This window comes from Streptomyces sp. NPDC104096, assembly GCF_055584385.1.
In genome coordinates this window covers 1-55,825 of sequence record NZ_JBVJMD010000042.1, presented here as the reverse complement: position 1 = coordinate 55,825, position 55,825 = coordinate 1, and the positions used below count along the sequence as shown (strand labels likewise).

Below are 55,825 nucleotides of genomic sequence, written 5' to 3'. Positions count from 1 at the left end.
AGGCGCTTCCGGCCACACCCGTGGCGCGGCACCTGGCCAGGTTCACCGACTCGTTCGCCGCGCTGGACCCCGAGGCGCTGGAGCGGCACTACGTCGAGACGTTCGACCTGCGCCGCAGGAGCAGCCTCCACCTCACCTACTACCTGCACGGCGACACCCGCCGCCGCGGCATGGCCCTGCTCACCCTCAACCAGCGCTACCGGGCCGCCGGCTGGGACATCGACGGCGGCGAACTGCCCGACCATCTCCCGGTCGTGCTGGAGTTCGCCGCCCTGGCGGGCCCGGGCGGCGGAGAGGCGCCGCTGCGCCAGCACCGGCGCGGGCTCGAGCTGATCCACCGGGCGCTGACCGACGCGGACTCGCCGTACCGGCACGTCCTGGCCGCGCTGCTCAGCCTGCTGCCGCCGCCCACCGAGGCGGACCGCGCGGCGGTGGCCCGGCTCGCCGCCGAGGGACCGCCGGACGAGGAGGTCGGCCTCGACCCCTACGGGACCTATGGCGACGGGGAGTTCGCCCCGCCGGGCACGTTCGTGCCGCCGACGACCGCTCCGCCGACCCGTGTGCCGCCCGCGACCCCGACCGTCACCCGCAGGGAAGGCAGCCGATGAACGCCGCAGCACTCGCCCGACCGGCCGCCACGCCGGTGAACGGCACCGACCTGTTGGTGTGGGTCGCCTTCCCCCACATCTGCCTCGCCGTGTTCGTGCTCGGGCATGTCTGGCGCTACCGGCAGGACCAGTTCGGCTGGACCACCCACACCAGCCAACTGCTGGAGCACCGTTGGCTGCGCTGGGGCAGCCCGCTGTTCCACCTCGGCGCCTTCATGGTGATCGCCGGGCATGTCGTGGGCCTGGCCGTGCCCGCCTCGTGGACCGAGGCGGCCGGCATCTCCGAGCACGCCTACCACACCTCCGCCGTCCGGGCCGGTTCGGTGGCGGGCGTCGCCATGGTCACCGGGCTGGGCATGCTGTGCGCCCGCCGACTGCTGACCCGCCGGATCCGGCTCACCACCGACCGCAGCGACAAGCTCCTCTTCCCGCTGCTGTCCGCCACCGTCCTGCTGGGCATCACCGCCACCGCCGCCCACAACGTGTTCGGGCCCGGCTACGACTACCGGGAGACCGTGTCCGTCTGGTTCCGCGGCCTGTTCACCCTCCAGCCGCAGCCGGAGGCCATCGCGGGCGCACCGTTGCTGTTCCGCCTGCACGCCCTGACCGCCTGTCTGCTCTTCGCCGCCTGGCCCTTCACCCGGCTGGTGCACGTATGGAGCGCCCCGATCGGCTACCTCGCCCGGCCCTACCTGGTCTACCGAAGGCGGGCCGCACCGGCAGTGGTCCCGCAGCCCGGCGGCCGCCCCCGGTCGGCCTCCGGCTCCCGGTGAGCCGCATGCGCCACGGCCCCGCCGACATCGGCGAAGGAGTCCCGCGAGCGCTCCGGAGCACGGATCCGGGGCGGAGGGCCGGCCGGGCCCGACGTGAGGACCGTCAGCCCGGCGGCCGGGACCCACGGCCCATGCCGCCCGGGTGTCCATGAGCGGACAGTGGCCGCAGGGCCGCAGCCGCAGATCCGCGAGCAAGAGGCCGGCGGACCGCCGGACCCCGGCCGCAGAACCACCGTGAGCAACAGGGAAGGAACGGACGTCATGGTCCAGTCTTCGACGACGGAGAGCAGCAGGACGGCCCCGGGCACGCCGACACCCGGCCGGGCCTGGCGGATGCTGGCCCTGGCCACCCTCGGGTTCGCCGTCAACTTCTGGGCCTGGGCGCTGCTCAGCCCGCTCGGCCCCCGCTTCAAGGACAGCCTGGAACTGACCTCCTTCCAGCAGTCGCTGCTGGTGGCCGTGCCGGTCGTCGTCGGCTCCCTGGGCCGCATACCGGTCGGTGCGCTGACCGACCGGTTCGGCGGACGCGTGATGTTCCCGATCGTCTCGGCGGCCACCATCGTGCCCGTGCTCTACCTGGGATCGGCCGGACACTCCTCGCTCACCGGACTGCTCGTCGGCGGGCTCTTCCTCGGCATCGGCGGCACCGCCTTCGCCGTCGGGGTGCCCTTCGTGAGCGCCTGGTTCCCGCCCGAGCGGCGGGGTCTGGCGATCGGCGTCTTCGGCATGGGCATGGGCGGCACCGCGATCAGCGCCCTCACCACGGTGAAGCTGGTCGACGCCCACGGCATGGCGAACCCCTTCCTGATCACCGCGGGCGTCCTGGCCGCGTACGCCGTCCTGGCCGCGGTGGTCCTGCGCGACGCCCCTGGACGCACCGTGCCGACCGAACCGCTGGGCCGGCGCCTGACCGCCACGCTGCGCCTCGGCGTCACCTGGCAGGCATCCGCCCTGTACGCGGTGGCCTTCGGCGGCTACGTCGCCTTCTCCGTCTACCTGCCCACCTACCTCAAGACCGGCTACGGACTGCCCCAGGCCGACGCGGCCGACCGGATGGCCGGGTTCGTGCTGCTCGCGGTCGCCATGCGGCCGGTGGGCGGCTGGCTGTCGGACCGCGTCGGCCCGGTGCGCGTGCTGGCCGGTGCCCTGGGTGTCGTGCTGGCCGGGGCGCTCGCGCAGTCCTTCACACCGGCCCTGACACCCGTGGGCACGATCGCGTTCCTGGCCATGGCCGCCGCGCTGGGCGCGGGCAGCGGTGCGGTGTTCGCGCTGGTGGCCCTGCTGGCCCCGGCGAACAAGGTCGGCTCGGTCACCGGCGTCGTCGGCGCCGCGGGCGGGCTGGGCGGCTTCGTACCGCCACTGCTGATGGGCTCGCTGTACGGCACCTACGGCTCGTACGCGATCGGCCTGGTCCTGCTGGGCGTGGTCGCGGCGGCGGCGCTGGCCTTCACCGAGACCGGTGTGCGCCACGCCCTCACCCGCCGCACGCCCACCACCCGCTGAACGGGCGCGGAGCAGCACCGGAGTCCTTCGACGAACACGACGAGCTCGTCACCCTCATCAGCCACGTACGCGACGCCCGGCGCGACGGCGACATCGCCGGCACAGCCGAAATCGTCCACTCGCTCCTCGCGGGAAACGTCCTGCGCGGCGGAACCGCACTGGAGGCGCTGCCGGAACGCGTCCGGTCGCAACAGCGGGGCCGGCCGACCGCGGTCACCTCCTGACGGCCTCAGGCGTCGGGCGGCACGGTCTCGAACTCCCGCTCCAGATGACCGGTGTCCAGGCGTCGCCGCAGGGCGTTCCGGCGGTGAACGGCCGTCAGCGCCGCCCGCAGCGGGGAAGGCGGGACCGCGAGAACGGGGCAGACGGCGTGGGCGAGGCAGTAGCGTCCGACCGACGGCCACAGCGCGCGGCGCAGCCGGCCCCGCCCACCGGCGCCGACGACGAGGATGTCGCCGTCCTGGTCGGCGATCCGCACCAGCGCCGGCCCGGGAGCGCTCCGTACGACGAGCGCCTGCCCGGGCAGCCCGGTGCCGGCGCTGCCGAACACGCCACGCAGCGCTCCCACGAGCCGTTCGCTCGCAAGCCGCTCCCACTCCGGGACCAGGGCGGCCGTCGCCGGGATCCGGTGGGCGGTGAGATCACCCTCCGGCGGCTCCCAGGCGAGCACCGGCCAGAGCTCCGCACCTCGGAGCCGGGCCTCGTCGGCAGCCCGGCCCAGGACAGCGAGGCACCCCGGCGAGCCGCTCACTCCCACGACGACACGAGCGGACGAAGGCCCGGGGGACTCGGACATCGCTCTCACCTTCTGCACGAGCCGACCGGGGCTCCTGGTCGGCGATCACTTGCGGAACCGTCTCCATCTCACCTCCCCCCGAGGGCTCTCGACAGTTCGTGCACCGGTTCTTGGCGCCCCTTTGACGGTGTTCCGGCGCCCTCCCGCCGGCACTGTCAGCGTCCCGTCAAAGACACCCGGGTCCTCGTCAGCGTCCCGTCAGGGCCGGTCCGCCGGCCGAGGGCCGCGGGCATAACGTCGGCAGCGAACCCCGGTCCGCCTTCCCACGACCGGGGAACCACAGGTCCGGTCCCACTCTCCCCGCCCTTCGGGAGGCACCCCATGACAGCACTCGTCCACGGCGAAGACCCCGAGCCCGCCGAACGGTTCCCGGCCGGACCCCTGTACGTACCGGTCCGGCCGGGACCCTCCGGGTGCGCGGCCCGGCTCTTCCGCACCCCGCTCGGCGACCGTACGGCCGTCGGCTTCACCTCCGAGCGCCGGCTGACCGCCACCCTCGGCCCCGGCCAGGCGTGGATCCGGCTCGCCGAGTCCGCGCTGCGCGCGCTGACCGCGCCGCTCGGCGTCACCGCCGTCACGGTCGACCCGCAGTTCACCGCCGCGGCGCCCGCACGGCTCGTACCGGTTCCCCCCGTCCCACCGGCCGGGCCGGTCACGCACGAGACGTCCGCGCTGCGGACCGCCTGAGAGGGGCAGCCACCATGAGCACGGTTCACGAACCCACCACCACGCCCGGCGCCGTCACCGCCGCGGTCGGCCTGTCGGTGTGGCCCGCCTCCACCCGCGAACACCCGCACGGCGACCTCGCCGTGGGCGGTGTACCGCTCGCCGAGCTCGCCGACCGCTTCGGCACACCCGTCTACGTCCTGGACGAGGCCGAGGTCCGCGACCGCTGCCGCACCTACCGCGACGCCTTCCCCGACGCCGAAGTCCTCTACGCGGCCAAGGCGTTCCTGTGCCGCGCGATGGCCCACTGGATGGACGAGGAAGGCCTCGGCCTCGACGTCTGCTCCGCCGGCGAGCTCGAACTCGCCGTCATCGCGGGGTTCCCGCCCGAGCGGATCGTGCTGCACGGCAACGCCAAGTCCCCGCGCGACCTGGAGGCCGCCCTGCGCCTCGGTGTCGGCCGCATCGTCATCGACAGCCCCTTTGAGATCGCCCGGCTGGCCGCCGCCGTCGGCCCGCACGGCCACCAGAAGGTGATGGTCCGGGTGGTGCCCGGCATCAGCGCGGGCGGCCACGAGAAGATCCGCACCGGCACCGACGACCAGAAGTTCGGCCTGTCCATCGCCGACGGGTACGCGGCGCACGCCATCGCGCGCATACTCGACCAGCCCCAGCTCGAACTCACCGGCCTGCACTGCCACCTGGGCTCGCAGATCACCGGGGTCAAGCCGTACCTGGGCGCCGTGCGCCGCATGGTCGGCCTGATGAGCCGACTGCACGAGCAGCACGGCCTGGTCCTGCCCGAACTCGACCTCGGCGGCGGCCACGGCATCGCCTACCGCCCCGGTGAGCAGGCTCTGGACCTCACCATGCTGGCCCGTAAGGTACGCGCCGAACTCACCGAAGCCTGCGCGACGGCCGGACTGCCCGTCCCCCGCCTGATCATCGAACCCGGACGGGCCATCGCCGGACCGGCGGGCATCGCCGTCTACCGCGTCCTGTCCGTCAAACGCACCGGCGAGCACGTGTTCGTCGCCGTCGACGGCGGCATGAGCGACAACCCGCGCCCCGCCCTGTACGGCGTCCGCTACGCCCCGCGCCTGATCGGCCGGCCCGGCACCGCCGCCCCGGCCCTGGTGACCGTGGTGGGCCGGCACTGCGAAGCGGGCGACGTCCTCGCCGCCGACGCGGCCCTGCCCGCCGACGTACGCCCCGGTGACCTGATCGCCGTCCCCGTGGCCGGCGCCTACCACCTGTCCATGGCCTCCGGCTACAACCTGGTCGGCCGCCCGCCCGTCGTCGCCGTGCGCGACGGACAGGCCCGCCTGCTGGTCCGCCGCGAGTCCCTGGAGGACGTCCGCCGCCGTGACGTGGGCCTGTGACCGGCCTGCTGAACTCCCGGGCGGGCCGGTCCTTCATCCCCCGCCGACCGAACCGCCCCGGGCCCACCCGCGCTGTCCGCGGCCGTCAGGGCCGAGGCCCGTCGACGCGCGCGTCCAAGGCCTCGTCCAGGGTCTTCGCCGCCATGATGAGGGAGAGGTGGGTGAACGCCTGTGGAAAGTTGCCGAGTTGCTCGCCGCTGGGTCCGATCTCCTCGGCGAACAGGCCGACATGGTTGGCGTACGTCAGCATCTTCTCGAAGGTGTAGCGGGCCTGCGGGAGGCGTCCGGCGCGGGCGAGGGCGTCGACGTACAGGAACGTGCACAGGCTGAACGTCCCCTCGGCGCCGCGCAGTCCGTCCGGGGAGGCCGCGGGGTCGTAACGGTAGACGAGGCTGTCGGAGACCAGGACGCGGTCCATGGCGTCGAGGGTGCTCAGCCAGCCCGGGCTGCGGGGGGCCAGGAAGCCGACCCGGGGGGCCAGCAGCAGGGAGGCGTCGAGGACGTCGCCGTCGTAGTGCTGGACGAAGGCGCGCTGTCGTTCGCTCCAGCCGCGCTCCATGACCTGTTCCAGGATCGCGTCCCGGGTCCGCGTCCAGCGCGCGAGGTCGGCCGGCCTGCTGAACTCGGCCGCGAGCTTCAGCCCGCGGTCGAACGCGGCCCAGCACATCACCCGGCTGTAGGTGAAGTCCTTGCGCCCGCCCCGGGTCTCCCAGATGCCCTCGTCGGGCCGGTCCCAGGAGTCCGCCAGCCAGTCCAGGGTCCTGGCCAGGTTCTTCCACCCGTGATAGCCCGCCTGCTCGCCGACCGCACGGCCCTCGGCCAGGGCGTAGAGGGCCTCGCCGTATATGTCGAGCTGGAGCTGTTCGGTCGCGGCGTTGCCGATCCGCACCGGGCAGGACCCGCGGTAGCCCTCGAAGTGCTCCAGGGCCTCCTCGGGCAGGTGCGGGTTGCCGTCCACCCGGTACACGATCTGGAGGGGTTCGTCGCCAGGACCGTCGCCGCGTTCCAGGCGCTCGCCGAGCCAGTGGGTGAAGCGCGCCGCCTCGTCGACGAAGCCGAGGTCGAGCAGGGCCCGCACCGACAGCGAGCCGTCCCGCACCCAGGTGTACCGGTAGTCCCAGTTGCGCTCGCCGCCGATCTGCTCCGGCAGTCCCGTGGTGGCCGCGGCGACCGGCGCGCCCGTGGGGGCGTACGTGAGGAGTTTCAGCGTGATCGCCGAGCGGTGCACCATGTCCGTCCAGCGGCCGCGGTACCGCGAGGTGCGCACCCACCGCTGCCAGAAGTCGACGTTGTCCCAGAGCTCGGCGGTGATCCGCTCGGTGCTGGGGGGCGGTGGCGGCTGTCCGCCCGGCGCGCAGACGGTGAACACCGCGACCGCCGTCTGCCCGGCGTGCAGGGTGATGCCGCCCCGGACGTCCTGCCCGTCCCGTTCGAGGGGGACACCGGTCTGGAGGTGGGCCGTGGTCCCCGGGGCACGGAACGTCGCCGTGTGGGGCGTCAGTTCGAGTTCGTGCGCCGCCCGCCCGTAGTCGAACCGAGGCCGGCACTCGAGACCGAAGTGCACGGTGCCGCGCACCGCGCGCACGACCCGCACCAGGGTGTGCCGGTCGGTCGCCGTCGGGCCCGGCAGCACCGGCATGTAGTCGATCGTCTCGCCCACGCCGTCGGGCGACATGAACCGGGTCACCACCACCGCGCTGTCCGGGTAGTAGAGCTGCTTCCAGGATCCCTCGGGGTGATCGGGCGCCAGCCGGAAGTGACCGCCGCGCTCGTGGTCGAGCAGGGCGGCGAAGACGCTCGGGGAGTCGAAGCGCGGCGCCGCGAACCAGTCGATCACCCCCTGGGACGACACCAGGGCCGTGGTCTGGAGATCACCGACGAGACCGTGCTCGGCGATGGGCGGATAGCGGTCCATGCCGGTCTCCTCGTCACGCCGTCCCGGCCGTCACCCGTCCGCTGCGGACGGCGTCCAGGAGCGCCCGGTGGTCCCTCTCGTTCTGGTCGGCGTAGCGCTCGGCGAAGAGCACCAGCGCATGGTCGAAGACGTCGCCCCCGCCCAGATAGGAGGCGATCGCGATCCGGTCGCCCGACCTGGCGTGCGCGCGGGCCAGCGTGGCCCCGCACAGCTCGCCGAAGGCCCGCATCCCGGCCGGCACCATCGACTCCGGCTGCGCGGCGCCCTTCCAGTCCCGCAACTGCCGTACGTAGAAGTCGCGCCGGCGGCCGTCGATGCCGTCGGCGCGTCCCCAGCCCAGGAAGATGTCGCTGGTGGCCTGCATCAGCCGCTGGCCGGAGACCACCCGCTCGCCCTGCGTGGGGTGGTCGCCGGCCCCGGCGAACGGCTCCAGCACCGATGGGGCCGCCTCCTTGGCCTGGAGGACGAGCGGATCGTCGTCGTCCCGGCCGAGCAGCAGCACGATCCAGCACCGGGTGCCCACGCTGCCGACGCCGACCACCTTGCGGGCCACGTCGCCGAACCGGTACTGCTCCAGCAGGAACCGCCGGTCCGGCTGGAGACTGTGGCCGTAGTGCTCGATCAACCGGCGCAGCTGCTCCTCCAGCGCACCGCGTTCGACATCGGGGAGCAGGTCCTGGAGCGGGGTGATCAGCGGCGGGTCCGCGGCGATCCGGGGCCTGCCGCCGACGACGCGGGTGAGCTTGGCGAAGGCCTGGCGGCTGTCCCGGGTACGCGCCTTCGCCACCGACTCCTCCCAGCGGGCCCGGGTCCGCGCGCTCCCCTCCGACACGAAGCGGTCCCGCACCCACTCCTCGTCGAACCGGGCGTACCAGACGGGCAGATCGCCCATCCCGGCATAGCGCCGCATCCACTCCCGGTAGGAGCGGACCGTCGACCGCACGACGCCGGCCCGCTCCTGGTCGCTGAAGCCGTTCGCCCGGCCCGCGACGACGAAACTCGCCGACAGCCGCTTGACGTCCCACTCCCAGGGGCCGGGCAGCGTCTCGTCGAAGTCGTTGATGTCGAACACCAGCCGGCGCTCGGGCGATGCCAGCAGCCCGAAGTTCAGCAGGTGCGCGTCGCCGCACAGCTGCGTCCTGAACCCCGACCGGGGCGTGTCGGCCAGGTCCCCGGCCATGACGGCGGCCGCCCCCCGGAAGAAGCGGAACGGCGACTCGGCCATCCGGCCGTAGCGGAGCGGGACGAGTTCGGGCACCCGGGTCGCCGACTGCGCCTCGAGGACGGCCACCGGATCCGGCCGCTTCACGGTGGGCGCGAACTCGACGTGGCTGGAACGGGGCACGGACGACCGGGCGGCCTTGCCCAGCGCGGCGCGCTCCTGCGGAGTGCGGTGCCGGGTGCTCGCATCGGTCGGGTGAGGGGTGGTCATGGCACTCGCTCCGAGTGTGGTCGGCGGGGGATCGACCGCGCCGATGCCCCGGAGGATGCCTCGCGTCGACGTCCTCGGAGCGTGTCAGGACCCGCCGGGAGAAGCGGACGTCTCAGCCGGACACCACGGTAGCCCCGGGCCCCGCGCCCGGCGAGTCGGGCCGGGCGGGACGGCCGTCGGAGGCCGGGCGAGGAGTTGTGGGTGGGGGAGGGGACGGCGACGATGAGTGCATGTGCGGTTCCACGGCCGGGTGCCGCGTGCGGCGACCAGGGTCGGCCCGGCATGATGCGCCGGACCGGTCCTAGGGGGCGGCGATGGTTCTTGACCTGCTGATCCTCGGTCTGGTGATCGCTCTGAACCCGCTGCCGGTCACCGGGTTCGTGCTGGTGCTGTCGGCCCCGGGCGGGATCTGGAACGGGTTGGCGTTCGTGCTCGCCTGGCTGACCTGCTTCGTCGGGATCATCGCCGTGGTGCTGGCCATGACGGGCGGTCAGCCGCCGCCCCCGAGGTCCCCGCCGTCCGAGGCCGCGCTGGCCGCCAAACTCGCCATCGGCCTGGGGCTCGTGTGGTACGCGGAGCACGCCCGCCGCAGGCTGGGCACCCGGCAGAAGCCGTCCGGAGGCATGTCGCGGGTCGACCGGATCAATCCGTGGAGTGCCGCCGGCCTTGCCCTGCTCCTCCAGCCGTGGGGATGTGTGGCCGCCGGTGCCGCCACGGTGGTGGCGGCCGACCTCTCCCACGCGGCCGCGTACGCGGCGCTGTTCGGCTACTGCCTGCTGGCCAGCTCCAGCCTGCTGACCATGGAGGTCTACGCGACCTTCGCCCCCGAAGCGGCCGCCGAGCGGCTCGGGAAGCTGCGCGCATGGCTGGAGGGCCACAAGGAGCAGACGATCGTCGCGGTCTCGCTGCTGGCGGGGCTGTGGCTGGTGGGCCGCAGCATCTACGGACTGACCTCCTGAACCGGGGCCGAGGCCGGCAGGTGCCGTACGCCGTGCACACGGGCTCGCCGCGCCGAGTTGCCGCGTCCGGGCCGCGCCGCGTTAATGGTGGGGCGCCCGGCCCGGGCCGTGATCCGGCGCATCTCGCTGTGTCACACGGAGGTCCGGATGGACATGATCCACGTCCGGGCGGTGAGCCCTCAGGACCTCACGGAACACGCCATGGCCCTGCTGCGGGCCGAGCCGTGCGTGGTGAACCTGGTGCTCCAGCCGGGCAGCGTACGCAACCCCGACGGCGACGCCATCGAGTGCGACGTCCTGACCGGTGCCGCGAACGACGTGTTGCGCGGCCTGCGCGACCTCGGACTCGGGCGGCGCGGCTCGATCGTCCTCGACCCGGTCGACACCGTGTTCTCCGACCACGCGGCGAAGGCGGGTGCCGAGGTGTTCGGCGCCCGGCTGAGCGCGCCGGTGTGGGAACAGGTGGAGGCTCACATCCGGGCCGAGGGGAGATACCCCCCGAGCTTCTACCTCTTCCTGCTGATCGCGGGGATCATCGGCGCGGTGGGCATCTTCACCAACTCCCAGATCCTGATCGTCGGGGCCATGGTGGTCAGCCCCGAGTACGGGGCCATCACCAGCGTCGCCCTCGCGATCGACCAACGTTCGCGGCGGGGGGTCCGGCGCGGGCTGGGGGCCCTGTTCGAGGGCTTCCTGCTCGTGATCGCCGCGACCTTTCTCTTCGCGCTCGTCGTCCGCGGCTTCGAGCTGCAACCACGGGCGTTCGCCCTGGGGCTGAGGCCCGTCGCGAACCTCATCCACACGCCGAACTTCTTCTCGGTCGTGGTCGCGGTGCTGGCCGGGGTCGCCGGAATCGTCTCGCTGGCCGAGGCCCGCACGCGAGCACTGCTCGGCGTCTTCATCTCGGTGACCACCATCCCGGCGGCGGCCGACATCGGCGTCTCGTGCGCGTTCGCCGCATGGACCGAGGCCCGCGGATCGCTGCTCCAACTGCTGCTCAACATCGTGGTGCTGATCGTGGTCGGGACCGGAACCCTCAAGTGCCAGCGCGCGATCTGGCGGCGGGTCGGCGCACGCGGCCGAACCCGGTCGGCCTGAACCGAAATGCGGCCGCATCCGACCGGTGATGCAATGGACTCCGATTCAGGGACAACGCCGTGACCAGCCAGAGGTGACATCGTGGGCGATGAGTTTGTCGAGATGGGACCGATCGATTACGCGGTCGTGGAGTTTCCCGGAAACCACATGACCGGTGAGGGTTTTCCGCTGCTGGTCGACCTGGTGGAGCGCGGCATCATCCGAATTCTCGATCTGATGTTCATCGGAAGAGAACAGGACGGAACCGTGGTCGGTATGGAGATCACCGACTTCACCGGCGACGGGGCGCTGGACCTGGCCGTCTTCCAGGGAGCGTCCTCCGGACTGCTGGGCCACGACGACGTGCAGGAGGCGGGCGCCGCGCTGGAACCGGGCAACTCCGCCGGGATCATCGTCTACGAGAACCTGTGGGCCGCGCCCTTCGTCACCGCCCTGCGCCGCGGCGGCGCGCAGCTCGTCGCCTCCGGACGCATCCCGGTGCCGGCCGTCCTGGAGGCGCTCGACCTGACGGACGAGGCCGTCGCGGCCGAGACCCGGCAGACCCCGACGGCCTAGCCGTATCGACCCGCAGCGCGGTGACGGAAGACCAGGTACTCCTGGGCCTCGCCCTGATCGTCGTACTGGCGACGGGCTCCCAGGTGGTGGCGCACGTACTGCGCGTCCCCGCGCTGATCGTCCTGCTGCCGGTCGGCTTCACGGCCGGCACGCTGACGGACAGCGTCAACCCCCAGGCGCTGCTCGGCGACGCCTTCTCCCCGCTGGTCTCGCTCGCCGTCGCGGTGATCCTCTACGACGCCGGGCTCGGCCTCGACCTGAGCAGGCTCCGCAACCACACGCGACGCGTCGTGGTCCGGCTGATCTGGATCGGAACGCTGGTCACCTGCGTCTCGACGGCCCTGGTGGCCGCACCGCTGCTCGGTATGTCACGGAGCGCGGCGGTGATGCTCGGGGCGATCATCATCGTGAGCGGGCCGACCGTCGTCGGCCCGCTGCTCGGCTTCGTCCGGCCGACCGAGCGGCTCCAGCGGATCCTCGTCTGGGAGGGAACCCTGATCGACGCCGTGGGCGGCGTCCTGGGCGCCCTGGTCTTCCACGCCATCGTGGCGGGCGAACACCGGGGCGTCGCGGGCCGGCTCGGGCAGTTCCTGCTCAGCACGGCGGTCGGTGTCGCGGGAGGCCTGGTCGGAGCGGCCCTGCTGGTGGCGGCGCTGCGCAGGCTCGGGCTCGGCGAGGTGCTGGGCACGACGGTGCAACTCGCCGTCGTGGTCGGCGTGGCGGCCGCCTGCGACCTGGTGCGCGACGACACCGGACTCATCGCCGCCGTCCTGATGGGCCTGGCCGTGGCGAACCTGCCCGGCCTGGACGAAGCCGTCCGCAAGCCGTTCTTCGAGACCCTCGTGAACCTGGTCATCGGCCTGCTGTTCATCTCCATCTCGGCCACCGTCACCCCGCAGTCCCTGAGACATGTGCTGCTGCCGACCCTCGGGCTCGTGGCCGTCCTGGTCCTGGTGACCCGGCCCGCGGTGGCGGCCCTGTCCACGCTGGGGACCGACGTGCCCGCCGGGGAACGCCGCTTCCTCGGGTGGATGGCACCGCGCGGGATCGTCGCCGCCGCCACCGCCTCGACGTTCGCGGCCACCCTGGCCGACAAGGGGATCGGCGGTGCGGCGAGGATCCTGCCGGCCACCTTCGTGGTGATCGTGGCCACGGTCACCCTGTACGGGCTGAGCGCGGTGCCCGTGGCGCGACGGCTGGGCGTGGTGCGCCCGGCCCGTTCGCGCCCGCTGCTCGTGGGCGGCGATCCCTGGGTGGTCGACCTGGGCCGGGCCCTGCGTTCTGTGGGTCTCGACGTGGTCATGTGGGCGGCGCGCGAGGCGGAGCGCGACAGCATCAGGGCCGCCGGGATCGAGCTCGCCGAGGGGGAGTTCATCGCCGCGGCCACCGGCGCCGGTGCGGAGGCCGAGGGTCTCACCAGCGTCCTGCTCCTGACCGGCGAGGACGACTTCAACGCACTGGCGGCCATGAACCTGGAGGGCAGTGTCGAGGGCACCGTCCACCGGCTCGGGGCGTCCGTGGAGGACCGGGGGGTCATCGCCCCTTCCCTCCAGGGGCGGGTGCTCTTCGCTCCCGAACTCACCGCGCCCGAACTGGCGCGCCGCCATGCCGGGGGCGTCCGTGTCGTGACCCGCCGGGTCGAGGGCCCCCTGGAGGCCGGGGCCCGGCTGCTGTTCCTGGTCCGCGACGACGGCAGGCTGCTCCCGGTCACCCGTGCCGGCGGCCCGAGTCCGCGGCCGGGGGACATCGCCGTACTCCTCACGGCTTGAGGGCCGGGCCGCGCTCGAGCCGACGGGGGGCCGGCCGACTCGGATCGGCCGACCGGGGACCGGCTCGGTACTGGAGTCGGTCGGTCGGGCCGGATCGTGCTCGGATCGGCCGACCGGGGACCGGTTCCGTACGGGAGTCGGCTGAGGCCCGGTCGTACTCGGATCGGCAGGCCGGGCCGAAGTGCGGTGGTACGCGCGCGGTGCTCCAATGGAGTCCGGCGAGCGCGCGGGCAGCCGCGCGCCGGCCGGCAGTCAGGCAGATCGGAGGCCGGACGGACAGTCACGCGCCTCCTGCGAGAAGGGAACCGCCGTGCCAGGTCTCCTCCGCGGGGTAGCCCGCACAGCCGTGGTGGCCGGCACGGCCACCGCCGTGTCGAACCGTGTCTCACGCCGTCAGCAGGGCCGCTGGGCCGAGCAGGAGTACCAGCAGGCTCAGGCGCAGGCCGCTCCGCCGCCCGTGGCGCCTGCTGCCCCGGCCGCGACCACCACCCCGCTCACGGACGACATGAGCAGCAAGATCGATCAGCTGAAGCAGCTCGGTGACCTCAAGGCCCAGGGTGTTCTCACCGAGGCGGAGTTCGCGGAGCAGAAGCGCAGGCTCCTCGGCTGACCTGTCGCCGCGGGCGCGGACCACGAGGACGCGGTCAGGCTCCCGACGACGCCCGCACGCGGTCGCGCGGGCGGGCGTCGTCGGGAGCCGGTCGCCGCGGTGGGCCGCCTCAGCGGGCCGTTCCGAAGTCCTGCGTCCAGTAGCTGCCGGGCTCCGCGAGGCCGACGCCGATCTCCTTGAACGTGCAGTTCAGGATGTTGGCCTTGTGGCCGGGGCTGGCCATCCAGCCGGCCATGACCTGCTCGGGGCTCGCGTAACCGAAGGCGACGTTCTCGCCGTAGGTGCTCCAGATGTAACCCGCCCGGGTGATCCGGTCGCCGGGGGCGGACCCGTCGGACCCGGTGTGCGACATGTTCTGGTGCGCCGCCATGTCGGCGCTGTGCGCCTGGGCGGCCTTCGACAGGGTCGCGTTCACGGTCAGGGCCGAGCAGCCGACCTTGTTGCGCTCGGCGTTGGCGAGCTGGACGACGCGCTCGGTGGCCGCGGTCGCCGTGGCGGTGGCGGTGGCCGAAGGCGTCGCGGCGGGCTTGGGGGTGTTGGCCGGCTGCGGGGTGACGGCGGGCTTCGGCGTGCTCGTGGCCGTCGGTGTGTGCGCGGGCGCGGGGGTGGCCGAGGCGGGCGGCGCGGTCCACGGAACGTGCGGAGCGTGCGTGCCGTGTCCGGCCGTCGCGGCCGCCTTGGGCTTGTGGGTCTTGGTCTTCGCCCGGTGGGAGGGGGCGTCGGCCGAGGAGGTGGCCTTCGTCGCTGCCGTCGTGGTGGGCGTGCCGCTCTCGCCGTCCCAGGCGCGGTTCCAGACGAACTGGTCCCGCCAGTCCGCGCTCAGGGTGTGCGCCGCGGTGGGGGTGGAGCCGGCGGCCCCGCCGCCCGGCCAGTCGACACAGGCCATGGCGGCGGACGGCACGCCCACCGTCGCCACGGCGACGGCGGTGATGACTATCCGCCGGAACTGCTTGCTCTTGCGATGCCTTGCCATGCGTGACCTCACTCGGTAGTCGCGGAGCGCCCTCGTGCGGCTGGCTCTGCGCGGACTCCGCTTCTGCGAGCGCGGAGACGTCCTGCCGGTCGACATTCTTAGGACGTCCTCATATAGGGCGCAAAGGGCCCCTGCACCACCTCGCTACTACGTCGCTTCGTAGGCTTTGGGGGTCCTTGTCACGGGGGTGGGGGCGTGCTGACCGTGCGTCCGTGGCGCCCCTCGCACGCCTGTCGGCACGTCAGAAACCCTCAAGGGCAGGACGGTGGGGGCGCACGCCGGGCGGGTGGATCTTCATGGCTTCGGACGGAATGTCCGCTTGGGTCAAGACGGACAAATCTCATATGTCGCCAGAGCGGCATCTACTACCCGGCATGGTTGATGCGGGGAGCCCGGGTGACGCATGTCACGGAACCAGGTCTTCCGGTTATGGCCGGTCTCCGTCCGGCGCTCGACGCGGCCCTGTCAAGCCCGCGCGTGCTTTCAGGTGACCTCACCGCCTGTCTCCGCGGTCGAGGGGTTCGGCAGCCCCGACCATCGCAGTCGGCGGGGACGTACTCGCCCGCACCTCGCCCGCCGGGAGGCAGTTGTGCACATCCTGCTCGTGGCCGACGCGTTCAACAGCCTCACGCAGCGTGTCCATGCCGAACTGCGGGATCGCGGTCACACCGTGTCGGTGGAGCTCGCGCTGCCCGGCCGGTCCCTGCCGGAGGCCGTCCGGCGGCACGCGCCGCAGCTCGTCCTGGCGCCGATGCTGAAGACGGCCGTCCCCCGGGAGGTGTGGTCGGAGTACACCTGTCTGATCGTGCATCCGGGTCCGGTCGGCGACCGGGGTCCGTCCTCGCTCGACTGGGCGATCCACGAGGGTGTCGACCGATGGGGTGTGACCGTCCTCCAGGCCGAGGAGGAGATGGACGCCGGTGACGTGTGGGCGTCCGTCGCCTGCCCGCTGCCGGCGGTGGGCAAGAGCGACCTGTACCGCAACGAGATCGCCGACGCCGCCCTCGCGGCCGTCCTGCTCGCGGTCGACCGCTTCGTGAGCGGAACCCATGTGCCGCTCGATCAGCGGTCGCTCGACGGAGACGGCCCGGTGGCAACCGCCCTTACGTCCGCGGGCGAGACCGCCCCCGCCTCCGCCTCGGCGACGGAAGCCGCCCCCGCCTCCACGGCCGAAGCCCTCCCCGTGTCCGCGGCCGAAGCCGCCCCCGCCTCCGCGGCGGAAACCATGCCCCCGTCCGCACTCGCCGGCCCGCCCGGGCTCCCGGCCGCCCTGGTCGTCCCGCCGCGCACCCGTCCCTACCTGGACCAGAGCGTCCGGCGCATCGACTGGTGTGCGGACGACACGTCGACCGTCCTCCGCAAGCTGCGGGCCGCGGACTCGCGGCCCGGGGTGCTGGACCCGCTGCTCGGCGGCGAGTGGTACCTCCACGGCGGTCACCCCGAGACAGCGCTGCGCGGCCGTCCGGGCGAACTGCTGGCCACCAGGGCCGGGGCGCTGTGCCGGGCGACGAGGGACGGCGCCGTGTGGATCCCCGAACTGCGGCCCCGCCGTCGGCCGGGCGGGCCGCGCACCTTCAAACTGCCCGCCACGCAGGCCCTCGGCGACCGGCTGCCCGCGCTGCCGGAGGTGCCCGCGCCCCCGTTGTCGTACCCGCGGGCGCGCCACGGCACCTGGACGGACATCCGTTACCGGGAGGACGGCGAGACGGGGTTCCTCTCGTTCTCCTTCCCGGGCGGCGCGATGAGCACCGGGCAGTGCCGCCGTCTGCTCGCCGCCTACCGGGAGGCCTGCGAGCGGCCGACCACGGTGCTCGTGCTCGGCGGCCGACGGGACTTCTTCTCCAACGGCATCCACCTCAACGTCATCGAGGCCGCCGCCGACCCGGCCGCCGAGTCCTGGGCGAACATCAACGCCATCGACGACCTGGTGGAGGCGGTGCTCACCACGACGGACCGGCTGGTGGTCGCCGCCGTGGCGGGCAACGCCGCGGCGGGCGGCGTGATGCTCGCGCTGGCGGCCGACGAGGTGTGGTGCCGTTCGGGCGCCGTCCTGAATCCGCACTACCGGCTGATGGGCCTGTACGGGTCGGAGTACTGGACGTACACGCTGCCGCGTCGGGTGGGCCCCGCCGCGGCCGGGCGGATCATGAGCGAGGCGCTGCCGATGAGCGCCGTGGGCGCCCGGCGCGTGGGCCTCGTGGATCAGGTGCTCGAGTGCGCTCCGGAGGACTTCCCGGCGCGGGTCGGAGCCCTGGCGGCCCGGCTGGCGTCACTGCGGGGCACCGGTGCGCGCATCGTCGCGAAGAAGGCGGAGGCGGAACGCCGGGAGGGCGTGGCGCCACTGGCCGGTTTCCGGGAGCGGGAGCTGACCCGGATGCGACGGACGTTCGAGGATCCCGACGCCCCCTACCACGCGCTGCGGCGCGCGTTCGTCCGCAAGGACGGCCCACTGCGTTCATGACATCGCCGTCACCGGAACGGCCCACGCAGACGACCCACCGGGTCCGGATCGCTGATAGCAAGAAGAGTGATGGTCGAAATACAGGCCTTTGTTCCTCAACACCACGAGGAGGCGGTCCCATGACTGCAGCAACGCCGAGCCCGGTCGACGCTGCGGACGGCGGAAGCACGCCCGCGGACGAGGCGCCCACGATCCACATCCTCTGGATCAACGCAGGGCTGAGCTGTGACGGCGACTCGGTCGCGCTGACGGCCGCCATGCAGCCGAGCATCGAGGAGATCGTGCTCGGAGTGCTGCCCGGCCTGCCGAAGATCCAGGTGCACTGGCCGCTGATCGACTTCGAGTGCGGTCCGGTCGGCGGCTCGGACACGTTCATCGAGTGGTTCTTCAAGGGGGAGCGGGGTGAGATCGACCCGTTCGTGCTCGTCGTCGAGGGGTCCATCCCCAACGAGGCGATCAAGCCCGAGGGCTACTGGTGCGGCTTCGGCGACAACCCGGAGACCGGTCAGCCGATCACGACCAGCGAGTGGATCGACCGGCTCGCCCCGAAGGCGCTCGCGGTCGTCGCCATCGGCACCTGCGCCACGTACGGCGGCATCCACGCCATGGCCGGCAACCCGACCGGTGCCATGGGCGTGCCCGACTACCTCGGCTGGGACTGGAAGTCGCAGGCCGGCATCCCCATCGTGTGCGTGCCCGGCTGTCCGATCCAGCCCGACAACTTCTCCGAGACCCTCACGTACCTCCTCTACCAGGCCGCCGGTGCCGCCCCGATGATCCCCCTGGACGACAAGCTGCGTCCGGCCTGGCTGTTCGGCGCCACCGTGCACGAGGGCTGCGACCGTGCCGGCTACTACGAACAGGGACAGTTCGCCGAGACGTACGACTCGCCTAAGTGCCTGGTCAAGCTCGGCTGCTGGGGTCCGGTCGTCAAGTGCAACGTGCCCAAGCGCGGCTGGATGAACGGCATCGGCGGCTGTCCGAACGTCGGCGGCATCTGCATCGCCTGCACCATGCCCGGCTTCCCCGACATGTTCATGCCCTTCATGGACGAACCGCCCGGGGCCAGGGTCTCCAGCACGGCGAGCGGCGCGTACGGCGCGGTGATCCGCAAGCTGCGGTCCGTCACGGCCAGGACCGTGGACAAGGAGCCCAAGTGGCGCCAGACCGGGGAGCGCATCACCACCGGCTACCGGCCGCCGTGGTGAACCCCCGCCTCATGTGAGCCCGAGCCCCATGCGGGCCACCGGTCCATGTGAGTCCCCGCCCCACGTGGGCCACCGGTCCACGTGGGTCACCGATCCATGTGAGCCCCCCGACCCGACCCACCTCCCCCCACACCCGCGCGCGACGAAGGGCACGGCACACCGAGATGGCACCGACGACGAAAGCGGCCGGAGACGGCACCGGCCTGGTGGAGATGGCCTGGGACCCGATCACCCGGATCGTGGGCAGCCTGGGCATCCACACCAAGATCGACTTCAAGCAGAAGCGGGTCGCCGAGTGCTACAGCACCTCGTCGGTCTTCCGCGGCTACAGCGTCTTCATGCGCGGCAAGGACCCGCGCGACGCGCACTTCATCACCAGCCGGATCTGCGGCATCTGCGGGGACAACCACGCCACCTGTTCGGTGTACGCCCAGAACATGGCGTACGGCGTGAAGCCCCCGCACCTCGGCGAGTGGATCCTCAACCTCGGTGAGACCGCGGAGTACATGTTCGACCACAACATCTTCCAGGAGAACCTGGTCGGGGTCGACTACTGCGAGAAGATGGTCAAAGAGACCAACCCCGGTGTCCTGGAACTGGCCGAGCGCACCGAGGCCCCGCACGCCGGCGAGCACGGCTACCGCACGATCGCCGACATCATGCGCTCGCTGAACCCCCTCGAGGGCGAGTTCTACCGCGAGGCCCTCCAGGTCAGCCGCTACACCCGGGAGATGTTCTGCCTGATGGAGGGGCGCCATGTGCACCCCTCCACGCTCTACCCGGGCGGCGTCGGCACGATCGCCTCCGTGCAGCTCTTCACGGACTACCTCAGCCGCCTGATGCGGTACGTCGAGTTCATGAAGCGCGTGGTGCCGCTCCACGACGACCTGTTCGACTTCTTCTACGAGGCCCTGCCCGGATACGAGGAGGTCGGCCGCCGGCGCGTGCTGCTCGGCTGCTGGGGGGCGCTGAACGACCCCGAGTACTGCGACTTCACGTACGCCAACATGACGGACTGGGGCCGGCGGATGTTCGTCACGCCCGGTGTCGTCGTCGACAACAAGCTGGTCACCAACGACCTCACCGAGATCAACCTCGGCATCCGCATCCTGCTGGGCAGCTCCTACTACGAGGACTGGCAGGGCCAGGAGCAGTTCGTCACGCACGACCCGCTCGGCAACCCGGTGGACCCGCGCCACCCGTGGAACCAGCACACCATCCCCGCCCCGCAGAAGCGGAACTTCGACGACAAGTACAGCTGGGTCATGTCGCCGCGCTGGTTCGACGGCAAGGACCACCTCGCCCTGGACACCGGCGGCGGCCCCCTCGCCCGTCTGTGGTCCACCGCCCTGTCGGGGCTCGTCGACATCGGCGGGGTCAAGGCCACCGGGCAGAGCGTGGTCATCACCCTGCCGCGCACCATGACCAAGCCGGAGACCACCTTCGAGTGGAAGATCCCCCAGTGGTCCAACGCGCTGGAACGCAACCGCGCGCGCACCTACTTCCAGGCGTACTCCGCCGCCGTCGCCCTGCACTGCGCGGAGCAGGGGCTCGCTGAGGTCCGGGCCGGACGGACCCAGACCTGGGAGAAGTTCGAGGTCCCGGACGAGAGCATCGGCTGCGGCTTCACCGAGGCGGTCCGCGGTGTGCTCTCCCACCACATGGTGATCCGCGACGGCAAGATCGCCAACTACCACCCGTACCCGCCCACCCCGTGGAACGCCAGCGTCCGCGACTCCTACGGCACCCCTGGGCCGTACGAGGACGCGGTCCAGAACACCCCGATCTTCGAGGAGAACCCCCCGGAGAACTTCAAGGGCATCGACATCATGCGAACCGTCCGCAGCTTCGACCCCTGTCTGCCGTGCGGCGTCCACATGTACGTGGGCGGCGGCAAGACCGTGCAGAAGATGCACGTGCCCACCGGACTGAGCGGACTGGGCGGTTGAGCGCGGTGACGCCGACGCACCCGACGAACGCGGTGACGTCGACGAACGCGGCGAACAGGGTGAGCGCCGAGCGGACCGGCCGCCGTGTCGAGGAGGTGCTGGACCGGCTGGCGGCCACCGGGGACCGCGCCGCCGCCGAGGCGGCCGAGGAACTCGTCCGATCCCTCATGGACTTCTACGGGGCCGGACTGGCCCGGATCGTCCGGCTGCTGTCGGCGGGCGGGAGCCGGCCCCCCAGGGGCGAACCCCTGGCGGCCCTGCTCGGCGACGAACTGGTGGCGAGCCTGCTCGTCCTGCACGATCTGCATCCCGAGGACCGGGACACCCGTATCGCCCGCGCCCTGGACAGCGTCCGGGAACACGCCCTGGAGGTCGCGGACTTCGACGAGGCGACCGGCACGCTGGAGCTGCGGTCCACCGAGGCGGACCCGGGCTGCGGCTGCGCCGCCGGCGCCGGGTCCGCCCGGCAGGCCGTCGAGGACGCGCTCGCCTGCTTCGCGCCGGAAGTGCGGGCGGTCGACATCCGGACCGCCCCCGCGGGACCGCCCCTGCTCCAGATCGGCAAGAGCCCGAAGAGCGCCCCCACGGCGGCGAAGACACCATGAGCGCACCCCACGATCCCGTCCGGACGCCCGTCCGGCCCCCGGTCCCTACCTCAGGCCGAGCCCCGGAACCGGCCGCCCCGCGCGGCTCCGGCGGTCTGCGCAGATTCCTGACCGAGCGGCCGCCCCGCCCCGAGCGGTGCGAACTGTGCGCGGTGGCGGTGCCCGAGGAGGACCACCGCCACCTGGTCGACATCGAGAAGCGGGCCCTGGTCTGCGCCTGCACCGGCTGCGCCCTGCTGATGGAGCGGCCGGGCGCGGCCGCCGGCCGCTTCCGCGCGGTCCCGGACCGCTACCTCACCGACCCCGACCACCACCTCGACGAGGCCGCGTGGGAGGCGCTCCAGATCCCGGTCGGCGTCGCCTTCTTCTTCCGCAACGCGGCGCTCGACCGGCTGGTCGCCCTCTACCCGAGTCCGGCCGGGGCCACCGAGAGCGAACTCGAACCGGCGGTCTGGACGTCCGTCCTCGGTGACAGCCGCATCGCCGGACTGCTCGAACCCGACGTGGAGGCCCTGCTGCTGCGGCGCGTCCACGGCCGGTGCGAGAGCTACCTCGTACCCATCGACGTCTGCTACGAACTGGTGGGCCGTATGCGGCTGTTGTGGCAGGGCTTCGACGGCGGGGCCGAGGCCCGCGCCGCCCTGGACACCTTCTTCGCCCAGATCGCGCTCCGTGCCAGGCCGGTGGGCCAGGCCGAGGCGCACGCGACCGAGGCGCCCGCGGCCGATCCGTGCACGGCCGATCCGTGCGCGGCCGAGGCGGGCCGACCGTGACGGAGTTCTCGTTCGCCTGCACCGGCGTACGCGCCGACCGGTACGCCGCCGGGCCGACCCTCGTCTTCCGGCTGCGGGTCACCGCGTCCGGCGGCGACCGCGTGCACGCCCTCGCGCTGCGCTGCCAGATCCGTATCGAACCCGCCCGGCGCGGTTACGAGCCCGCCGAGGCCGACGGCCTGAAGGACCTCTTCGGCGAGCGCTCGCGCTGGGGAAGCACCCTCCAGCCGGTGCAGTTCGCCCAGGTCCCGGTGATGGTGCCCGGCTTCACCGGCGAGACCGAGACGGATCTCGTCGTGCCCTGCACCTACGACCTGGACGTCGCGGCGAGCCGCTATCTGGACGCGCTCGACAGTGGCGAGGTCCCGCTGCTGATGCTCTTCTCCGGCACGGCGTTCACCGGGGCCGGAGGATTCCGGGTCGAGCCCGTGCCATGGGACCGGGAGGCGTCCTTCCGGATGCCGGTCACGGTCTGGCGGGAGATGGTCGAACAGCACTTCCCCGGCTGCGGCTGGATCCGGCTGCCCCGCGACACCATGGACGCGCTGCTCGCCTACCGCTCCCGCCACGCCCTGCCCTCCTGGGAGGCGACCCTGCGGGCACTGCTCGACGACAGCGCGACCGCCCACCCACCTGGCACGGACCCGACCCGCACGGACGGATTCCGTCCGGACGGCTTCCGTACGGACACCCTTCCCGCCGATCCGTTCGCGGCGCTGACCCGAAGCACCGGAAGGACCGCCCCGTGACCGTGACCGCCTTCACCCCGGCCACCGAGGAACGGTTCGCCCTGGCCCGGCAGGTCGCCGACGCCGTCCTCTTCGAGGGCTATGTGCTCTACCCGTACCGCGCCTCGGCGGCCAAGAACCGGCTGCGCTGGCAGTTCGGGGTGCTGGTGCCGCCCGCCTGGGGCGCCGAGTGCGAGGAGCACGAGTTCCAGCACACCGAATGCCTGATGGAGCCGAGGACGGGCGCGACCCTCTCGGTCGAGCTGCGCTTCCTGCACGCCCGGCGGCGGACCGTGCAGCGGTCGACCCCGGACGGCGGCTTCGAGACGGTTCCCGAACTGCGCCTGGAGGACCGGGTCCTGGTCCCCTGGGACGAGGGAGCCGAGGAGCACGTCGAGGTCGTCGCCGCGGTGGACGACCTCCTGGGCGACGGCGTCACGGCCCCGTTCACCCGGCCCGCCCGCGAGGAGACCGAGCCGGTCCTCGACGCGACGGGCCGCACCGTCGGCCGGCTGGTGCGCCGGTACGAGCGGGTCGACGGCGTCGTACGGCTGTCCGCCTGCGAACTCGACGGCCCCTACCGGACGCTGCGGCTGACCGCCGTGGTCGAGAACACCAGCACCTGGACGCCCCCGGACGGGCGCACCGCCGACCGGGACACCGCGCTGCCGCACTGCCTGGTCGCCGCCCATCTGCTGATGGGCCTGAGCGCCGGGTCGTTCCTGTCCATGACGGATCCGCCGGAGTGGGCGAGGGGCGCGGTCGCGTCCTGCCGCAACCTGCACACCTGGCCCGTGCTCGCCGGCGAACCGGGCCGCGCGGACCTGGTGCTGTCCTCGCCGATCATCCTGGACGACCATCCCGCGATCGCCCCGGAGAGCCCGGGAGCGCTGTACGACGCCACCGAGATCGACGAGATCCTGGCGCTGCGCACCGCCGCCCTCACCGACGAGGAGAAGCGCGAGGCCCGCGGGACGGACGAGCGGGCCGCCGCGGTCATCGACCTGGCGGACTCGATGCCCCCCGAGGTCCTGGAACGCCTGCACGGCGCGGTACGCGGCCTGCGCGAGGTGACCGGTCCCGGACCGGCGAACCCGGTCGGCGCCGCGGGTCCGGGATTCCCGGACGAGTTCGGCGTGCAGCGCCAGGACACACCGTGGTGGGATCCGGCGAGCGACGCCGGCTTCGACCCGGCACGCGACCGCGTCGTGGTGGAGGGCCGCTCGCTCGGCGCGGGCAGCCGCGTGCTGCTGCGCCCCGGCCTGCGCCGCACCGACGCCCAGGACCTCTTCCTCCAGGGCCGCAGCGCCAAGGTCGAGGCGGTGCTGCACGACGTGGACGGCGCGGTGCACCTGGCCGTCACGGTGGAGGGCGACCCGGGCGCCGACATCCGCCGTGAACAGGGCCGGTACCTGTACTTCCAGCCCGACGAGGTCACACCGCTGGAGGACCCCGCATGAGCCGTACGAGCGCCTCCACGGACCTGACCGGCGCACCGGACGGCAGGGTCCTGGTCGCCGGCATCGGCAACATCTTCCTCGGCGACGACGGCTTCGGGGTCGAGACCGTGCGCGCGCTCACCGGCAGCCCACTGCCCGACCGCGTCGAGGTCGTGGACATCGGCGTACGGGGCGTGCATCTCGCGTACCAGGTCCTCGACGGCTACGACACCCTGATCCTGGTGGACGCCACCCGGCGCGGCGAGGCACCCGGAACCCTGTACCTGATCGAACACGACGGCGCGGCCGGAGAGGCGGCGCCGCCCGGTGCCGCGCTCGACGGGCACCGCATGACCCCCGACACCGTGCTCGCGCTGCTCGGGACCCTGTGCGCCGGAACCGGCGGGAGGCCGCCCCGGCGCACGCTGGTGCTCGGCTGCGAACCGGCCTCGGTGGAGGAGGGCATCGGCCTCAGCGCACCGGTGGCCGCCGCCGTACCCCAGGCCGTCCGGCTGATCGAAGAGTTGCTGCGGGCCGACGAGCCGGGAGAGTCCGCGCCGCGGGCCACGGTCGGCGAAGCCGCGAAGTGAGGAGACAACCATGCTGAAGACCCTCGTCTGTGGCGCGGCAGCGGCCGTCGTCGCCGCCGTCCTCGTGCAGTCCCTGCCGGACATCAAGCGCTACCTGCGCATGCGCAGAATGTGAGCCGTGGCCCTCCCGGCCGGTCCCCTCCTGGTCGGCCGCCGGGAGGGCACGGCGCGCGTTGCGGCGAACGGCGTACCCGCCCGGCCGACGACGGCGCGCCGGTCCGCCGCCCCCGGACGGCTCCTCTGTAATGAGGACGGCGGACGCTCCGTACGACGGGCCGGTCGACCCTCTGCCGGTCGGCGGCGATCGGCGCGGAACGGGCCGGGCCAGGACGGAGACCCGATGCACGAGATGTCCATCGCGCTGGCGGTGATCGGCCAGGTGGAGGAGGCGGCCGAGCGGGCCGGTGACGTCACGGCCGTGCGCTCGGTACGGCTCCTGGTGGGCGAACTGGCCGGTGTCGTGCCCGACGCCCTGGCCTTCTGCTTCGAACTGGCCTGTGCCGGGACCGTACTCGAAGGCGCCGAACTGGTCACCGAGACGGTGCCGGGACGGGCCCGCTGCGCGCCCTGCGCGCACGAATGGGCCGTCGGCATGCCGCCCCTGCTGAGCTGCCCGCAGTGCGGCGGAGCCGGTACCGACCTGCGGGCGGGCCGTGAACTGCAGATCGCCGGCGTGCACTGGGAGGACGGCACGACGCCCGCACCAGCCCGCGAACCGATCCCCGAGGAGCGCTGAACCATGTGCCGCGTGGTCGACCTGAAGCAGGCCGTACTGGCCAAGAACGACGCGAGCGCGCAGACCCTGCGCGCCGAACTGACCGCGCGCGGGACCGCGGTCGTCAACATCCTCTCCAGCCCCGGCAGCGGCAAGACCGCCCTGCTGGAACGTGAGCTGCTGCTCGCGCGCGAGCGGTCGGTGCCCGTCGCGGCGCTCACCGCCGACCTCGCCACCGAGAACGACGCCGTACGGCTCGCCCGCTCGGGCGTACCGGTCAAGCAGGTCCTCACCGACGGGCTGTGCCACCTGGAGTCCGCGATGCTCGCCGGGCACCTGCGCGGCTGGCTGCTCGACGACACCCGGCTGCTCTTCGTGGAGAACGTCGGCAATCTCGTCTGCCCCGCCTCCTACGACCTCGGCGAGACGCTGCGCGTCGTCCTCGCCTCCGTGACCGAGGGCGAGGACAAGCCGCTGAAGTACCCCACCGCCTTCGGCCTCGCCCAGCTGGTGGTCGTCACCAAGACCGACCTCGCCGAGGCCGTCGACTTCGACGAGGCGGCGTTCCGCGCGCATGTCGAGCGGGTCAATCCCGGCGTCGAGGTCGTGCTGACCTCCGCGCGGCAGGGCCGGGGGGTCGGCGCCATGCTCGACCGGGCGCTGGCGGCGGCGGACGGCGCGCCCCCGCACGTCCCGGTCATGGCCCGCGCCGCCGACGCGCACACCCACGCCCATGCGCACCCGCATGCGCACCCGCTTCCGGAAGGCCACACGCACGAGCACCCGCCCGGCCACAGCCACGGCCCGTCCGGCACCCACGCCCACGCCCGTTCCGACGCCCACGCCGACGCCGTTCCCCGCACCCACCCGTGAGCGCACCACCGTCCGCGCCCGCGCTCGCCGGTGACCGGCCGCAGCGCCGCCGCGTCACCGTCCGCGGAGTGGTCCAGGGCGTCGGCTTCCGGCCCTACCTCTACACCCTCGCCACCGCGCTCGACCTGACCGGCCATGTCACCAACACCCCGGAGGGCGTGGTCGCCGAGGTCGAGGGGACGCCCTCGGCGGTCGCCCGCTTCTGCGAGCGGATCGCCGCCCAGGCGCCACCACTGGCCCGGGTGGAGTCCGTCCACCACCAGGAGGTGCCCGCCACCGGCGGCGGCGCGTTCACCATCCTGGCCTCCCACACCGAAGGACCCGCCCGCACCCTGGTCTCGCCCGACACGGCCACCTGCGCCGACTGCCTGCGCGAACTGGCGGATCCGGCCGACCGCCGCCACCGCCACCCGTTCGTCAACTGCACCCACTGCGGACCGCGGTTCACGATCGTCACCGGTGTGCCGTACGACCGGGCCCACACCACCATGGCGGACTTCGCGATGTGCGCCGACTGCGCCCGGGAGTACGCCGATCCGGCCGACCGCCGCTTCCACGCCCAGCCGGTCGCCTGTCCCGCCTGCGGACCCCGGCTGCGCCTGCTCGTCCCGGCCGAGACACCCGGCGGCCCGCCGCGGCCCGCCACCGGAGCGGACCCGGTGGCCGACGCCCGTGCGCTCCTGGCGGCCGGAGCCGTCCTCGCGGTGAAGGGCCTGGGCGGCTACCACCTCGCCTGCGACGCCACGAACCCCGACGCGGTCGCGACGCTGCGCCGCCGCAAGGACCGCGGCGACAAACCGTTCGCCGTCATGGCGCGGACGGTGGACGACATCGCGCACCTCGTCCGGGTGGGCCCCGAGGAGCGGACCCTGATCGAGGGCCCCGCCCGGCCCGTCGTACTGCTGCGCCGACGCCCAGGGCCCGACCCGCAGTCACGGGCGGGCGAGGTGCGGCCGGCCGCCGCCGTCGCGCCCGGCAGCCCCGACCTCGGCGTGCTGCTTCCCTACACGCCCCTGCACCAACTGCTGCTCGGCCTGCCCGGCGATCCCGACGGACCCCGGCTGCTCGTCATGACCAGCGGCAACGTGGCCGGTGAGCCGATCGTCACCGACGACGCCGAGGCGCTGCACCGGCTGGCGCCGCTGGCCGACGCCTGGCTCACCCACGACCGGCCGATCCAGGTGCCGTGCGACGACTCCGTCGTACGGATCTGCGACGGCGCACCGCTGGTGATCCGGCGCGCCCGCGGCTACGCGCCGCTGCCCGTGCCGCTCCCGGTGCCCGTACGGCCCGCCCTCGCCGTGGGCGGCGACCTGAAGAACGCGTTCTGTCTCGGCGAGGGCCGCAGGGCCTGGCTGTCCGCGCACATCGGAGACATGGACGACCTGAGCACCCAGCGGGCCTTCGAACGGGCCACCACACACATGGAGTCGATCACCGGGGTGCGGCCGGAACTGCTGGCGGCCGACCGGCATCCCGGCTACCGCTCGGCCGGCTGGGCCGATCGCAACGCGCGCGGGCGGACCGTCGTACGCGTCCAGCACCACCACGCCCATATCGCCGCCGCGATGGCCGAACACGGGCTGGACGGCGGCCGCCGGGTGATCGGCGTCGCCTTCGACGGCACCGGACACGGCGACGACGGCGCGGTGTGGGGCGGCGAGATCCTGCTCGCCGACTACGACGGCTTCACCCGGTTCGGCCATCTCGCCCATGTCCCGCTGCCCGGCGGCGACACCGCCGTACGCCGCCCGTACCGCATGGCGCTCGCCCACCTGCGTGCCGCCGGCCTCGCCTGGTCGGACGACCTGGCCTGCGTCGCCGCCTGTCCGGCGGACGAACGACGGGTGCTGGAGCGGCAGTTGGAACGCGGACTGAACTGCGTCCCCACCTCCAGCATGGGCCGGCTCTTCGACGCCGTGTCCTCGCTCCTGGGGGTGTGCCACCGGGCCGGTTACGAGGCGCAGGCGGCCGTCGAGCTGGAGGCCGCCGCCGTACGGGCACCCGAAGAGGACACCACCGCCTACGCGTTCGCGCTGCGCCCCGGGATGCCCGACTCCGGCCCGTACGACGGCGGCCCGCGCGCCGGGTACGACGGCGGTACGGACGGCGACGGGGCGCTGCACGCCGATCCCGCGCCCGTGCTCGCGCGCGTCGTCGAGGAGTTGCGGGCCGGCGTGGACACCGCTGCCGTCGCGGCCCGCTTCCACCGGGCGGTGGCCGCCCTCGTGCACGCGGTCTGTGTCCGGGCCCGGGCCCGGCACGGGCTCGACACGGTCGCCCTGACCGGCGGGGTGTTCGCCAACACGCTTCTTTCGACGGCCTGTTCCGCCGCGCTGCGCGCGGACGGCTTCACGGTCCTGCGCCACCGCCTGGTCCCGCCCGGCGACGGCGGACTGGCGCTCGGCCAGCTCGTGGTGGCCGCCCGCGCCAGGGCCCGGCCCCACGACACCCACGGGTGACCGTCCGGCCACCCGCACCGTCGGCCGGACAACCGCCCCTCGGCGCCGGCCGACCGACCGACAGCACCGGACGACTGCCCCGGCAGCACCGGGCGACGCGAACGACCCACAGCGAGGAGAGGCCCATGTGCCTGGCGGTACCCGGCCGAGTGCTGGACATCGAGGAACGCGACGGCACCCGGATGGCCAACGTCGACTTCGGCGGCGTGGTCAAGGAGGTGTGCCTGGAATACCTGCCCGACCTCCAGGTCGGCGAGTACGCCATCGTCCACGTCGGGTTCGCCCTGCAACGGCTGGACGAGGAGTCGGCGAAGCGGACGCTGGAGCTCTTCGGCACCCTCGGCATGCTCCAGGAGGAGTTCGGCGACCCCTGGGAGGCGGCGGCGGGCGCGGCCGCCCCGACCGAGGCCGGCGGCCACGTCATCGAGGAGACGCGGAAGTGAAGTACATCGACGAGTTCCAGGACCCCGAGCTGGCCCGCAGGCTCCTCGACGACATCCACGCCACGGTGACCAGGCCGTGGGCCCTGATGGAGGTGTGCGGCGGACAGACCCACACCATCATTCGCCACGGCATCGATCAACTCCTGCCGGAACAAGTCGAATTGATCCACGGACCGGGCTGTCCCGTCTGCGTCACCCCGCTGGAGGTCATCGACAAGGCGCTGGAGATCGCCTCCCGCCCCGAGGTCGTCTTCTGCTCCTTCGGCGACATGCTGCGGGTCCCCGGAACCGGACGCGACCTGTTCCAGGTGCGCGGCGAGGGCGGCGACGTACGCGTGGTCTACTCGCCGCTCGACGCGCTGCGGATCGCCCGGCAGAACCCGGACCGCCAGGTCGTGTTCTTCGGCATCGGCTTCGAGACGACCGCACCGCCCAACGCCATGACGGTCCATCAGGCCAGGAAGCTCGGCATCCGCAACTTCAGCCTGCTGGTGTCGCACGTACGGGTGCCCCCCGCCATCGAGGCGATCATGCGCTCCCCGAGCTGCCGGGTCCAGGGCTTCCTCGCCGCCGGTCACGTGTGCAGCGTGATGGGCGTGGGGGAGTACCCGGAGCTGGCCGAACGCCACCGGGTGCCGATCGTCGTCACCGGCTTCGAGCCGCTCGACATCCTGGAAGGCGTACGCCGTACCGTCCGCCAACTGGAGCGCGGCGAACACACCGTGGACAACGCCTACGCCCGCGCCGTCCGCCCCGAGGGCAACGCGGCCGCCCGGGCCATGCTGGAGGACGTCTTCGAGGTCACCGACCGCGCCTGGCGCGGCATCGGCGTCATCCCCGACAGCGGCTGGCGGCTGTCCGCGAAGTACCGGGCCTACGACGCCGAGCACCGGTTCGCCGTCACCGGCATCCGCACCCTCGAACCCGAGGAGTGCCGCAGCGGCGAGGTCCTCCAAGGACTGCTCAAGCCGCACGAGTGCGAGGCCTTCGGCACCCTGTGCACCCCCCGCACCCCGCTCGGAGCCACCATGGTCTCCAGCGAGGGCGCCTGCGCCGCGTACTACCTCTACCGGCGACTGGACATCCCCACCGCTGCCCGGGAGGCGAGCCCCGTTGTCTGAGATCACCCTCGACCCCGAGACCTGGTCCTGCCCCGCCCCGGTGCGCGAGCGGCCCCGGATCGTCATGGGCCACGGCGGCGGCGGGGCGCTCTCCGCCGAGCTGGTGCGGGACGTCTTCGCGCCCGCCTACGGCGGTGAGGCCCTCGCGGGCATGGGCGACGCCGCGGCGCTCACCCTGGGCGGCGTACGGCTGGCGTTCTCCACCGACACCTTCGTGGTGCGGCCGCTGTTCTTCCCCGGCGGCAGCATCGGCGACCTGGCCGTCAACGGCACCGTCAACGACCTCGCGATGAGCGGCGCCCGGGCCGCCTACCTCTCCTGCGGGTTCGTCCTGGAGGAGGGCGTCGAACTGGAGGTGGTCGACCAGGTCGCCAAGGCCCTGGGCGCCGCGGCGCGGGCCGCCGGCGTCGAGGTGGCGACCGGCGACACCAAGGTGGTGGAGGCGGGCCACGGCGACGGGATCTTCGTCAACACCGCGGGCATCGGGCTGATCCCGGCGGGCGTGGACCTGCGGCCGCAGCGGGTCGTGCCCGGCGATGTCGTCATCGTCAGCGGCGGGATCGGCGTCCACGGGGTGGCGATCATGAGCGTCCGGGAGGGCCTGGAGTTCGGCGTGGAGCTGGAGAGCGACTGCGCGGCGCTCGGCTCGCTGGTCGAGACGATGCTCGCGGTCACCCCGGACCTGCACGTGCTGCGCGATCCCACCCGCGGCGGACTGGCGGCCGCGCTCAACGAGATCGCGGCGGCCTCCGGCACGGGCGTGGTCCTCCGGGAACGCGACCTGCCCGTCCCGCCGGCCGTCGCCAACGCCTGCGCCATCCTGGGCCTGGACCCCATGTACGTCGCCAACGAGGGCAAGCTGGTCGCCTTCGTCCCGCGCGAGAGCGCCGACGCGGTCCTGGCGGCGATGCGGGCCCACCCGCTGGGCGCGGACGCGGCGGTCATCGGGGAGGCCGTCGAGGAACACCCCGGAATGGTGGTGGCCCGCACCCCGCTGGGCGGCACCCGCGTGGTCGACCTGCCGATCGGGGAACAGCTGCCGCGGATCTGCTGACGCGGGCCCGCCGTCACCGGGTGGCGCCCGGCCGCCGAGGGGCCACCCGGTTCCGCGCTCCCGCGCGCGGACGGCGGGTACGTGACCTCGTGTCGCAGCGGTGTCGCGAGGGCCGGGTCACCCGCGCGCCGGCACCGCGGGAGCCGGGCGGGCGCGCACCCAGCCGAACACCACCACCGAGCACAGGGCCGCGAGGGCGCACCAGGTCGAGACGAACTCCAGGCGCCACAACGCCCAGCAGACCGCCGCGCCGACGCCGACCAGGACGCCCAGCACCAGCAGCCGCCGGTCGCCGGACAGCAGCAGCGAGCCCACGGTGGCCAGGAGGTAGCCCGCGACGAGCACGGGCGCGTGGGCCAGGCCGAGCGCGTAACCGACCGTGTGACCGCGGATCTCGGCCGTCACCGTCCCGGTGGCCAGGGCGTACGCGAGCGCCGTGGCGGTGAGGACCCCCGCGGCGAGGGGCAGGAGCAGGCGCCGACGGGCGGTCGGCGAGGCGGCGCACAGCACCGCGACCGGCATCCACAGCGCCAGGAGGGGCATCGCGATGACGGCCCAGACGACCGTTGCGGGTCCGCCGCCCCCGCCCGAGTGCCAGACCACCGCCTCCACGAGCTGATGCGCTCCGAGCAGCAACGGCAGCGCTGCCAGCGGCAGTTCCCGGACGTCACGCACCCGCGTCACACAGGCCGCCCCGACCGCCGCGACCGCGGTGCCCGCCACGAGGTCGGCCGTCGCGCTCCAGCACATCAGGCCACTCCGGCTTCGTCGTCGGGTCCGTGCACTTCGCCGCAGGCCACGCTGTGTCTCTCCCCGGTGGAGGCGGGGGCGCCGCTGACCGGCGGCCCCGAGGATGATTGGCTGGCCCAGGCCACCACACCACAACCCGGCGCCGCCGGACCGCAGGAGGACCTCGCCACCATGAGCAGCCCCTACACGTACGAGTACAAGGTCGTCACCTTCCGGGAGTCGCTGATCGGCGACGCGCTGGACAGCGACAAGCTGGAGAAGGTTCTGAACAAGCACGCCGAGGACGGTTGGGCCCTGAAGGCCATCACCTCGGCCGACGTCAAGGGTCGCATAGGCCCCGGCGCCGTCGAGGGACTGCTGCTGACCTTCGAGCGTCCGCGCGGCTGACGGCCTCTGGAATCAGGGCTGTCGGACCAGGCCCGGCGGTCGGCGTGACGTCCACGCCGACCGCCGACCGTTCCGCGCCTGACGCGTATTGACGGGACGTCAGTCTCGTTCGGGGGCGAACGGACCGTCGGCGCCGAAGGCCAGCTCGGCGAAGCGCTCGCCGATGCGCCGGTGGGCGGCCGGGCCCGGATGCAGCAGGTCGGGCAGCGGCAGCTCGGTGAAGTCCGCCTCGCCGTACAGGTCGAGACCGTCGAGATGGTGCAGATGAGGGTCGTCGGCCGCCCGCGCGGCCGTGATCCGGGCGAGTTCCTCCCGGATGACCCGGAGCGTCAGTTTCCCGGCGGCCCGCTCCGCGGGATCGCCCGCCGCCCGGAACGTCATCCTGCCGTCCTGGAAGTCCGGGAAGGTGGGCCCCGGTGTGTCCTCGTGCAGGGGGCAGTGGATCGGGGAGACGACCAGCAGCGGGGTGTCCGGGTGCCCCTCGCGGACGGTGTCGAGGAAGCCGTGGACCGCCGGGGCGAAGGCGCGCAGCCGCATCAGGTCGGCGTTGACCAGGTTGATGCCGATCTTGACGCTGATCAGGTCGGCGGGGGTGTCGCGCAGCGCGCGGGCGGTGAACGGGTCGAGCAGGGCGCTGCCGCCCAGCCCCAGGTTGACCAGCTCCACACCGGCGAGGGAGGCGGCGAGTGCGGGCCAGGTCGTGGTGGAGCTCTCGGCGTTGGAGCCGTGGCTGATCGAACTGCCGTGGTGCAGCCACACCTTGCGGCCCCGGTCCACCGCCGGCTCGACGGGCGCGTCCGTGCGTACGGCGATCAGTTCGGTGATCTCCGTGTACGGCAGCCAGATCTCGACGTCCTTCGCGCCGGACGGCAGTTCGCCGAACCGGACGCTGCCGACCGGGCCGGGCCGGGTCTCCCGGGTGCCGGTGGTCATGTCTACGCTCAGTACGTTCCCGCCGGTCGCGACGGCCCGTCCGGCCGGACGGCCGTCGACGAGGAGGTCGTACACGCCGTCCGGGCGGGAGGGCAGGCCCGGGTACTCCATCTTGGTCGGCAGCACGTCCAGCTCGACGGCGGTGGCCCGGGTCCGGAAGACCAGCCGTACGCCGGACGGTTGCGCCTCCGCCATGGCGAGTTGTTCGTCGGAGCACTGCGCGCGGGCGCGGGCGGGCAGCCGGTGCGGCAGCAGGCCCCGCTCGGTGCGCTCCAGTTCGAGGGCACCGCGTACGAGCTCCGCGGTGACAGGTGTGGTGATCCAGTCCGTCGCCCGCCCTGCCGGGGCGGATCCGGTGAAGTCGTCGCGCTCGGTGGTCATGATCGCAGCGTGCCAACCGGACCCCCGCTTTCGCAAATGCCCCGCCCCGGCGATCCGCCGTCGGAGCCCGCTGGAGCCCCGGCCGCCGGCTCGCGGGCTGTCTCGGCCGGCTCGCCACCTCCGGCTCGATCCGCATGAGAGAGCCGGGCATCCACGTCATTGTCATTGCTCGTGCTGCCCTCACCCGGTAAGGTGCCGATCTTCGGTCGGCGGAAGCCGTACGGAGTTCTCGAAGGCCGGGCACATCATGCATCTCGCCGACCATCCCGCACGCCGCCGCCTCAGTGCCGCGCTGGACAACCTCGCCGTCACTTTCCGCGATACGACCGCGCATCCGGACGAGCACAACTGCGAATGCCACTGGGGGAGTTCGGAGGAACTCGCCCTTCTCGAAACGCCGAACGCGGAGCTGGAGCCGGATCTCCTGCGCCGGACCTGGCAGGCCATCGACTGGACCGATCACGCGGCAGTGCTGCGCCGCATACTGCCGCAGTTCGCCACGGCACTGGTCGCCGGTCGCGTGGAGCCCCTGTTCGGGCTGGAAGGGGCCGGGCACTCCTTCGCCCGCGGCCGCTGGCAGCGGTGGCCCGACCATCAGGCCGGCCCCGTACGCGAGTTTCTGCATGCCTGGTGGGTACAGAGCCTTACCGACCCGGATGCGGTCGTCCCGGCGCGCGAGGTCCTCGCGATGTGCGCCGAGGCTTCCGGAACGCTCGGGCCGTGGCTTGCCGAATGGGAGCAGCGGACCGGTCACCTCAGCGACCGCCGTCTCGCCGAGACGGCGGCGGAATGGGAGTACGAGCTCCTGGGGGACAGCCTGCCGTGGAGCGTGAGGTGGTACGAGCACGACGAAGAGGAGATGCGCCTCGAACTGGTCGCGTGGCTCCTCGGACACGCTGCGGCACGGCTCCGCGAGTCGGGCGCTTCGACGGATCTGCAGCACCGGATACGGCTGCTCGGTCTCACCGAGGAGGACCGCTGGACGGATCCGCACTGGCCCGGTCACCGCTACTGAAGACCAGCCGACGCGACCTCTCGGCCGCGAAGAGTCGCTCGTAAGGATTCGATCAACAGCCGAAGAAGTGACGCCCCGGCTCGGCTACCTCGGTGGATCTCTGGCACTACGCGTCTGACCAGCAACAATGTTGTTGTCACCTGTCGTCGTTGGTCGTTGCCGGCTTCCCTCGGACGACCCGTGGACGGCCCCGCTCTGGCGCCAGGAGTCTTGTGCCGGCTGCTGTCACCGCTGCGCGCCAGCAAACTCCTGACTCGAGAGGGTGGCGCGGAAGCGATGAGGCTCGCTCACGCGAAGCCGTCGATCACGCTGAACGTCTACACCCACCTGTAGGAGGCGGAGGAGGACCGGACCGCCGACATGATGGAAGCTCTTACCCTCTGCGAGGTGCCGCCCTATCGGCCACGTCATGATGCCGACGCGCCCTACCGAACACCTCATCGTGATTCGTAGGATTGCCCTACCGCCGACGCCGGCAAGGGACGGGGCCGATGCAGACCGATGACATCCTGTGGCAGGCCAACATGGCGTCAGCGGACCGGCCCTGGCGTCGCTGGCTGATGAACACCCTGGGTACTGCCGGATGCGCCACCCTGGCGCTCCTGCTCACAGCGACTGAAGGCGGCGTCGACGGAGTGCTCTTTCGCGTCGCCCTGGTCGGTACGGCGCTCACCTTCGCGGTCTGGGCCTTTCTCCTCGTACGTGACCTCAGGTCGCTGGTCGACGTGCGGGTGACCGGTGGAGGGAAGCAACTGCGGATGACGACGACCGCAGGCCGCGTCCTGACGCGCGCGGCGAACGATGTAGCCCGGGTCAACTTGGTGTACACGCCATGGCGGGACGCCTCGGCCGTCACCCAGGGCGAGCTGAGGCTGGAGCTGCGGCTTCGCCAGGACGTTCTGGGCTACCGCGGTCGATGGTGCGGCACGAGGGCCGAGGAAAGACAGCAGACCGTGGCTGTGTGGCAGCGGGCCTGTCCTGCCGCCACCATCGCGGAGAGCGTCCAATTCAGGACCGAGGGGACCGGGGACTAAGGGCCCTGAGAGTGCCCTCGGGTATGGGGGAAGGGCTGACCTCCCAGCTCAGGAAGTCAGCCGTCCACCAAGTGCGGGGCTGATGCTCTGACCTGCGCCCCTCCGATCGATCGACGCTGTGACCGGGCTGTACTTCGTTGCTGTACGGACTGAACGCCTCAGCAGCCGTGCTGGGGCACCCGTCTGCATGGATCAGATGGCGTCGATCTGCCAGGCGACCACGCCGGTCGAGTCCTTGGCGCCGTCGACATCAATGCGTATCGGCTTGCGTACGGTGATCCGCTGCTGGACCACTGCCTGATCGCACGGCACCTCGGTTTTTGTGCCGGTACTCGCCGGTGTGAACGACAGCTGCGCACTGCCCTCGCCGACGCACACCAGGTCGAGCCTGTAGGTCTTGCCCTCGCTCAGGCTCGGCTCGGTGTGGATGCCGTCGGTCACCCGCTCCGCACCGGCCTCGACCAACCTCCCGCTGTGGACGGCGGCAAGGGCCGCTTGAGCCTGCTCGGTGAGCTTCTGCTCGGAGGACGCGGTTGCCGCCCGAGACCCCTTGGACGCGGGCGACGAGGGAGTTTTGGAGGCCTTACCGTCACCGCTGCCGGACGTGCACGAGCTGAGCAGGACCACCGATGCTGCCACAGCGCATCCGGCGAGCCATGCCCGCGGGCTCGAATAGATCATGACGAGGTCTCCCAACTCTCTCTGCCGTTGACGTCCGTCGTTTGGTCAGCACCTGTCGCGGTGCTCTCCGACGGCACCTCATCGGCGGCTGCGGCACCCGTAGTGACAAAGCAGAGAAGTAAGGCAGTGGCAGCGCCGGTCGCAGCGCGCCTTGAGCCGATGTCCACGCGACACCTTCCTGGTGACCGCCCCCCGGTGGCGATCGAGCACTTGGACACTAAGCGCAGGGCATGCACGTGACATCTACAAGGTCGATGTTCTGAGGAGGACTTGAGGGTTGATGTACGCAAGCCAGCACGCCGTGTGCCCTCAAAGATCAATGCGCTTCCTCACCACATCATCGGCAGGCTCTCCATAGCGCAGCACGACGTGCGCCGGCCGAAACGGGAGCGCGCACAAGCCCGGCTCCATGACCCGGTACAGGGCTTCCGCATCAGGTCCTTAGGCGAAGATCACGACCTCGCCGCCACCGAACTCGTTGCCGTCGACCTCACCGACACCTGCGGCTCCGACCGCGGCCGTCATCGTACGCTCGGCTTCGAAGACCAGCGCCCGTTGATCGGGCTCGCCGAGGTAGCCGCCGCCCAGGTGGAACCGAGCGATCACGGCGTGCTCCGGAGGTGTCTCCGACAAATCAAAATGTGCGTTCTGCATGGCAGCACACTCCCACCCGGCTCTGACAGTCATCTGCCTGCACCCGAGCGTGCGGCGCTCCGTCGATGTCCGTCTCGTAGGGGCGGACGTGTTCGGCGGCATGCTCGCCCAGGTCACTACAGCCGTCGCGGCAGCCCAGGTGAACGGCGCATCTCGACTGCGGCGAGCCGCTGTTGACCGTGGTTGACCGCACCTTTCTGCTGGTGACGGCGTCTGCCAAGAGGGGAGGACGTTTAAACGACCTTGATTGCTGTGTTTAAACGCTCCGAGGTTATATTTCTTGACGTTGTCAGGGGGGTTGGCTGTAAACATGGCCGAGCACTTGAGAGCAGAGGAGGAACGTGGACGTCGACAAGATGAGCCAGGCCGAGGCCGAGGGACTCGCCTCCTTCGACCCGAAGAGGGCCGAGACGGGGATCCTGTACGCCTGGGCCGAGATGAGCGATGAGCGTTGCTTCATGGCCGTGCGGCCTACGCACGTCAACCATCTCGGCATTCTGGCCGATGTTTTCGTCTGGGACGATGGCCGAATGCGTGAGGTCAACATTCAGGGAATGTGGCTGGCTGATGGCGCCGGTGGATACTACTTGCCCAACGACATCCCGATGGGGCGCTACACGTTCAAGGATCTGCAGATGATTGCCAATGAACATGCCCGCGCTGCAACCTTTTTCCGGTCGATAGGACAGTTCTGAAATACGGCATGAGGCCCCGACGGAACTCGGGGCTTTCGTGTGTCCGAAGCCGAAGGGACTGTTCCGTGGTCGAGACTCCAGCGTGACGGCACCGCGTACGAGTTCCGCGGTGGCAGATGTGGTGATCCAGTCCGTCCCCCGGCCTGCCGCGGCGGAATCGGTGATGTCGTCGCACTCGGTGGTCGTGATCGCGGCGTGCCGACCGGGCACCCGGTTCGAGTAGATGCCTCCGGTGCGGCGAAGGCGGCTGCTCCCCGGGTGGCCGGCGAACCACCGATGAGTTCCGCCGGCCGGGCCGGTCTACCCGGACGTACGCCATCGAGACACCGACTGGAGACCCGCCATGACCACTCCCGCACACCCCGGCCGCATGCTGTTCGTGAACATCCCCGTCGCGGACCTCGAACGCAGCAAGGCGTTCTTCACCGAGCTCGGGTTCGGCTTCAACCCCAAGTTCACGGACGAGACCGCCGCCTGCATGCTGGTCGGCGAGCACGCCTTCGTCATGCTGCTCACCCGCGAGAAGTTCGCGGAGTTCGCGAAACTGCCGACGGCCGACCCCACCACGCACACCCTGGCGTTCTACTGCTTCAGCGTGTCGTCCCGCGACGAGGTCGACACGGTCAGCGCCGCCGCACTCGCGGCGGGCGGTACCAAGGCGGACGACGCCGAGGACTACGGCTTCATGTACTCACGCAGCTTCTACGACCTCGACGGCCACGGCTGGCAGGTCATGTGGATGGACCCGGCGGCGGTGGAACAGGGCCCCGAGGCGTTCGCGGCCTCCACCCTGGACGCCGACGCCCCGGCCTGAGGCTCCGCGGGCTGATTACCGGTCAGGCTTCTCACGCGTTGGGTGTGACCCGGACTTGATCGAGTGGCGGGGTCATGGCTCGGGCTGCGAGGGCGGCGGCTCGTGAGGATGGTTGATGGTTGCATTATTACAACTAGATCACCATCTTCACCGATTACCCGCATTTAACGGGCTCGCGTAGATAGTTTCACCTCTCACGTACTGAAACAGGGGGGTCCCGTGAGCTACTACCAGCCCCAGCCGCCGTTCCAGCCTCCGCCCGGGCCGCCGACTGTCCGTCCCGCACCGAAGTGGGCTCGCAAGCGATACGTACTGCCCGCCCTGGGCCTGGCGTTCATCATCGGCGCGGGCAGTGCCGGTGCCGACAGCCAGAACCCGAACGCGACGAAGTCGGTGGCCGACGACAAGGCGCGGCCGACGGTCACTGCCACGGCCACGGTCACCGCGACAGCCACGGCCACGGAGACGGCGAAGCCGAAGCCCGCGCCGACGGTGACGAAGACGGTCAAGGTGAAGGTGACTGTCACCGCGCACGCCGCTGCCGCGGGGTCGGGAACGGGCGGCAGTTCGACGTCTGGTGGATCGTCGTCCAACGGCGGGTCCAGCTCGTCGGGTGGCTCCACTTCCGCGGGCGGCGGTGCGACTGCTCTGTGCAATGACGGGACGTACTCGTACGCCGCTCACCATCAGGGGGCCTGCTCGCATCACGGTGGTGTGGACGTCTTCTACCGATAGCTGACGTCCCAGGTCGGCGCTTCGACCGGTGGCGTGATCACGGGACCGGCTGCCCTGCTGAACCGGGCGGCCGGTCCCGCGTCTTCGGTCCCGAAGCGACTCGGACGGGGTCGCCGCCTCGGGCCGTAGTTGCCGTGTCCTGCCGGCGCTTGTGACAGGGGTGTCTTATCCGCAGCCTGGCTCGATCGGTCAGGAACGGCCGTTCCGGCCGCTTCGGGGCGACGGCCGGGGGAGGGCGTTGTCCCTGCCCGTCCCGGACGGCCCCCCAATAGAAGATCCACCCGAACGGCAATGCCTCCACGCGTAGGACCTGCGGATCGTACTCGACACGACCCCGTACATCGCCGATCTCGGCAAGCACCAGTCGGCGCGCGTCCTCCTCGGTCGGCATCGCCGTCCGCGATGACGATGGTCCTACCGACGGCGGCTTTCGCCCCGGACAGTTCCCATGCCTTGCAGCCGTGGCGGTTGCCGGGCAGGGGCCGGCCGACAACGACGACCAGGCGGGTGTCCGCGTCGATGACTACCTGATGGTCGGTGGAGTGCCGGTAGTTTTTCGACTGCTCGGCGATGGTGTGATCGCGAGTGGGCACCAGGGTTCCGTCCACGATCAGCACGGCGTCCTTGCGGAACCGCTTGCGCTGTTGGAGTGCGAGCGACGGCCCGAGATGGTCGATGATGCGGTCCGCCGCCGACTTCGATACCCCGAACAGCGGTGCCAGCTGGCGCAGCGTGAGGTTGGTGCGCCAGTACGCGGCGACCAGCAGGACACGGTCCTCCAGCGGCAGACACCACGGGCGGCCCTTGCGAACCGGGTCCGCGCCTTCGCGCCGCAACGCTGTGATGGGCTTGCCGAACTGTCGCGGGCTCAGTTCGCTGAACGGGGCTGTCCAGGAAGGCTCCGGCGCCGTGATCACACCGGTCACCGCACGATCATTGCAGTGCTGCCCGGTGCCGGCGGACGGGCTCAGACCGCGGGACTCCCGTCAGGACCGGACGCGAAGGCCAGGATGTGGGGCACTGCCTCTCGAAGACTGACGAAGTGCCGATGCACGCCCTCCACGGCGTCGGTGGCGTTCACACCCCACACCGTCATCCCCGCCCGCAGCCCGGACCGCACTCCGGACGGGGCGTCCTCGATGACCAGGCAGTCTCCCGGACTGGCGCCAAGCTGCTCAGCTGCTCGCAGATAGGGGACGGGAGAGGGCTTGCCCTCCTCGACCGCGGCCGCGTCCACGATCACGCCCGGCACCGGCAAACCCGTTCGCAGGAAACGGCCGCGCACCCGGTGCTCGTAGTTCGAGGTCACCAGCGCCCAGGACTTCAGTGGCAGGCCGTGCAACAGCTCCGACGCGCCGTCGAAAGCCCCGTAGACGCCGGAGCGGACGTCTTCGTCTTCCAGCTCGTGCAGCGTGGCCAGGCACTCACGCGGATCGTGGTCCGCAGCGACCTGGGCGAACGTCTCCATCGGCCGCGTCCGTAGAGCCACCTGGTAAACCTCGTCCGCGTCCAGCCCGTACCGCTCCGCCCAGGTTCCCCAGACCCGACGCTGGTTGCTCACCGCGTCGATCAGCGTGCCGTCGACGTCGAACAGCACGTACTTCATGCGGACTTGCCGCCCAGGTTCGCTGGTCACGTGTCGATCATGCCAGGCAGCGGGCAGGCCATTGCGGAACAAGCTCAACCCTGGTGCGGTCGACCAGGACCATCCGGGAGCGGCACGGTGGACACTGTCGGCCGCTCTCTGGCCAGGTGATGCACTGCCGTCAGAGGTTCCGTGCAAGTTGGCCTGTCACTGGCAGGCCCTATCGTCGGCGCCATGGGTGATCACTTCCAGACCATCGTTGATCTCGATGCCACGCCTGCCGAGGCCTCGGCACTCGCGGTCCGCGCCCTCGATTGGCTCGTTCGAGAGGGGATCGTGCTGGCCGGGCGGACCGACTGCGTGCTCGGAGCACGGTCGGGAAACCCACCTGGCGAGCACTGGGCGAAGGCAGTCGCCGAGCCGGACTGGGAGCCGACGGACGGCCTCAAGTCGGAGATCGGACGCACGGTTTTCCATGGTGGGCAGGGTGATGCGCAGTACGCAACCTGCCCACGGTGCGCCAGCCGGACCTACTTCTACACCGAAACCTGGGAGAGCATGGAGAATGCCGGCGAAGCGTTCGATGGTGCCTTCAATGCCTGGCACGAGACCGGAGAGGCGACCGTCACCTGCCAGCACTGCGAGTCGGCCTCTGACCTCCGCGCCTGGAAGTGGGCTGACGACTTCTTCGCGTTCGCCCACCTCGGCTTCGAGTTCTGGAACTGGCCCGAGTTCGCGCCTCGGTTTCTGGCTGACTTCGCCCAAGCGCTCGGCGGACACCGAGTGGTGCGCGTCTGGGGAAAGCTATGAGGACCGGAGTTCACGCCAGAGGCCGAAGAAGCGAAGTGAAGGGGCGGGTCTCTGGCCTGCGGTCGTGCAATCGATCAAAGCCGCGACCTGCCGCTTGGCTGTCGGCGGTTGTCAGCGTTGGTTGTGGTTGAGCACCCTTTGGCGGCCCCGGGACGGCCCCGGGACCGGCCACTACTGGGCTTCGCTTCGGCCCGGCATGCCAAACTGCGGCCGTGGAGGAGATCTACCGACTGTGGTTGGCGGCCGTGCCGAGCCCCATACCTGAGAACGAGGCTCGGATCTATTGGAACTGCAAGGATGATCCGACCCCGGTTCTGGACGAGGGCTTGCGTCGCGCCTCCTTCCTCCATGTCGGTTCCTGGGGTGACGAGCACGAGCCGGAGAATCTGCATGCGGGCCAGGGGCACTGCCCTGCCAACCGGCTGCACAGCTGGCTCTTCTACCTAGGGACGATCGATCGCTATCAGGCGCCGTTGCTCGACGAAGAGCTGATGGCCCGGATGGTCGAGCTCTACCGTCCCCGTTCCAGCGATCTCCCTGCCGACGCGATCGACCTTCCACGGCTGGAGGGCTTTCTCCGCGAGCACTTGGGGCTGTACCTCCTCACTCAGGAACCCGACTCGGAGACGTACAGGTAGATGTTGCGCTTGGGCCGACGAGGGCCAGGGGGCGGACGGTTGACAAAGCCCAGGGGCCCCCGTCGCCCCAGTCCTGGGGCCTCACCACCACGCAGCGGATCCCGTTGATCGAGACCGTGTAGTCGTCGACGTCCCGGATCGCCTCGGCCTTCAGCGTCACGTCATGGCGCGCCAGGGCCGGTGCCAGCGTTCGAAGGAACCTTTCGACCCCGCCCTCGGCCGGTTCCTCTCCGTCCGCGGAGAACTCGATCTGCTCGAAGAGTAGGTCGAAATGCATCGGATAACAGCCGGTCGTGACCTCCGTTGCGGATGTGGAGGGGCTTGGGGCCGTCCTGGACGCCGCACACGCAGCGGACCTGGGTGCCGACCGGGCAGGCCGACCGGTTGCCGGGGCCGGGACGCTCTGTCGGTGCCGTCTCGTACCATCCGCTCCTGATCGAGCAGTTCGGATGGGGAGGCGACCTGGATGGGTGGAAACGCCTGGCGTGACACGGGCCCGTATCGGCGTGACCTGGCGGCCGCGTTCCGGCAGGCCCAGGAGGACGAACTGGCGCGGGACGACCACGGTTTCGAGGGCCGGTCCGTCGAGGAGCTGTGGAACAGCCCGGAGTGGCAGGAGTACATATTCACCGGCGGCACGGGCAGCGTGCTCGACTTCCCGCTCATGATCGAGGCCGCGGACACCGACGACGGGCCGTTCATGCGGCCATTGTCCGATGGGGAAGTACGTGCGTGGGCTCCGCACGGGCGTCCCACCTACGAGGAGTGGGATGCCGCTCTCGACTCCGAGCGGTTGGACTTCCCGTGGCGTGGCCAGGGGAACTGCGTTGTGCTCTACCGCGACGGCAGGCCGGAGCGGATCGGCTACTGGGGGGTGACCTGCGACTAGGGCCCGAGCCGGCCCGTGGCTGAGGGCCGCCGTCCGCACTGCGGACGGCGGCCCTCAGGGGGTTGGTCGCGGCAAGCACCTGTCGGACTGTGTCGGTCAGGTGTCTGCCACGACCGGCCTGGCCCCCGCTCTCCGACCAGAGAGGGGCCTGGAGTCGGTCGACGTTCAGACGGCCGGGGCCGGGTACGTCGGGTACTCGACGCCGGAGACGTGCTGGACGACGCGGATGACCTGGCAGGAGTAGCCGAACTCGTTGTCGTACCAGAGGTAGAGGATCGCGTTGTCGCCGTCGACCTTGGTGGCGCCGGCGTCCACGATCGACGCGTGGCGCGAGCCGATGAAGTCGCTGGAGACCGCGTCGGGTGCGGTGGTGAAGTCGATCTGGCGCTTGAGCGGCGAGGTCAGCGACACGTCGCGGAGGTGGTCGAGGACCTCCTCGCGGGTGGTCTCCCGGCCGAGGCGCAGGCTCAGGATCGCGATCGAGACGTCCGGCACCGGGACCCGGATCGAGCTGCCGGTGATCGGCGCCTTCAGGTCGGGCAGCGCCTTGGCGACGGCGGAGGCGGCGCCGGTCTCGGTGATCACCATGTTGAGCGGCGCGGAACGGCCGCGGCGGTCGGCCTTGTGGTAATTGTCCAGCAGGTTCTGGTCGTTGGTGAACGAGTGGACGGTCTCCACATGGCCGCGCAGCACACCGTACTCGTCGGCCATCGCCTTCAGCGGCGGGACGATCGCGTTGGTGGTGCAGGACGCGCAGGACAGGATCTGCTCGTCGGGCTTGATGGTGTCGTGGTTGACGCCGTGCACGATGTTGGGGACGTCGCCCTTGCCCGGCGCGGTCAGGACGACCTTGTCGATGCCCGGACGCAGGTGCTGCGAGAGGCCCTCGCGGTCGCGCCAGCGGCCCGTGTTGTCGATGAGGATGGCGTCCTTGATGCCGTACGCCGTGTAGTCGACCTCCGACGGGTCGCCCGCGTAGATCACCTTGATCTCGTTGCCGTTGGCGACGATGGTGCTGTTCGCCTCGTCCACGGTGATCGTGCCCTGGAACTGCCCGTGGATGGAGTCGCGGCGCAGCAGCGAGGCGCGCTTGACGATGTCCTGCTCACCGCCCCGGCGCACGACGATGGCGCGCAGCCGCAGACCGTTGCCGGAGCCGGACTTCTCGATCAGCAGCCGGGCGACGAGACGGCCGATGCGGCCGAAGCCGTAGAGGACGACGTCGCGCGGCTCGCGGCGCTCGATCTTGTTGCCGCCGGTGGCACCGGCCACGGCCTCGGAGGTGAACTCCTCGACCGAGAGGCCCCGGTCGTCGTCGCGGTACGTCGCCGCGAGCATGCCGATGTCGATCTGGGACGGGCCGAGGTCGAGCGTGGTCAGGGCCTGGAGGAACGGCAGCGTCTCGGTGACCGAGAGCTCCTCGCCGGCGATCTGACGGGCGAACCGGTGGGTCTTGAGGATGCTGACCACCGACTTGTTCACCAAGGAGCGGCTGTGCAGCAGGACCGTGACGTCCCGCTCCCTGTGCAGCTTCCCGATCATCGGGATCATGGACTCCGCGATCTCCTCGCGGGTCTTCCAGTTCGTGAACGAGTCCTCGTTGACAGTCACAAGTCCATCTTTCGAGCTAGGCAGTGCTCAAATGATAACCCGTGGCTCATTCGAGCTCCGAGCAGGGGTTCGATACCTGGCTTTCGGGGCTCGGCGTGCGGTCGGCGTGGGCGTCCGGCGCCGTCCTGCGCCGTCCCGCGAGCATGCTGACCGCGTTGGCGACGACGACCGCGCCGATGCCCGCCGTCTCGGCCCAGCCCAGCCGCTGGTCCAGGACGACCAGGCCCGACAGCGCTGCCAGCACCGGGTTGACGCTCATGAACAACCCGAAGGCCTGCGCCGGTACGCGGCGCAGCGTGAACAGGTCCGCGAGATAGGGCACCGCGGACGACAGCACCCCGGCGGCCACCGCGCACCCCGCGGCCGCCACGGTCGGCGGATGCGCGACGGCGACCACGGCCCCGACGGGCAGGAACACCAGGGCGGAGACACCGGCCGCGGCCGCCGACCCCTGCGCGCCGGGGATCCGGCGGCCGACGGTGCGGTTGAGGAGGATGTACGACGCCCAGCAGGCGGCGGCGAGCAGACCGAGCCCCGCCCCGAGGTAGTCCGCGGAGGGCCGCGGCCGCATCAGGACGGCGACACCCGCCGCGGCGACCACCGCGCAGTACGCGTCCACCCGCCGGCGCGCCGCGGCCAACGCGATGGCCAGCGGCCCCAGGAACTCCAGCGTCACCGCGAGGCCCAGCCCGATCCGGTCGATCGCGCTGTACAGGGACAGGTTCATCGTCCCGAACACCAGGGCGAGCAGCAGTACGGGCCACCACTGCTGTCGGGTGAAGCCGCGCAGCCGGGGCCGGGCCACCGCCAGCAGGACGGCCGCCGCCACGTACTGGCGTACCGCGACGACGCCGACGGGACCCAGCACGGGGAAGGCGAGGGAGCCGACGGCGGCGCCGACCTGGTTGGACAGACCGCTGCCGACCATGGTGCCCACCCCGGCCAGTGCGCCGCGGGCGCTCTCGGGGCGGTGGGCCGGTGCCGACGGACGCGGGGGAGCGTTATGCATACCCCGAGCGTCGACCACGCCTCCCACCCACGAAAAATGCATAGGCTGATCCGTCTATACGCTTGAGTCATGGACGGCACCCAGGTCGAGCTGCGGCAGTTGCGCTGTCTCGTCGCGATCGTCGACGAGGGCACGTTCACGGACGCCGGCATCGCGCTCGGCGTCTCCCAGGCGGCGGTCTCCCGCACCCTGGCCTCGCTCGAACGCGGCCTCGGGACCCGGCTGCTCAGGCGCACCTCCCGCGAGGTGACCCCGACGGCGGTCGGCCTGAGAGTCGTCGCGCACGCCCGGCGGGTGCTCGCCGAGGTCGACGGCCTGGTCCGGGAGGCCACCTCGGGCCACACCCGGCTGCGGGTGGGCTACGCCTGGGCGGCCCTCGGCCGGCACACCCTGACCTTCCAGCGCCGGTGGGGCGACACGCACCCGGAGACGGAACTGAGGCTCGTGCGCGCCAACTCCGCCACGGCCGGCCTGGCGGAGGGCGGCTGCGACCTCGCGGTGGTGCGCAGGGACCCGGGCGACCAGCGGTTCGACTCCGCGATCGTCGGACTGGAGCGGCGCCTGTGCGCCCTGGCGGCCGACGACCCGCTGGCCCGTCGGCGCTCGGTGCGGCTCGCCGAACTCGGCGGCCGCACCCTGCTCGTCGACCGGCGCACCGGCACCACCACGCCCGAGCTGTGGCCCGCCGACGCCCGTCCGGCCGTCGAGGAGATCCACGACGTCGACGACTGGCTCACCGTGATCGCCACCGGCCGGTGCATCGGCATGACCGCCGAGTCCACCGCCAACCGGTACCCGCGGCCCGGCGTCGTCTACCGGCCCGTACGGGACGCGGAACCCGTCGCCGTACGGCTCGCCTGGTGGCGCGACGATCCGCACCCCGCCACCCAGGCCGTGATCGAGGTGCTCACCGAGCTCTACCGCCAGGGCTGACGGACCCGTTCCGCTCGTTGCGCCGAGGCGTGCATGGCCGCGGCCGTCCTGGGTACGCGAACCCAGCCGCGCCCGGCGCCCGTGCGGGCGGGGCAGACCCGAAGACCGCCGCTACCAGGGGACCCGCGATGGAGACACCCGCCCACCACGAGGCCGGCAGCACCGCCCGACGGGCGCTGACCGCGCTGGCCGAGAACACCCAGGACATGGTCGCGCTGGACGCGCTCGCGCACAGCGACGTGCTCGTGCCGGTACCCGACGACGCCCCCGAGGAGAGCGCCGCCGATCTCACCACCGTGGCCCTGCCCGTCCTGGAGCACCAGGGCGGGGAACCGGTGGTACCCGTGTTCACCTCGGAACCGGAGATGGCCCACCTGCTGCCGTTCGTCTCGCGCTACCGCCTGGTGCCGCTGGGCGCGCTCGCCGCGCAGTGGCCGGACGACGAGCTCTCGCTCGCCATCGACGGCGCCGCCGACCACGCCCTGACGCTCACGTCGGAAGGCGTCCGCACCCTGCTGGCCCGGCCCGGGGACTGAGGGGCGCACCCCGGCGGCCGGCGGGACCCGACCGCCGGATCCACCGGGGGGAACGGCCGGTCCCGAGGAGCGCGGGCGGTCCACGCGCCCTCGCGCGCCCCGGCCCCGCCGGGGTGGGGTGAGCGGCGCCGACCCCGTTCACCCATCCGATCAAGGCTAGGCCCGTGCGCCGGCGCGCACGCTCCGGAATGCGAAGCCGGTGTCCGTAATCCGCACCCGGTTCGCCGCTCGCCGTCACCTCGTACGCCGTCACCTGGTACGCAGCGTCTGCGACGGCGACTCCCCGAAGCGGGCCCGGTAGCGCTGCGCGAACCGCCCGAGATGGGCGAAGCCCCACGCGTAGGCGACGTCGGTGACCGTGGTCGTCCGCGGATCCGCGGACCGCAGCTCCTCACGCACCCGCCGTAACCGCACTTCGCTGACGTACGACATCGGGGACATGCCCACATGCCGGCGGAAGGCGTCCTGGAGGGTACGCACGCCGACCTGGGCGATGGCGGCGAGGCTCGTCGCGTCGTACGGTTCGGCCGGCCGGTCGTGGACGACGTCCATCACCCGTTTCACCGGCGCCGGCCGCAACCGGGGGCCGGGGATCTCCAGCTCCTCCCGGTAGTTGTGCCCGGCGGCGTACAACACGCCTTCCAGCAGGGTCCGTTCGATCGACGCGCGGATCAGCGGCTGACGCAGCAGCCCGCCCGGCACGTCCTTCTCCGACAGGGACCACCGCGCCAGGTTCGCCCAACTCAGCCCAGGACCCTGCGCGATGTCGACGTACGACGCGAAACGGGGGCGGCCCCCGAGCGGTCTGCCGAGCAGGCCCTCCAGCCGACGGTGCATCGCCGCCCGGTCGAGTTTGACGGCCAGGGCCCGGCAGTCGCGGGACCATTCGTCGACCTGGACCGGACGGTCGGGGTCGAGGAAGAGGGCCCGGTCGGGAGTCGCGTACGAGAAGGACCCGTGTCCCTGTCCGACCCGGAACCGGCCGGTGAGCGGCAGGGCCACGTGGTAGGCGCGCGGCTCGACGAACTCCATCGCGACCTCGGTGCCGAAACTGAGTTCTCCGACGGTGAGTTCACCGAGCTCGACCACGCTCATCTCGGTGAGGAAGGTCTCCGGGGAGCCCGCCACGTCCAGGCTCAGATCGTAGTAATGGCTCGCGATCGCGTCATGGGACTCGTCCACGCATCGCGTGCGGTAGCTGCTGAACCGGACTGCCCGCTGCCCCTGGTCCATGGCGACGCTCCCTGCTGCGGCCTTTGCCGTCCTGTGCGGCATTCGTGGAGCATGATGGCACCGCGGGCGGGTCGCGCCGACCCTTCCGGCGGCGTGTTCGTCACCGACGGAGCACGATGCCGCATCCCGCTCCGCGTACGTCCGTACCGATCGCGCCGACCGCGGACCGGCCGGGGCACGGTCCAGAATGACCCCATGCTCTGGATCTCCGGCGTGGCCGGCGGGCTCGTCCTCCTACTCGTCCTCAGCAGCATCCTGCGCACCCTCGTGGTGCCGCGAGGTCTCTACTCCGTGCTGGTCTTCCGGCTCTGGTGGCTGCTGCGCCGGCTGCTGCGGCTGGCCGCGCCGTCCGGCGGCTACCGTGCCGTCGACCGCGCGCAGACCTGGCTCGCCCCCCTCATGCTGATCGGCATGCTCGCGACCTGGCTGGGCGGGGCCCTGATCGGCTACGGCCTGCTGCTGTACGCGTTGTCCCCGCTGTCCTGGACGACCGCCTTCCGCGAGGCGGGTTCCAGTCTGTTCACCCTCGGGTTCGCCAGCGGCGCCCGGATCAGCCTCTCGGCGCTCGACTTCGTCGCGGCGGCCACCGGCCCGGTCGTCATCGCCCTTCAGATCGCCTACCTGCCCACCCTCTACGCCGCCTACAACCGGCGCGAGCTGGAGGTCACGCTGCTCCAGTCCCGGGCCGGGGAGCCCGCCTGGGGCCCGGAGATCCTGGCCCGGCAGTGGCTCGTCGACACCGAGACGGCCCTGCCCGAGCTGTACCGGTCCTGGGAGCGGCTGGCCGCCGACATGGGCGAGAGCCACTCCACCTATCCGGTGCTGCTCGCCTTCCGCTCGCCCCGGCCGTACCGCAACTGGCTGGTCGGACTGGTGGCCGTGATGGACGCGGCGGCCATGCAGCTCGCGCTCACCCCGCGGGTCGCCCCGCCGGAGGCCCGGCTGGTGCTGCGCGCCGGGTTCACGGCACTGCGGGACATCGCCCGCTCGGTCCGCCTCCCGTTCGACGCGGACCCGGCGCCGGACACCCCGATCCGGCTCACCTTCGCCGAGTTCGAGGAGGCGGTGGCGATGCTGGAGCGCACGGACTTCCGCGCCGAGCGCTCACCGCGCGAGGCCTGGCCGCACTTCCAGGGCTGGCGGGTCAACTACGAGGCCATCGCCCACGAGCTGTGCCGCCGCTGCGACGCGGTACCGGCGCTGTGGACCGGCCCCCGCGACTTCCGGGCCGCCTCGGTCTCGCCGCAGCGCCCGGCCGACCGGCGGCCGCAGTCGCCCGCGGCGGGGCAGTGAGGGGACGGTTCCGGCTGCCGGTACGCCGCTGACATGATCCGATCCGCCGCGTTATGCTCCTGGCGCTTGCGACGGGGGAGCGGCACCGGGGGTGTCGCGGTACGCAACAGGGCGGGGGCCACGGATGGTCGAGGACGCGCGACCGCGCGCAGGGTGGGGACCGGTGTGGGCCGCGGCGGCCGTCGTCGCGGCGGGTGCGGTCGTCGGGCTGGCGGCGGAGTTCCACTGGCTGGGATGGACGTCGATCCCGGGGGGTTCCTGCGGCAGCGACCTCGACCCCTGCCCCGACGGCACCATGCCGACCATCCTGCTGGCGTTCCTGTGCACCTTCGCCGGGGTCGGTGCGACGGGCGCGGCCGTCGCCGCGTTCGCACGGATCCGTCCCGGCCGGACGCTGCCCACGGTGCTCGTCTCGGTGGGCGTGCTGCTCGCCCTGTGGCCCGGCCGGCAGTTCTACGTGTGGTTGCGCGGTCCGGTCCTCGACCCCGTGTGGCAGGCCGACCGCGACCGCCCGTCGACGGTGCGCGGCCTCGGCGTGTGGACCGTGGGCGAGGACGCCGCGACGGTGGTCCGGGTGCGCGGTGACGCGCTCGTCGGGTACGACTCCCGTGACGGGGACCGGCGCTGGTCCCTGACGGCGCCGGTGCGCGCGTCGGTGTGCGGGATGAGCGCGAGCGTCGTCGACGGTGTCGGTCTGGTCGGCTTCGGGCGGTACGCGAAGCCGTGCGACACCGTGTGGGGTGTCGATGTGCGCAGCGGCCGCAAGCTGTGGGAGCGGAAGATCAGCGGTGTCCCCGGGTTCACCACCTCCTCGGGCAGCCTGCTCACCGCCGACCACGGCGTGGCCGTGGCGCTGGCGGACGGCGCGGTGCACGGCTACGACCTCACCGACGGCACGCCCCGCTGGACCGCGAGCCTGCGCGGGACGAGCGGGACGAGCGGGACGAGCGGTACGCGGGACGGCGGCCCGGACAAGGGCAAGGGCGGCGGCGCCGACAGCGGCGCGGATGCCGGCACCGAGTGCGAGCCGCTCGTCGGTTCCGCCGCCGGTGGCACCACCAGGGTCGTGGTCACCTGCGTCGGGAGCGACGGGACCACCTCGGCACGGCTGGTGACCCTGGACGACGCCACCGGCCGGGAGATCGGGAGCCGGCGGCTGCCGGTGGAGAGTCCCGTCGACACCGTCATGGTGGTCTCGGCCGACCCTTTCACCCTCCTGCTGAAGGAGCGGGACGCACGCGGCGTCGCCGCCGTACTGGCGTACCCCGGCACCGGTGACGGCGACCCGGTGCAGATCCCGCTCAGCGGGGGCGAGGAGGACTTGGCGATCGTTCCGGCGGCCGACGCCTTCGCCGCGCGGCCCGCGCTGCCGGCGACGGTCGGCGACGGCACGCTCGTCGTGGCGGCCGCGCGGCCCGGTGCCGACGGGCCCGACCGGGTCGCCGGCTACTCGCTGCGGGACGGAAAGCGGCTGTGGCACCAGGACCTGGGCGGCACGGTCACCGCCCTCGCGCCCGCGGGCCGCGGTCAGGTGGCCGTGCTCGGGGGCGCGGACCGGCTGTGGCGGCTCGACATGGGCGACGGGCACCGCCTGGGGGCGGACGACGGGACCATGGTGCGCGACGTCGACGGCAAGGTCGAGAACACCGCCCAGCTCCTGAGGGCGGACGACACCTGGATCGTCGTCAACTCCGACGGCGACAGCCGTCCCCCGGTCCTCGGGGTCAGGGGGTGAGGGACGGTTCCGTCCGGTCGGCCAGCATCCGGGCCAGCACCGCGCGCTGCAACGGCAGCACCTCGGCGTGCAGGTCGCGCCCCTTGCGGGTGAGGGCGACCCACACACCGCGGCGGTCCTCCGCACAGACGGAGCGCTCGACCAGACCGTCCTTCTCCAGCCGCCCGATGAGCCGGGACAGCGCGCTCTGACTCAGATGCACCCGCCCGACGAGGTTCTGCACCCGACAGTGGCTGCCCTCCTGGGGCGACTCGGCGTCGAGGATGTCGAGCACCTCGAAGTCGCTCGCGCCCAGGCCGTGCGGGTGCAGCACACGGTCGATCTCGCACATCGTGCGCGCGTGCACCGACAGGATGTCCCGCCACTGTTGTTCGAGCCGGGCGGTCGCCGTGTTCACTGCCATACCCGCACGGTAACACCGAACCGGCCATTTGTTGACTATGCAACTAGTGCATGCGCAAGCGGCGGACCCGGCAGAACCCGGTCTCGGGGCACCGGGTCGTCGGTCTCAGGCCGCCGGGTCCTCGAGGAGTCCCATCATGTTCCCGTCGGCGTCCTTCACCGACGCGATCAGCCGGCCGTTGCCCACGTCGTGCACGTCCTGCACGGTCTCGGCGCCCGCCGCCAGCAGCGCCGCGAACCGCGCCCGGATGTCGGTGACGTGCCAGAACGGCACCGGACCGGTCAGGCCCTGACCGTGTCCGTTCGGGTTGAGGCCCACGTCCTGACCGGCGTCCTCGAAACCGACGTAGTAGGGCTCGTCCACGTACGGCTCGACTCCCAGCAGCGCGCTGAACAGGGTCTTCGCCTGGGCGAGGTCCTTGACGGGGTAGATGATCGTCTTGACGCCCGCGGTCATGGCGTACTCCTCGGTGAGGTGGGGACCGACAGGCCGATACGGCGCGCCGGTGTCGTACCGGCGCGTTCCGCCGGTGCACTCACGTTAAGCCGGGCGGCCGCTCGGCGGCTTCTCCGATCCTGACCGGTCGGAGACCGTCGCCGGACGGCGGTCCCACCGGCGACGGGCCGGTCCAGGGGGCCGCGGACGGTGCGGCACCTTCCCCCGATGGGTGACCGGCCCGCTCGCCGTACCGGCCGCTCATGCCGGCTCCCGAACAGCGACCGAGCGCCCGCGCCACCGCCCGCTCACGTCGATTCGCGCTTGACCAGTTCGGTCGGCAGGATCACCGCGGCCGGGTCCTCGCCGCCGATCTGGGCGAGCAGCACGCGCACCATCTCGTTGCTGATCCGGTCCCAGGGCTGACGGATGGTGGTCAGTGCGGGCGTGGCCGCGACCGCCGCGGGGGAGTCGTCGAAGCCTCCGACAGCGATGTCATCCGGCACCCGCAGACCGGCCCGCCGCAGCGCGGCCAGCACGCCCTGGGCCATCAGGTCGGAGGCGACGAACACCGCGTCCAGGTCCGGGGCCTGCGCGAGCAGCCGCTCGGCGCCCGCCTCGCCGCTGGCCCGGCTGTAGTCGCCGGGGACGACGAGCCGCTCGTCGAGGTCGACGCCCGCCTCGGCGAGCACCTCCCGGTAGCCGGCGAGCCGCTCCACACCGCCCGGGGTGTCGAGCGGACCGGTGACCACGCCGATCCGGCGGCGGCCGAGCGACAGCAGATGGCGCACCATGTCCCGGGCGCCGTCCCGGTCGTCGGCGGCCACGTAGCTCACCTTGGAGCCGAGCCCGATCGGCTTGCCGCACGCGACCAGCGGCACGCCCGCCGCGCACAGCTCCTCCGCCACCGGGTCCCCGGAGTGGCTGGAGACCAGCAGCACCCCGTCCACGTGACCGGCCGTGATGTAGCGCGCTATGCGCCGCCGCTCGTCCTCGGTGCCCGCCAGCATCAGCAGCAGCGGTATGTCGTGCGCGGCCAGCGCCTGGGTGCAGCCGCGCAGCAGGATGTTGAAGTTGGGGTCCTCGAAGAACCGCTCCTGCGGCTCGGTCAGCAGGAAGCCGACCGAGTCCGACCGCCCCGTGATGAGGGAACGGGCGTGCCGGTTGACGACGTAGCCCGTGCGACGGATGGCGGCGTTGACCGCCTCCTGTGCGGCGGGGCTGACGTAGTGGCCGCCGTTGAGCACGCGCGAGACGGTGCCCCGGGAGACCCCCGCCTCGCGCGCCACGTCATGGATGGTCGGCGGCCTGCGCCGTCCCCCCGCATTGTTCATGGTCACGACTTTACGGCCCCGGACAGCAGATCCAGGCTCCAGAACCGTTGGACGACCAGGAAGAGCGCGACCAGCGGGAGCACCGCGAGGAACGCGCCGGTGATCACCAGGGTGTACAGCGCCGGGGTGTTCGACCCCTGTTCCAGGAGGGTGTACAGGCCGACCGTGATCGGGAACTTCTCGTCGTCGCTGAGCATGATGTACGGCAGCAGGAAGTTGTTCCAGACCGCCACGAACTGGAACAGGAACACGGTGACCAGTCCGGGCACCATCATCGGCAGCGCGATCCTGGTGAAGATCCGCCACTCGCTCGCCCCGTCCATCCGTCCGGCCTCGACCACGTCGGAGGGGACCGCGGCGGCGGCGTAGATCCGGGCGAGGTAGACGCCGTAGGGGGCGAGGACCTGCGGCAGCAGCACGGACAGGTGGGAGTCGGTGAGGTCGGCCTTCGCCATCAGCAGGTACTGCGGGACGGCGAGGATCACCGGCGGCATGAGGACGCCCGCCAGCAGGATGTTGAACAGGGTCTCCCGGCCGCGGAAGCGGTAGACCGCCAGGGCGTAGCCGCTGACGGCCGAGACGGCCGTCGACAGCAGGGCGCCGAGGCCGGCGTAGAGGGCGGAGTTGCCCATCCACTTCCAGTACACCCCGTCGCGGTAGGTGCTCAGCTCCTTGACGTTGTCCGCGAAGCCGCTGCCCGGCAGGAAGGTGAACGTGGAGAAGAGTTCGTGGCCGGACTTGGTGGACGCGATCACCACCCAGGCCACCGGCAGCAGGCAGTACAGCGCGCCGAGCAGCAGGGTCACGGTCGGGACCAGCGCGATCCGGCGGTGCAGCGGCGGTCCCTGGGCGGTGCCCGGGGTGGTGCCGGCGGCCGGTGCGGCCTTGCGGACGGCAAGAGAACTCATCGTGCTGCCTCCTGCTTGTTGCGGCGGTTCGCGGCCCGCAGGAACCCGAAGGACAGCACGAGCGTGACGACGGCGATCAGCGTCGCCTCGGCGGCGGCCGCGTAGATGTCCCCCTTGCCGAAGGCGTCCTGGTACACCTTCATCAGCGGACTCCAGGTGGTGGGCAGGGAGTTGGTGAGCGGATGGAGGGTGGTGGGTTCGTTGAACACCTGGAGCGTCGCGATGATCGAGAAGAAGAAGGTCAGCACCAGCGAGGGCGCCACCATCGGGATCTTGATCCGCAGCGCGATCTGGAGCGGGGTGGCGCCGTCCAGCTCGGCCGCCTCGTACACCTCGGCCGGGACGGCCTGGAGCGCGGTGTAGATGACGACCATGTTGAATCCGGTGCCGCCCCAGACCGCGATGTTCGACAGGGCGAGGTACAGCGGACCGCCGTCCAGCAGGTCCGGCTGCGGCAGGCCCAGCTTCGCCAGTACGAAGTAGAAGGGGCTGACGTCGGGCAGGTACAGGAAGCCCCACAGCAGCGCGGCCACGACGCCGGGGATGGCGTACGGCAGGAAGATCGCGAGCCGGGTGAACGGGGCGAGCCGCACCCGGTCGGAGTCGAGCATCAGCGCGAACAGCAGAGCGAGCCCGAGCATCACGGGTACGACGATGCAGCCGTAGCCGAGCACGTGCAGCGCGCCGCCGAGCAGTTCGTCGTCCGTGAGGGCGGCGGTGTAGTTCCGGAACCCGGCCCAGACCTCCTGCCGGGCGCCCGACCCCAGGCCGAGCCCGGAGACGTGCACCTTGCGGAAGCTGAGCCAGAGCGCGTACCCGATGGGCAGCGCGAAGAACAGGCAGAAGAGGATCCCCGCGGGGAGCAGGAAGAAGTAGGGCGCGTGCAGCGCTCCCTTGAGGGCGGTGGTGGGTGACGGGTGGGCGTACGGGGCCC

The 55,825-nt window shown here is 71.9% G+C and carries 55 protein-coding genes and 1 pseudogene (1 of these 56 cut by a window edge); 37 read left to right on the top strand and 19 right to left on the bottom strand.

Annotated elements, in window-relative coordinates; translation table 11 throughout:
* From narJ to ACZ60B_RS31535, 3 genes are all read left to right on the top strand, one after another.
* Positions 1-608: the 3' portion of a nitrate reductase molybdenum cofactor assembly chaperone gene (gene narJ, locus ACZ60B_RS31545; RefSeq protein WP_469392972.1), read on the top strand. The gene continues 190 nt to the left of window position 1, outside the view; only the last 608 of its 798 coding nucleotides appear in the window; its start codon lies off the left edge, out of view; the stop codon is at positions 606-608.
* A complete protein-coding gene (narI, locus tag ACZ60B_RS31540) occupies positions 605-1,381 on the top strand; it encodes a respiratory nitrate reductase subunit gamma (RefSeq protein WP_469392970.1) in 777 nt (258 codons plus the stop codon). Before narJ ends, narI begins: the two co-directional genes overlap by 4 nt.
* Positions 1,382-1,642: 261 nt before the next feature.
* The gene (locus tag ACZ60B_RS31535) at positions 1,643-2,884 is read left to right on the top strand and encodes an MFS transporter (RefSeq protein ID WP_469392968.1); all 1,242 of its coding nucleotides are present in this window, start codon (positions 1,643-1,645) and stop codon (positions 2,882-2,884) included.
* A gap of 229 nt (positions 2,885-3,113) precedes the next feature.
* Here the strand turns inward: ACZ60B_RS31535 and ACZ60B_RS31530 are convergent, their stop codons facing one another.
* Positions 3,114-3,680, bottom strand: a complete 567-nt coding sequence (locus ACZ60B_RS31530) for a universal stress protein (RefSeq protein WP_469392966.1) — start codon at positions 3,678-3,680, stop codon at positions 3,114-3,116.
* 321 nt (positions 3,681-4,001) lie between these two features.
* Between ACZ60B_RS31530 and ACZ60B_RS31525 the strand changes: the two genes are divergently transcribed.
* Positions 4,002-4,367, top strand: coding sequence for an SAV_915 family protein (locus ACZ60B_RS31525; RefSeq protein WP_469392964.1), 366 nt, complete (start codon positions 4,002-4,004; stop codon positions 4,365-4,367).
* Positions 4,368-4,381: 14 nt separating this feature from the next.
* Positions 4,382-5,728 (top strand): diaminopimelate decarboxylase, encoded by a 1,347-nt coding sequence (gene lysA / locus ACZ60B_RS31520; RefSeq protein WP_469392962.1) that lies wholly within the window; start codon positions 4,382-4,384, stop codon positions 5,726-5,728.
* 85 nt (positions 5,729-5,813) lie between these two features.
* Here the strand turns inward: lysA and ACZ60B_RS31515 are convergent, their stop codons facing one another.
* Entirely contained in the window at positions 5,814-7,643 is a 1,830-nt protein-coding gene (locus ACZ60B_RS31515; RefSeq protein WP_469392960.1) for a glycoside hydrolase family 15 protein, read from the bottom strand.
* A 13-nt stretch (positions 7,644-7,656) separates the two neighbouring features.
* Entirely contained in the window at positions 7,657-9,075 is a 1,419-nt protein-coding gene (locus ACZ60B_RS31510; protein WP_469392958.1) for a DUF2252 domain-containing protein, read from the bottom strand.
* Positions 9,076-9,389: 314 nt separating this feature from the next.
* Here ACZ60B_RS31510 and ACZ60B_RS31505 point away from each other — a divergent pair, with 314 nt between their 5' ends.
* The 5 genes from ACZ60B_RS31505 to ACZ60B_RS31485 all read left to right on the top strand — a co-directional run bounded on the left by ACZ60B_RS31505 (position 9,390) and on the right by ACZ60B_RS31485 (position 14,066).
* On the top strand, positions 9,390-10,034 hold the full coding sequence (locus ACZ60B_RS31505) for a GAP family protein (RefSeq protein ID WP_469392956.1): 645 nt from the start codon (positions 9,390-9,392) through the stop codon (positions 10,032-10,034).
* A gap of 147 nt (positions 10,035-10,181) precedes the next feature.
* Entirely contained in the window at positions 10,182-11,132 is a 951-nt protein-coding gene (locus ACZ60B_RS31500; protein ID WP_469392954.1) for a DUF389 domain-containing protein, read from the top strand.
* Positions 11,133-11,234: 102 nt separating this feature from the next.
* Positions 11,235-11,687 carry a DUF6325 family protein gene (locus tag ACZ60B_RS31495; protein WP_469392952.1) on the top strand — a complete coding sequence of 151 codons (453 nt, stop codon included), beginning with the start codon at positions 11,235-11,237 and terminating at the stop codon, positions 11,685-11,687.
* Between the two features lie 20 nt (positions 11,688-11,707).
* Positions 11,708-13,456 (top strand): cation:proton antiporter, encoded by a 1,749-nt coding sequence (locus ACZ60B_RS31490; protein WP_469392950.1) that lies wholly within the window; start codon positions 11,708-11,710, stop codon positions 13,454-13,456.
* Positions 13,457-13,766: 310 nt separating this feature from the next.
* Entirely contained in the window at positions 13,767-14,066 is a 300-nt protein-coding gene (locus ACZ60B_RS31485; RefSeq protein ID WP_450663380.1) for an SHOCT domain-containing protein, read from the top strand.
* Between the two features lie 109 nt (positions 14,067-14,175).
* On the opposite strand, the gene ACZ60B_RS31480 is transcribed toward ACZ60B_RS31485, so the two are convergent.
* Positions 14,176-15,039, bottom strand: coding sequence for a CAP domain-containing protein (locus ACZ60B_RS31480; protein ID WP_469392948.1), 864 nt, complete (start codon positions 15,037-15,039; stop codon positions 14,176-14,178).
* A gap of 589 nt (positions 15,040-15,628) precedes the next feature.
* Between ACZ60B_RS31480 and ACZ60B_RS31475 the strand changes: the two genes are divergently transcribed.
* The 15 genes from ACZ60B_RS31475 (at position 15,629) to hypE (ending at position 31,460) form a co-directional block, all read left to right on the top strand.
* Complete coding sequence (locus ACZ60B_RS31475) at positions 15,629-17,500, top strand: hydrogenase maturation protein (RefSeq protein ID WP_469392945.1); 1,872 nt, start codon at positions 15,629-15,631, stop codon at positions 17,498-17,500.
* A gap of 119 nt (positions 17,501-17,619) precedes the next feature.
* The gene (locus tag ACZ60B_RS31470; RefSeq protein ID WP_469392943.1) at positions 17,620-18,708 is read left to right on the top strand and encodes an NADH-quinone oxidoreductase subunit B family protein; all 1,089 of its coding nucleotides are present in this window, start codon (positions 17,620-17,622) and stop codon (positions 18,706-18,708) included.
* A gap of 164 nt (positions 18,709-18,872) precedes the next feature.
* The gene (locus ACZ60B_RS31465) at positions 18,873-20,657 is read left to right on the top strand and encodes a nickel-dependent hydrogenase large subunit (protein ID WP_469392941.1); all 1,785 of its coding nucleotides are present in this window, start codon (positions 18,873-18,875) and stop codon (positions 20,655-20,657) included.
* A 32-nt stretch (positions 20,658-20,689) separates the two neighbouring features.
* A complete protein-coding gene (locus ACZ60B_RS31460) occupies positions 20,690-21,262 on the top strand; it encodes a hypothetical protein (RefSeq protein WP_469393016.1) in 573 nt (190 codons plus the stop codon).
* On the top strand, positions 21,259-22,035 hold the full coding sequence (locus ACZ60B_RS31455; RefSeq protein WP_469392939.1) for a DUF5947 family protein: 777 nt from the start codon (positions 21,259-21,261) through the stop codon (positions 22,033-22,035). The genes ACZ60B_RS31460 and ACZ60B_RS31455 overlap by 4 nt, the downstream gene beginning before the upstream one ends.
* Positions 22,032-22,784, top strand: coding sequence for a DUF6084 family protein (locus ACZ60B_RS31450; RefSeq protein ID WP_469392936.1), 753 nt, complete (start codon positions 22,032-22,034; stop codon positions 22,782-22,784). The genes ACZ60B_RS31455 and ACZ60B_RS31450 overlap by 4 nt, the downstream gene beginning before the upstream one ends.
* The gene (locus ACZ60B_RS31445; RefSeq protein ID WP_469392934.1) at positions 22,781-24,223 is read left to right on the top strand and encodes a hypothetical protein; all 1,443 of its coding nucleotides are present in this window, start codon (positions 22,781-22,783) and stop codon (positions 24,221-24,223) included. Before ACZ60B_RS31450 ends, ACZ60B_RS31445 begins: the two co-directional genes overlap by 4 nt.
* Positions 24,220-24,792: a hydrogenase maturation protease gene (locus ACZ60B_RS31440; RefSeq protein ID WP_469392932.1), complete on the top strand. Its 573-nt coding sequence runs from the start codon at positions 24,220-24,222 to the stop codon at positions 24,790-24,792. The genes ACZ60B_RS31445 and ACZ60B_RS31440 overlap by 4 nt, the downstream gene beginning before the upstream one ends.
* 10 nt (positions 24,793-24,802) lie before the next feature.
* The gene (locus tag ACZ60B_RS31435; RefSeq protein WP_469392930.1) at positions 24,803-24,907 is read left to right on the top strand and encodes a DUF6893 family small protein; all 105 of its coding nucleotides are present in this window, start codon (positions 24,803-24,805) and stop codon (positions 24,905-24,907) included.
* Between the two features lie 225 nt (positions 24,908-25,132).
* Positions 25,133-25,528, top strand: coding sequence for a hydrogenase maturation nickel metallochaperone HypA (gene hypA / locus ACZ60B_RS31430; protein ID WP_469392928.1), 396 nt, complete (start codon positions 25,133-25,135; stop codon positions 25,526-25,528).
* A 3-nt stretch (positions 25,529-25,531) separates the two neighbouring features.
* On the top strand, positions 25,532-26,380 hold the full coding sequence (hypB, locus tag ACZ60B_RS31425) for a hydrogenase nickel incorporation protein HypB (RefSeq protein ID WP_469392926.1): 849 nt from the start codon (positions 25,532-25,534) through the stop codon (positions 26,378-26,380).
* Positions 26,377-28,842 (top strand): carbamoyltransferase HypF, encoded by a 2,466-nt coding sequence (gene hypF, locus ACZ60B_RS31420; RefSeq protein ID WP_469392924.1) that lies wholly within the window; start codon positions 26,377-26,379, stop codon positions 28,840-28,842. The genes hypB and hypF overlap by 4 nt, the downstream gene beginning before the upstream one ends.
* A gap of 125 nt (positions 28,843-28,967) precedes the next feature.
* Positions 28,968-29,285: a HypC/HybG/HupF family hydrogenase formation chaperone gene (locus ACZ60B_RS31415; RefSeq protein ID WP_469392922.1), complete on the top strand. Its 318-nt coding sequence runs from the start codon at positions 28,968-28,970 to the stop codon at positions 29,283-29,285.
* Entirely contained in the window at positions 29,282-30,406 is a 1,125-nt protein-coding gene (hypD, locus tag ACZ60B_RS31410; RefSeq protein ID WP_469392920.1) for a hydrogenase formation protein HypD, read from the top strand. The genes ACZ60B_RS31415 and hypD overlap by 4 nt, the downstream gene beginning before the upstream one ends.
* Entirely contained in the window at positions 30,399-31,460 is a 1,062-nt protein-coding gene (gene hypE / locus ACZ60B_RS31405) for a hydrogenase expression/formation protein HypE (protein ID WP_469392918.1), read from the top strand. Before hypD ends, hypE begins: the two co-directional genes overlap by 8 nt.
* 117 nt (positions 31,461-31,577) lie before the next feature.
* On the opposite strand, the gene ACZ60B_RS31400 is transcribed toward hypE, so the two are convergent.
* Positions 31,578-32,210, bottom strand: coding sequence for a DUF6629 family protein (locus ACZ60B_RS31400; RefSeq protein WP_469392916.1), 633 nt, complete (start codon positions 32,208-32,210; stop codon positions 31,578-31,580).
* A gap of 66 nt (positions 32,211-32,276) precedes the next feature.
* Here ACZ60B_RS31400 and ACZ60B_RS31395 point away from each other — a divergent pair, with 66 nt between their 5' ends.
* Positions 32,277-32,597: a DUF4177 domain-containing protein gene (locus ACZ60B_RS31395; protein WP_469392914.1), complete on the top strand. Its 321-nt coding sequence runs from the start codon at positions 32,277-32,279 to the stop codon at positions 32,595-32,597.
* A 99-nt stretch (positions 32,598-32,696) separates the two neighbouring features.
* Here the strand turns inward: ACZ60B_RS31395 and ACZ60B_RS31390 are convergent, their stop codons facing one another.
* Positions 32,697-33,911 (bottom strand): GDSL-type esterase/lipase family protein, encoded by a 1,215-nt coding sequence (locus ACZ60B_RS31390; protein WP_469392912.1) that lies wholly within the window; start codon positions 33,909-33,911, stop codon positions 32,697-32,699.
* A 247-nt stretch (positions 33,912-34,158) separates the two neighbouring features.
* Here ACZ60B_RS31390 and ACZ60B_RS31385 point away from each other — a divergent pair, with 247 nt between their 5' ends.
* Together ACZ60B_RS31385 and ACZ60B_RS31380 are read left to right on the top strand one after the other, a co-directional pair.
* On the top strand, positions 34,159-34,926 hold the full coding sequence (locus ACZ60B_RS31385; RefSeq protein ID WP_469392910.1) for a hypothetical protein: 768 nt from the start codon (positions 34,159-34,161) through the stop codon (positions 34,924-34,926).
* Positions 34,927-35,417: 491 nt separating this feature from the next.
* A complete protein-coding gene (locus tag ACZ60B_RS31380; RefSeq protein WP_469392908.1) occupies positions 35,418-35,960 on the top strand; it encodes a hypothetical protein in 543 nt (180 codons plus the stop codon).
* 192 nt (positions 35,961-36,152) lie between these two features.
* Here ACZ60B_RS31380 and ACZ60B_RS31375 read toward each other — a convergent pair whose 3' ends face one another.
* Both ACZ60B_RS31375 and ACZ60B_RS31370 read right to left on the bottom strand, forming a co-directional pair.
* A complete protein-coding gene (locus ACZ60B_RS31375) occupies positions 36,153-36,641 on the bottom strand; it encodes a hypothetical protein (RefSeq protein WP_469392906.1) in 489 nt (162 codons plus the stop codon).
* Positions 36,642-37,082: 441 nt separating this feature from the next.
* Positions 37,083-37,247 carry a hypothetical protein gene (locus ACZ60B_RS31370; protein ID WP_469392905.1) on the bottom strand — a complete coding sequence of 55 codons (165 nt, stop codon included), beginning with the start codon at positions 37,245-37,247 and terminating at the stop codon, positions 37,083-37,085.
* 389 nt (positions 37,248-37,636) lie between these two features.
* Between ACZ60B_RS31370 and ACZ60B_RS31365 the strand changes: the two genes are divergently transcribed.
* Positions 37,637-37,990, top strand: a complete 354-nt coding sequence (locus ACZ60B_RS31365) for a hypothetical protein (RefSeq protein WP_469392903.1) — start codon at positions 37,637-37,639, stop codon at positions 37,988-37,990.
* Positions 37,991-38,333: 343 nt separating this feature from the next.
* Positions 38,334-38,804, top strand: a complete 471-nt coding sequence (locus tag ACZ60B_RS31360; RefSeq protein ID WP_469392901.1) for a VOC family protein — start codon at positions 38,334-38,336, stop codon at positions 38,802-38,804.
* Positions 38,805-39,031: 227 nt separating this feature from the next.
* Here the strand turns inward: ACZ60B_RS31360 and ACZ60B_RS31355 are convergent, their stop codons facing one another.
* The 3 genes and pseudogenes from ACZ60B_RS31355 to ACZ60B_RS31345 all read right to left on the bottom strand — a co-directional run bounded on the left by ACZ60B_RS31355 (position 39,032) and on the right by ACZ60B_RS31345 (position 41,145).
* Positions 39,032-39,460, bottom strand: a complete 429-nt coding sequence (locus ACZ60B_RS31355; protein WP_469392899.1) for a hypothetical protein — start codon at positions 39,458-39,460, stop codon at positions 39,032-39,034.
* A gap of 471 nt (positions 39,461-39,931) precedes the next feature.
* Positions 39,932-40,465, bottom strand: a pseudogene (locus tag ACZ60B_RS31350) (transposase family protein); the annotation flags it as partial.
* 41 nt (positions 40,466-40,506) lie between these two features.
* The gene (locus ACZ60B_RS31345) at positions 40,507-41,145 is read right to left on the bottom strand and encodes an HAD family hydrolase (protein ID WP_469393014.1); all 639 of its coding nucleotides are present in this window, start codon (positions 41,143-41,145) and stop codon (positions 40,507-40,509) included.
* 213 nt (positions 41,146-41,358) lie between these two features.
* On the opposite strand from ACZ60B_RS31345, the gene ACZ60B_RS31340 reads away from it, so the two are divergent.
* The 3 genes from ACZ60B_RS31340 to ACZ60B_RS31330 all read left to right on the top strand — a co-directional run bounded on the left by ACZ60B_RS31340 (position 41,359) and on the right by ACZ60B_RS31330 (position 43,461).
* Positions 41,359-41,934, top strand: a complete 576-nt coding sequence (locus ACZ60B_RS31340) for a hypothetical protein (protein ID WP_469392897.1) — start codon at positions 41,359-41,361, stop codon at positions 41,932-41,934.
* Between the two features lie 212 nt (positions 41,935-42,146).
* On the top strand, positions 42,147-42,572 hold the full coding sequence (locus tag ACZ60B_RS31335; protein WP_469392895.1) for a hypothetical protein: 426 nt from the start codon (positions 42,147-42,149) through the stop codon (positions 42,570-42,572).
* A 466-nt stretch (positions 42,573-43,038) separates the two neighbouring features.
* Positions 43,039-43,461 carry a hypothetical protein gene (locus tag ACZ60B_RS31330; RefSeq protein ID WP_469392893.1) on the top strand — a complete coding sequence of 141 codons (423 nt, stop codon included), beginning with the start codon at positions 43,039-43,041 and terminating at the stop codon, positions 43,459-43,461.
* 165 nt (positions 43,462-43,626) lie between these two features.
* Here ACZ60B_RS31330 and ACZ60B_RS31325 read toward each other — a convergent pair whose 3' ends face one another.
* Positions 43,627-45,072 carry a glyceraldehyde-3-phosphate dehydrogenase gene (locus ACZ60B_RS31325; RefSeq protein WP_450663357.1) on the bottom strand — a complete coding sequence of 482 codons (1,446 nt, stop codon included), beginning with the start codon at positions 45,070-45,072 and terminating at the stop codon, positions 43,627-43,629.
* 46 nt (positions 45,073-45,118) lie between these two features.
* Positions 45,119-46,081: an EamA family transporter gene (locus ACZ60B_RS31320; protein WP_469392892.1), complete on the bottom strand. Its 963-nt coding sequence runs from the start codon at positions 46,079-46,081 to the stop codon at positions 45,119-45,121.
* Between the two features lie 69 nt (positions 46,082-46,150).
* Here ACZ60B_RS31320 and ACZ60B_RS31315 point away from each other — a divergent pair, with 69 nt between their 5' ends.
* Positions 46,151-47,014 carry a LysR family transcriptional regulator gene (locus ACZ60B_RS31315; RefSeq protein WP_469392891.1) on the top strand — a complete coding sequence of 288 codons (864 nt, stop codon included), beginning with the start codon at positions 46,151-46,153 and terminating at the stop codon, positions 47,012-47,014.
* Positions 47,015-47,142: 128 nt separating this feature from the next.
* Positions 47,143-47,550: an SseB family protein gene (locus ACZ60B_RS31310; protein WP_469392890.1), complete on the top strand. Its 408-nt coding sequence runs from the start codon at positions 47,143-47,145 to the stop codon at positions 47,548-47,550.
* Between the two features lie 249 nt (positions 47,551-47,799).
* Here the strand turns inward: ACZ60B_RS31310 and ACZ60B_RS31305 are convergent, their stop codons facing one another.
* Positions 47,800-48,783, bottom strand: a complete 984-nt coding sequence (locus ACZ60B_RS31305; RefSeq protein WP_469392888.1) for an AraC family transcriptional regulator — start codon at positions 48,781-48,783, stop codon at positions 47,800-47,802.
* Positions 48,784-48,978: 195 nt separating this feature from the next.
* On the opposite strand from ACZ60B_RS31305, the gene ACZ60B_RS31300 reads away from it, so the two are divergent.
* The gene (locus tag ACZ60B_RS31300; protein WP_469392886.1) at positions 48,979-50,076 is read left to right on the top strand and encodes a hypothetical protein; all 1,098 of its coding nucleotides are present in this window, start codon (positions 48,979-48,981) and stop codon (positions 50,074-50,076) included.
* A 163-nt stretch (positions 50,077-50,239) separates the two neighbouring features.
* Positions 50,240-51,811, top strand: a complete 1,572-nt coding sequence (locus tag ACZ60B_RS31295; protein WP_469392884.1) for an outer membrane protein assembly factor BamB family protein — start codon at positions 50,240-50,242, stop codon at positions 51,809-51,811.
* On the opposite strand, the gene ACZ60B_RS31290 is transcribed toward ACZ60B_RS31295, so the two are convergent.
* From ACZ60B_RS31290 to ACZ60B_RS31270, 5 genes are all read right to left on the bottom strand, one after another.
* Positions 51,801-52,214 (bottom strand): MarR family winged helix-turn-helix transcriptional regulator, encoded by a 414-nt coding sequence (locus tag ACZ60B_RS31290; protein ID WP_469392882.1) that lies wholly within the window; start codon positions 52,212-52,214, stop codon positions 51,801-51,803. The two genes, ACZ60B_RS31295 and ACZ60B_RS31290, sit on opposite strands and share 11 nt — an antisense overlap.
* Positions 52,215-52,319: 105 nt before the next feature.
* Positions 52,320-52,670 (bottom strand): VOC family protein, encoded by a 351-nt coding sequence (locus ACZ60B_RS31285; RefSeq protein ID WP_469392880.1) that lies wholly within the window; start codon positions 52,668-52,670, stop codon positions 52,320-52,322.
* Positions 52,671-52,957: 287 nt separating this feature from the next.
* Positions 52,958-53,989 (bottom strand): LacI family DNA-binding transcriptional regulator, encoded by a 1,032-nt coding sequence (locus tag ACZ60B_RS31280; protein WP_450663348.1) that lies wholly within the window; start codon positions 53,987-53,989, stop codon positions 52,958-52,960.
* A complete protein-coding gene (locus tag ACZ60B_RS31275; protein ID WP_469392877.1) occupies positions 53,986-54,891 on the bottom strand; it encodes a carbohydrate ABC transporter permease in 906 nt (301 codons plus the stop codon). The genes ACZ60B_RS31280 and ACZ60B_RS31275 overlap by 4 nt, the downstream gene beginning before the upstream one ends.
* Positions 54,888-55,778 carry a carbohydrate ABC transporter permease gene (locus ACZ60B_RS31270; protein WP_469393012.1) on the bottom strand — a complete coding sequence of 297 codons (891 nt, stop codon included), beginning with the start codon at positions 55,776-55,778 and terminating at the stop codon, positions 54,888-54,890. Before ACZ60B_RS31270 ends, ACZ60B_RS31275 begins: the two co-directional genes overlap by 4 nt.
* Positions 55,779-55,825 lie beyond the last annotated feature (47 nt).

Bases quoted from the DNA above. Each gene is read 5' to 3' on its own strand.
- ACZ60B_RS31470 (WP_469392943.1), top strand. From the start codon at position 17,620: ATGACTGCAGCAACGCCGAGCCCGGTCGACGCTGCGGACGGCGGAAGC.
- ACZ60B_RS31440 (WP_469392932.1), top strand. From the start codon at position 24,220: ATGAGCCGTACGAGCGCCTCCACGGACCTGACCGGCGCACCGGACGGC.
- ACZ60B_RS31375 (WP_469392906.1), bottom strand. From the start codon at position 36,641: ATGATCTATTCGAGCCCGCGGGCATGGCTCGCCGGATGCGCTGTGGCA.
- ACZ60B_RS31380 (WP_469392908.1), top strand. From the start codon at position 35,418: ATGCAGACCGATGACATCCTGTGGCAGGCCAACATGGCGTCAGCGGAC.
- ACZ60B_RS31465 (WP_469392941.1), top strand. From the start codon at position 18,873: ATGGCACCGACGACGAAAGCGGCCGGAGACGGCACCGGCCTGGTGGAG.
- ACZ60B_RS31315 (WP_469392891.1), top strand. From the start codon at position 46,151: ATGGACGGCACCCAGGTCGAGCTGCGGCAGTTGCGCTGTCTCGTCGCG.
- ACZ60B_RS31290 (WP_469392882.1), bottom strand. From the start codon at position 52,214: ATGGCAGTGAACACGGCGACCGCCCGGCTCGAACAACAGTGGCGGGAC.
- hypB (WP_469392926.1), top strand. From the start codon at position 25,532: ATGTGCCGCGTGGTCGACCTGAAGCAGGCCGTACTGGCCAAGAACGAC.
- ACZ60B_RS31480 (WP_469392948.1), bottom strand. From the start codon at position 15,039: ATGGCAAGGCATCGCAAGAGCAAGCAGTTCCGGCGGATAGTCATCACC.
- ACZ60B_RS31345 (WP_469393014.1), bottom strand. From the start codon at position 41,145: ATGAAGTACGTGCTGTTCGACGTCGACGGCACGCTGATCGACGCGGTG.
- hypA (WP_469392928.1), top strand. From the start codon at position 25,133: ATGCACGAGATGTCCATCGCGCTGGCGGTGATCGGCCAGGTGGAGGAG.
- ACZ60B_RS31525 (WP_469392964.1), top strand. From the start codon at position 4,002: ATGACAGCACTCGTCCACGGCGAAGACCCCGAGCCCGCCGAACGGTTC.
- ACZ60B_RS31300 (WP_469392886.1), top strand. From the start codon at position 48,979: ATGCTCTGGATCTCCGGCGTGGCCGGCGGGCTCGTCCTCCTACTCGTC.
- ACZ60B_RS31285 (WP_469392880.1), bottom strand. From the start codon at position 52,670: ATGACCGCGGGCGTCAAGACGATCATCTACCCCGTCAAGGACCTCGCC.
- ACZ60B_RS31305 (WP_469392888.1), bottom strand. From the start codon at position 48,783: ATGGACCAGGGGCAGCGGGCAGTCCGGTTCAGCAGCTACCGCACGCGA.
- ACZ60B_RS31330 (WP_469392893.1), top strand. From the start codon at position 43,039: ATGGGTGGAAACGCCTGGCGTGACACGGGCCCGTATCGGCGTGACCTG.
- ACZ60B_RS31535 (WP_469392968.1), top strand. From the start codon at position 1,643: ATGGTCCAGTCTTCGACGACGGAGAGCAGCAGGACGGCCCCGGGCACG.
- ACZ60B_RS31320 (WP_469392892.1), bottom strand. From the start codon at position 46,081: ATGCATAACGCTCCCCCGCGTCCGTCGGCACCGGCCCACCGCCCCGAG.
- narI (WP_469392970.1), top strand. From the start codon at position 605: ATGAACGCCGCAGCACTCGCCCGACCGGCCGCCACGCCGGTGAACGGC.
- ACZ60B_RS31360 (WP_469392901.1), top strand. From the start codon at position 38,334: ATGACCACTCCCGCACACCCCGGCCGCATGCTGTTCGTGAACATCCCC.
- ACZ60B_RS31455 (WP_469392939.1), top strand. From the start codon at position 21,259: ATGAGCGCACCCCACGATCCCGTCCGGACGCCCGTCCGGCCCCCGGTC.
- ACZ60B_RS31390 (WP_469392912.1), bottom strand. From the start codon at position 33,911: ATGACCACCGAGCGCGACGACTTCACCGGATCCGCCCCGGCAGGGCGG.
- ACZ60B_RS31505 (WP_469392956.1), top strand. From the start codon at position 9,390: ATGGTTCTTGACCTGCTGATCCTCGGTCTGGTGATCGCTCTGAACCCG.
- ACZ60B_RS31400 (WP_469392916.1), bottom strand. From the start codon at position 32,210: ATGTGCTGGAGCGCGACGGCCGACCTCGTGGCGGGCACCGCGGTCGCG.
- ACZ60B_RS31515 (WP_469392960.1), bottom strand. From the start codon at position 7,643: ATGGACCGCTATCCGCCCATCGCCGAGCACGGTCTCGTCGGTGATCTC.
- ACZ60B_RS31495 (WP_469392952.1), top strand. From the start codon at position 11,235: ATGGGACCGATCGATTACGCGGTCGTGGAGTTTCCCGGAAACCACATG.
- ACZ60B_RS31510 (WP_469392958.1), bottom strand. From the start codon at position 9,075: ATGACCACCCCTCACCCGACCGATGCGAGCACCCGGCACCGCACTCCG.
- lysA (WP_469392962.1), top strand. From the start codon at position 4,382: ATGAGCACGGTTCACGAACCCACCACCACGCCCGGCGCCGTCACCGCC.
- ACZ60B_RS31275 (WP_469392877.1), bottom strand. From the start codon at position 54,891: ATGAGTTCTCTTGCCGTCCGCAAGGCCGCACCGGCCGCCGGCACCACC.
- ACZ60B_RS31385 (WP_469392910.1), top strand. From the start codon at position 34,159: ATGCATCTCGCCGACCATCCCGCACGCCGCCGCCTCAGTGCCGCGCTG.
- ACZ60B_RS31435 (WP_469392930.1), top strand. From the start codon at position 24,803: ATGCTGAAGACCCTCGTCTGTGGCGCGGCAGCGGCCGTCGTCGCCGCC.
- ACZ60B_RS31530 (WP_469392966.1), bottom strand. From the start codon at position 3,680: ATGTCCGAGTCCCCCGGGCCTTCGTCCGCTCGTGTCGTCGTGGGAGTG.
- ACZ60B_RS31415 (WP_469392922.1), top strand. From the start codon at position 28,968: ATGTGCCTGGCGGTACCCGGCCGAGTGCTGGACATCGAGGAACGCGAC.
- ACZ60B_RS31340 (WP_469392897.1), top strand. From the start codon at position 41,359: ATGGGTGATCACTTCCAGACCATCGTTGATCTCGATGCCACGCCTGCC.
- ACZ60B_RS31310 (WP_469392890.1), top strand. From the start codon at position 47,143: ATGGAGACACCCGCCCACCACGAGGCCGGCAGCACCGCCCGACGGGCG.
- ACZ60B_RS31500 (WP_469392954.1), top strand. From the start codon at position 10,182: ATGGACATGATCCACGTCCGGGCGGTGAGCCCTCAGGACCTCACGGAA.